A 57671-nucleotide genomic window follows, 5' to 3' on the forward strand; every position below is an offset into this window, starting at 1 on the left:
TGTCTGACGCTGTGTCGGGAGAGGTCTGCGGCGCGGCAATCCGTTGGCGCGAAACTGTGCAGACCTCGGCCAACGTCGTCGCCCGCTTTGCAAATGGCGATCCGGCAATGACGGAAAACGGCAATACGCTTTATCTCGCCTGCTGGGCAGATGAGACATTGCTAACCAGCGTGCTGACGCTGGCTGCGAAAAAGGCTGGGCTCGAAACGATCACTTTGCCCGACCATATCCGCATCCGTCGCCGCGGCGATCTCACCTTTGCCTTCAACTATGGCACCGAGGCCTGGAAGATCCCTGAACATGGTGCTCTCGTGCTGGGAGACAGGGTGCTGGAACCGCAGGCCGTCTCTGCGTGGAAAACCAGCGTTTCATGAGATAGTAAGGCTGCGTTCGTCGAAATGAATGCAGCCTTTCAATTTCTACGCGCTCAGCCGAACGCCTGACTGGCGAGTGCCCATGTCTTCGGCTTCAAACTCTCTTCGTTCTCACTGTCCCGCATCCATTGTCCACCGAGTGACATGGTTGTAACCGTATCGAAAACCGACATGCCTGAGCTTGCAACATACTGTGCGAAAGCACCGCTTTCCTCCCGCGTATCGAGCCTCAGGAACTGGCCTTCATGTTCCACGACATGCGGATGGGTAACGGCGATGGCATCCACCGCGTTGAGTGCCACCACAGGCCCGATCAGCGCGCCGCGCCCAAAACGACGACAGAGCGAGAAGGCTTCAACACGCTGCCCTCGAACCAGCACCACGCCCTTGGAGACCGGAAGCAGTGAGTTGAACAGCGTGTTGCGGCCAGCACCGAAGGCCTTCTCATCAAGCGCAAGGATGGTGTCGACATCCCCTGATGTCATCGCCCGCAACGCGGCACCGCCGACGGGTTGCGGAGTGGCAACCGGTGTCGCTTCCCCCTGACACTGAAACACCGTCTTCTCGATCGCGAAACCCATGGACTGGTATAGCCGTTTGGCCGCACGGGTGGCGTTCAGACCGAATTGCCGCTTGCCCGCCTGCTGCATCACATGCAGCATCATCCAGCTTCCGGCACCTCTGGCCTGAAGTCGGGGTGGTGTTATGACCATGCCGATGGTGGAAAAGGTCGAACCAAAATCGAACCACATGGCCGAACCGGCAAGCCGACCGATGGAATCGACGGCGACGACGCCGTTGCCGTTTTCCAGAAGCATCTGCCAGTCCTTGGGGCGGTGCGGCCAACCCACGCCAACAGAGAGGGCGTGCAGCTTTTCAATGTCGGCATCCGCGATGTTCTCAAGCGTCAGCTCGAAGGCTTCAAGCTGTATGGTGTCGTGATAATCCACCGCGCCTACATTACTGGCTTCGTTCGCCATCAGCATTCCTGAATGTCACAAATCCGCTTTCCAGAATTACGGCATCTACGCCAAATAAATCGTTCGAATCCGGCGGGATTTCAGCAGTTTCCACTAAAGCGACAGGCTTTTCGGTGCGTTTTGGCGTCTTAACGCTCTACCTTGTCCAAAACGGCGCGAGGCAGCAATGACGGAATTCGACATATTGGAGCGGTTGGTTTCGTTCCCCTCTGTGGTTGGGCAACCCAATGCCGATATCGTCGAATGGATAGCCGACTACGCCGAAAGCTGTGGTGCGCAGGTGACGACCGCGCTGGGGCCGGAGGGTGATCGCTCCAATCTTTTCATCTCAATCGGCCCGCGCGATCGTCCCGGCGTCATTCTGTCAGGCCATATGGATGTGGTTCCGGCGGGCGAAGCGGATTGGGCGTCTGACCCGTTTTCAGTCCGGACAGATGGCGACCGGCTCTATGGACGTGGCACCAGCGACATGAAGGGCTTTCTAGCCTGCGCACTCGCAGCCTTGCCCGAATTCGCAAAAATACCCTTGAAGAGACCGGTGCATCTTGCCTTTTCCTATGACGAGGAAGCGGGCTGCAAGGGTGTGCCACACCTGATCAAGCTCATCCCCACGCTGTGCGCGCTTCCGGATATGTGCATCGTCGGAGAACCGAGCGGTCTGCGGGCTATCAGAGCCCACAAGGGCAAGGCCGCAGCACGTGTTACCGTCAAAGGACGGTCAGGCCATTCTTCCCGGCCTGATCAAGGCCTGAATGCCATCCATGCCATGAGCGAGGTGCTGGCGAGCGCCACACATGCAGCGCATGCACTGACGAGCGGACCATTCGATAGCAGTTTCGAACCACCCTACTCCTCGCTTCAGGTCGGCAAGATCAGTGGGGGACAGGCGGTCAATATCATCCCGGATCTCTGCATGGCAGAGATCGAAGCAAGGGCGATTTCCGGTGTCTCACCCGCCTCCTTGCTGGAGCCATTGCGCAAAGCGACGGAGGCGTTGCGCCGTGATGGATTCGAAACGGCATTCGAGATGTTGAGCGAGTATCCAGCCCTTTCGCTGCCAGCCGATGCTCCGCTTGCCAGCCTCATGCATGAGCTGACCGGCATAGAACCGCTGGCGGCAGTGAGTTATGGCACAGAAGCCGGGCTTTATCAGGCAGCCGGTATCGACAGCATTATCTGCGGTCCCGGCGACATCGCACGTGCGCACAAGGCAAATGAGTTCATCACCCGCGATGAACTCTCCGCCTGCCGCAGCATGCTCGTCAATCTAGGAGCGCGATTGAGCGCCTGAACCAGCAAATCGGTCAGATGTGCTGCGGGCCATCGCCGCTTCAGTGCATCCTGCCGTTCGAACTGGGCCAATTTCGGCTGACATCAGAACGAGGACTGACCCATGACATTTCTGTTCAATTCCGACGCGGCACGGGCGAAAATATTCGCTGAGCTTTTTGCGCGGGAGTTGCCGGATGTCGCCTTCTCCTCCGATCCGACCTCTGTCGATCCTAACAGTGTCCGCTATCTCATCAACTGGACTGCCCCTGCCGATCTCGCACGCTATGACAATCTGGAAATCCTGTTTTCCATCGGCGCAGGTATCGATCAATTCGATGCGTCTGCCCTACCCGCCCATGTCAAACTGGTGCGGATGGTGGAAGACGGCATCATCAGGATGATGCAGGAATACGCGACGCTGGGTGTGCTGGCGCTGCACCGCCGTCTGCCCGACTATCTGGCCCAACAAGCCCAGGCCAAGTGGCAAGCATTGCCGGTTCGGCAAGCGCATGACCGGCGCGTGGGCGTGCTCGGTCTCGGTCATCTGGGTAAGGCGGTTCTGGAGCGACTGAAACCCTTCGGATTTCCTTTGTCTGGCTGGAGCCGCAGCGCTCATGAGATCGACAGCGTGACCTGCCATCATGGTGCAGACCAGTTGGACGCCTTCTTGGCAAACGCCGACATTCTCATCTGCTTGCTGCCGCTGACGCAGGAGACGCGCGGTTTTCTGAACGCCGACCTTTTTGCAAAACTGCCATCCGGCGCGGCTCTTCTCCACGCAGGCAGAGGTCCGCAGCTCGATCAAACTGCGCTCGTCAACGCACTCGATAGCGGCCACCTCTCCGGTGCGATGCTCGACGTGACCGACCCCGAACCGTTATCCGCCGACCATCCGCTATGGCGGCATCCCGGTATCATCATCACCCCGCACATCGCCTCCGTCACCCAGCCGGAATCGGCGGCGAAAGCCGTCATCGACAATATTCGTCGCCACCAGAGCGGACTTGACCCCATCGGTCTCATCGACCGCAACCGCGGCTACTGAACACCTCAGAAAGGACTTCCCATGTCGCTTATCACCCGTATCGATACCAACCCGCAGACAACACCGAAAGAAGCGCTGCCGACGCCCGAGCGGCTGATTTCCGGCAACCCCTCCTTCAAGACATGGGCGCTGGATGATTGCCGTGATGGCACCGTCCACACCGGCATCTGGGAAGCGACACCCGGCGAAACCCATTCCATCAAAGGCACGACCTACGAGTTCTGCCACATCATTTCCGGTGTGATCGAACTGGACGAGAAGGACGGCGACACTGTTACCTACCGTGCTGGAGACAGCTTTATGATGAAGCCCGGTTTCGTCGGCGTATGGCGCACCATCGAAACGGTTCGTAAGATCTATGTGACCGTAACTGACCCCATGTAAGGAACGACGGCCATGACGCTCAGTTTCGATCCAGACACGATTTCGCTGCCGCATTACCACTTCATCGGTGGCGAGAAGGTGGCTGCCAGCGAAGGTATCGCCATGCACCGCCCGTCCGATGGCGCTGCATTTGGCGATTGCCCTGTTGCCAGTGCCGATCTTGTCGATCAGGCTGTGCAAACGGCGAAAAAGGCGTTGAAGGACAGCAACTGGGGCGGTGTGCGACCGCGCGATCGAACCAGGGCCATGCAACGCTGGGCCGATCTGATCGAGCAAGACGCGGAAAACCTGGCAAAGCTGGAGGCCGTGTCATCGACCCGCCCCGTCGGCCATCTGGTCGCGGGCGATATCGCCGTCACCGCCGAACAGATCCGTTTCTTCGCCGAGTTTGCGGACAAGGAAGGCAGTGACCTCGTTCCGACCTCCGACACCAGTCTCGGCATGATCATGACCGAGCCCTATGGTGTCGTCGGCGCCATCACACCGTGGAATTTTCCGTTGTCCATGGCTGGGTGGAAGCTGGGGCCTGCACTTGCGGCGGGTAATGCCGTGGTACTGAAACCATCCGAAATGACGCCGTTCTCAAGCCTGCGCATCGCTGAGCTTTCTATCGAGGCCGGTATACCTGCCGGTCTCATCAATATCGTGCTCGGCGATGGCATGGTGACCGGCAACGCCATCACCGGCCATCCCGATATTTCCAAGGTCAGCTTTACCGGCTCCACCGCCGCCGGTTCCGCCATCATGCAAAATGTCGCCCGAACCGGCATCAAGCCGATGACGCTTGAGCTTGGCGGGAAAAGCCCGCAAGTGGTGTTTGCGGATGCCGACATCGACCGCACGGCAAAAGCCGTCGCGCAAAGCATCATTTCCAATGCCGGGCAGGCCTGCGTGGCGGGTTCCCGCCTGATCGTCGCCAAGGAGATTGCGGAGGAACTCATCGCCGCCATCACCACCATCATGCGCCGGGTCGAGACCGGCCCGACATGGGATGAGAACACCCAGTACAGCCCGATCATTTCGCAAAAACAGATCGAGCGGATCGACGCAATCGTTCGCGCGTCCATCGGCGCAGGCGCGGAATGCCTGACTGGCGGGAAGATCATGGACCGCGAGGGCTATTTCTACGCCCCGACGTTGCTCGGCAATGTTACGCAGGATTCACCCGCTGTAACAGAGGAAATCTTCGGACCCGTGCTGACGCTGCAAACCTTCGAGGATGAAGACGAAGCGCTGGCGCTGGCAGATCACCCGACCTATGGCCTTGCGGCAGGCGTGTTCACGCGCGATCTTTCACGCGCCATTCGCGTGACCAGGGCGTTGCAAGCGGGCACGATCTGGGTCAATCGTTACGGAAGATCCCGCGACCACATTCTGCCGACCGGTGGTTATAAAAGCTCAGGCATCGGCAAGGATCTGGGACGAGATGCCTACATGGCGAACCGGAAGTCCAAAAGCGTTCTTATCGATCTTTGAAACGGATAATGCTGATGAAAAACCATTCCATTGCACTCATTCCCGGTGATGGCATCGGCACTGCGGTAACCGAAGCCGCATGGCAGGTGTTGCAGGCAGCCGCCGCAAAGCAGCGTACGTTCACGTTGACGGGCAAAACGTTGCCGTGGTCCTGCGCCTTCTACAAGGAAACCGGCGCGATGATGCCCGCCGATGGAATCAATATTCTACGCGCCTATGACGCCATTCTATTGGGTGCCGTAGGCTGGCCCGCGGAAGTGCCGGATGCTGTTTCCCTGCACGGTCTGCTGCTACCCATCCGCAAGGCCTTCGTGCAATATGCCAATATCCGCCCCCACCGTTTGCTGCCCGGCGTCGAAGGACCACTTAGGAAAGAGGGCTTCGATATTCTCTGCATTCGTGAGAACACCGAAGGCGAATATTCCGGTGCCGGTGGCCGCGTGCATGTCGGCACGCCTGACGAAGTGGCTGTGGAAACCTCGATCTTCACCCGCACAGGCGTGGAACGTATTCTGCGCTTCGGTTTCGAACAGGCACGCTCCCGTCGTAAGAAACTTGCGTCCATCACCAAGTCCAATGCCCAAAAATACTCCATGGTGTTCTGGGATGAGATGACGGCGAAGATTGCTGACGAATATCCTGACGTGGAGGTGACGAACTATCATATCGACGCCATGGCGGCGCGTATGGTCATGGCACCTGAGAGCCTGGATGTTGTCGTCGCCTCCAACCTGTTTGGCGATATTCTGACCGATCTGGGTGCGGCTATCCAAGGGGGGCTTGGCTTTGCGGCTTCGGCCAACATCAACCCGGACAGATCAGCGCCATCCATGTTCGAACCGGTTCATGGCTCGGCCCCCGATATCGCCCATCTCGGCATTGCCAATCCTATCGCGGCCATCTGGTCCGGCGCAATGATGCTCCATCATCTCGGCGAGACCCAGGCCGCAGCCGATATCATCTCGGCCATCGAAACGACAACTGGCAAGGGCATTGGAACCGTGCCGGGCAAGGACAAGACAGACGCTATTACTGCCGCCGTGCTGACAGCACTGGTTTGAAGGAGGAAATGGAATGAATTTTCTAAAAGATCAGAGCCTGTTCCAGCAGCAGGGTTTCATCGGCGGCAAGTGGCTGGATGCAGCATCTGGCAAGACAGTCGATGTCATCGATCCCGCCACGCAAAACGTGATGGGCACGGTGCCGGATATGGGCGGCGATGAAACACGCGCAGCGATCGACGCGGCAGCGAAAGCCTTTGCGCCATGGAAAGCCAAAACCAACGCCGAGCGTGCAGCACTTCTGGACAAATGGTACGCGCTGATGGTCGCTCATGAGGACGATCTCGCGCTGCTTTTGACCATGGAACAGGGCAAACCGCTTGCTGAAGGCAAGGGCGAAATCCGCTACGGCGCATCCTTCGTCAAATGGTTTTCAGAGGAAGCACGTCGCATCAACGGACACACCATTCCCTCCCCCACAGCGGACCGGCGCATCGTCGTCCTGAAGGAGCCGGTTGGCGTCTGCGGCATCATCACGCCGTGGAATTTTCCCAATGCGATGATTACCCGCAAGGTCGCACCGGCGCTGGCAGCCGGATGCACGGTCGTCATCAAGCCATCCGAGTTCACGCCCTATTCGGCGCTGGCGCTCGGCGTGCTGGCAGAGCGTGCCGGCATTCCGGCTGGCGTCATCAATATCGTCACCGGCATGCCGACCGAAATCGGCAACGAACTGCTGGCCAACGAGACCGTGCGCAAGATCTCCTTCACCGGCTCCACCCGTGTCGGTTCACTGTTGATGCGCGGTGCAGCAGACAGCATCAAGCGCCTCAGCCTAGAGCTCGGTGGCAATGCACCCTTCATCGTGTTCGATGATGCCGATATCGATCTGGCTGTCGAGGGTGCCATCGCATCCAAATTCCGCAATGGCGGACAGACCTGCGTATGCTCCAACCGCATTCTGGTTCAATCGGGCGTCTACGACACCTTCGCAGCCAAGCTATCGGCGCGGGTTTCAGCCATGAAGGTCGGCCCCGGAACGGATTCCAACATCGATATCGGCCCTATGATCAACGCCGCCGCCATCGACAAGATCAATCGTCATATCGAAGATGCCCTTGCGAAAGGTGCTGAAATCATATCGACAGCTCCGGCATTGCCCGAAGGTTCGCAGTTTACGGCACCGATCGTGCTGGGTGGAGCCACGACGGAGATGTTGCTGGCCGATGAAGAAACCTTCGGACCCGTCGCCCCGCTTTTCCGCTTCGATACGGAAGAAGAAGCGCTGAAAATTGCCAATGGTACGCCGTTCGGCCTTGCCGCTTATTTCTACACAGAGAGCTTAAAGCGCTCCTGGCGAGTGGCGGAAGCACTGGAATTCGGGATGATCGGTCTCAACACCGGTTCTGTTTCCACGGAAGTCGCACCATTCGGCGGCGTCAAACAATCCGGCCTTGGCCGTGAAGGCGCGCAATGCGGCATCGAGGAATATCTTGAAATGAAGTCATTCCACATCGGTGGATTGAACTGAAACAAAGGAGCCCGCAACGTTCGCGTTGCGGGCTTTTTGCATCACTGAAATTTGTCGAGCATTTTGTAATAAAAGCCGACGACAGGCAGGAACCATGGCTTGCCGGAATATCCGGGCACCGCGTTCCAATCCAGACCCTTCAATGGATTTCGGTCCGGCTTGCCCAGCAGCTTGTCTGCCAGAAGTGTTCCCATGTGGATCGACATCTGCGCGCCGTGGCCGGAATAACCCATGGCGAAGTTCAACCCTTCGACTTCGCCCGCACGAGGGAAACGGTCGCTCGTCATACCGACCAGACCGCCCCAGCAATAGTCGATGTCAACGCCGCGAAGCTGCGGGAAGATTTCGGCCAAGCCCTCTTTAAGAATTGCTCCGCTTTTGGCATCCGAACGCGCATCCGATGTTGCGGAAAAACGGGCGCGACCACCAAAGATCAGGCGGTTGTCCGGCGACAGGCGGAAGTAGTTGCCGATGTTCATCGAGGTCACGCAGGTGCGGTTGCCGGGCATGGCAGACGCGAGTTCCGCATCGCTCAATGGCCTCGTCGCCACGATAAAGCTGCCGACGGGGATGATACGGCGCTTGAAATAATCGAACGGGCCCGCGGTATAGGCATTGGTGGCAACGATGACGTTACGCGCCTCAACGAAACCACGGGATGTCGTCAGACGATGAACACCGCCCTGCTTGCTGCGCCCAGTCACCGGTGCTTTTTCGAAGATCGTCACGCCGTGTCGCACGCCAGCTTCCGCGATACCGTGAACGAAACGGCCCATATGCATCATGGCGCTCTTCTTCGAGAGCATCGCACCGTGGAAGTTTTCCGAACCTATCTCGGTCTTCACCTCGGCCTTGTAAAGAAGCGCCGTATCAGGGTCGATCTCGCGATGAACGACCTCGAAATTCCTCGCAATCGCATCGAAATGCGCTGGCTTGGACGCCAGTTTCAGTTTTCCGGCCCGGCGGAAACTGCAATCGATGCCCTCTTCCGCAACGATGGCTTCGATTGTATCGACAGAATCATCATAAGCGCGGTAGAGCGCGCTCGCGCGCTCCATGCCCAGATGTTCCTTGGCGGACACGAAGCTGTGGGCGATGCCGTTGTTCAGGTGCCCGCCATTGCGGCCGGAGCCACCGAAGCCGACATGTTGCGCTTCCAGCACCACCACTTTCGCGCCGCCCTTTGCCAGACTGCGGGCCGCTGAAAGACCGGTAAAACCGCCACCGATAATGGCGACATCGAACGTGCCCTCGACCGGCCCCGCTGTCGCAGAGGTGAAGACCGGAGCCGTATCGTGCCAGTAAGATTTGAACTGCATGGTCGTCATCCGCCTTTGTGAACCACTTTAAAGCCCGACAACGCCAGCAAGGCCGGAGATATCCTTGATTTCGGTATAGCCGTAATAAGGATTGGCTGGCTCATGACCTCTGTTGACCCAGACCTTGTTCTTGATGCCGAGATCATGCGCCGACATCAGATCATAACGGAAGGACGAGGAGACATGCAGAATGTCTTCCGGGTTACAGCCCAGCATGTCGAACATGTATTCGAACGCCTGGAAGCGAGGTTTGTAGGCATTGGCCTGCTGCGCGGTGTAGACCTTGTGGAAAGGCGCGCCGAGCTTTTCCACATTGTGCATGATCTGTTCATCCATGGCATTCGACAGAATGACCAGCGGAATTTCCTTGGCGACTTTTGAAAGGCCAGCAGGCACATCCGCGTGTGGACCCCAAGTCGGAACCTGCTCGTAAACGAAACGGCCATCTTCTTGCCTAAAGGTCACACCGTTCTTTCGGCAGGCGCGTTCGACCGCATTATGAACGACCTCGTTATAGGGTTTCCAGTCCCCCATAATTTCGTCCAGACGGTAGGCCGCAAAGTTCTTGATGAACTGCGCCATCTTGTCCGCATCCAGCTGGTCGCCGTAAAGCGTCTGCGCTGCTTCCGCCATCTGGAAATGGGTCAAGGTGCCGTAGCAATCGAAGGTGATGTATTTGGGCCGAAACTGGGTCATACGGTTTTGTCCTCTGGATTGGCTGTTTGGATGCATTCTTTTATGACGCCCATCATAGGTGCGGGAATCCGGTTGCAGTCACCGCAATCGCCGTCGGCAAAGCAGATTGTTGCGTATAGGTGCGAAGCTTTGGCAGAGAGTTGCGCGAAATGCCCATCCTTGTCGCCTGCATGGCCCTCACCATTCAACCCGCAGCATAAGATGCGGCGGCCAACGATAGATACAGCGCAAACCTGCCGCACCGGTGCCGAGGTCAGGACGATGTTCTTCACGCTGAGGGTTATCAAATAGAAAAGCACATATGCCACGAGGAAAGATGCCATGTTGGCAAACCAGATCGATCTCTTTGAACTGACCACAGCCCATCTGGAGGGAGCGCTATCGCTTTCGCAACAGGCGCAGTGGCCACATCGTCTAGAGGATTGGGCCATGGGTCTTTCCCTCAGCAAAGGTGTTGCCGCCGTTCACAAGGACCGGGTTCTGGGTACGGCCATGGCCACGCTTTATGGTGGTGACGTCGCGACCATCAATATGGTCATCGTGGATGAAGCCATGCGCGGCCTGGGCATCGGCAAGCGTTTGATGGATTTCGCCCTTGATGCGGCAGGGACACGCGAATGCCGACTGGTTGCCACCCAAGACGGCCTGCCGCTTTATGAAAAGCTCGGATTTAGCGAGACACATCGCATCGTCCAGCATCAAGGGCCGATATCTTCGGTAACCTCACCCGGTCATGTTGAATGGGCCAATGCTGCGGATACGGCAGAATGTGCGAAGCTCGATCACGCCGCGTGCGGCATGGATCGTCATAACCTGATCGACTATCTGGCAGTTCATGGCCGCCTCGCCGTCATTCGTCGCGATGAGCTTATTGCCGGATTTGGCGCGATACGCCGCTTCGGACGCGGTGATGTCGCCGGGCCGGTCGTGGCAGAAAATGCTGAAGATGCGAGACATCTGCTTTCCTTTCTCTTCGCAGGTCGCGAAGGCCAGTTCATGCGTGTCGACACCAGCGAAGAAAGCGGCCTCGCCCCTTGGCTGACCGAGCTTGGCCTTGCCCATGTCGGCGGCGGCATTGCCATGGTTCGCGATGGCAAGCCGCGCGAAAACACCACCATCACAACATTTGCACTGGCCAGTCAGGCCCTCGGTTGATCCTGGAGATCGTTATGCTCAGCAATTCCCTTATCGAACTCGACCGCGCACATCTGGTTCATCCGGTTGCATCCTACAGGGGCCATGAAAAACTCGGTGTCCGCGTGATGAAATCTGCCAAAGGCGCAACAGTGACGGACATGACCGGCCATCAGATGATCGACGGTTTCGCGGGTCTGTGGTGTGTGAACGCCGGTTACGGACATGAGAGCATCGTGGAAGCTGCGGCAAAGCAGATGCGCGAACTTCCCTATGCAACCGGTTATTTCAGCCTCGGTTCGGAACCAGCGATCCGTCTGGCATCGGAACTGGCAGACCGCGCGCCGGGTGATCTCAACCATATCTACTTCACGCTGGGCGGATCCGATGCGGTGGATAGCACCATCCGCTTCATCCGCTATTATTACCACTCTCTGGGCACGCCGCAGAAGGACCAGTTCATTTCGCTCGAGCAGGGATACCACGGTTCCAGCACGGTTGGCGCCGGGTTGACGGCCCTGCCGATCTTCCACGCCGGCTTCGGATTGCCGTTTGACTGGCAGCACAAAATTCCGTCGCACTATGCCTATCGTAACCCTGTCGGCACTGATCCAAAGGCAATTATCGATGGTTCCGTTGCAGCCTTGCGTGCAAAGATCGAGGAGATCGGTGCGGAGCGGGTTGCGGCCTTCTACGTGGAGCCGATCCAGGGTTCGGGCGGCGTTCTGGTGCCACCGGATGGTTGGCTGAAGGCGATGCATGAGGTTTGCAAGGAATATGACGTGCTGCTGGTGGCGGACGAAGTCATCACCGGCTTTGGCCGCACCGGACCTCTGTTTGCGTGTTCGGAAGAAGACGTGGTGCCGGATTTCATGACCACGGCAAAGGGCCTGACCTCCGGCTACGTACCGATGGGTGCGGTCTTCATGTCCGACAGGGTCTATAATACGATTGCCGATGGTGCAGGTGCCGCCGCTATCGGCCATGGCTATACCTATTCCGCACACCCGGTCAGCGCCGCCGTGGGGCTGGAAGTGCTCAGACTCTACGAAAACGGACTGCTCAAAAACGGTGTCAAGGCCGGCGCGCGCCTGATGGCCGGACTGCACAGCCTGGCTGACCACCCGCTGGTTGGTGATGTCCGCGGTCGCGGCATGCTGGCGGCCATCGAACTGGTCACCGACAAGCAGAAGAAGACACCTTTGCCCGCCGCCGCCGATCCATCGCGCCGCATTTTCGACCGCGCCTGGGACAACGGTCTCGTTATCCGCGCCTTCGGCAACGGCGTTCTCGGCTACGCGCCGCCACTGTGCTGCACCGAAAGCGAGATCGACGCCATTATCGAGCGTACGCGGATGACGCTCGACCAGACGCTGGAAGACCCGGACGTTCGGTCAGCCATGGTTTGAGGGGCTGCGCTGGAAATACCGCTTTGATGGCATATTCGGAATATTGTGCCGCAGGGGTCTGGTCTTTCAGCGAATCTCGCGATCAATTGTTGCGATGATGGACGCAACGAAGGCCAAATACGGCAGAAAAGCCGGAAAAGACGCGATCACGGGTAAAAACGCACAGCATAGAATTCTGCCAAGGCCACCAAGATCATCCGCGATCCGCTTTTAAAACAGGAGCATGACATTGCCGAAGAGTTTAGCAGACTTCAAATATCTGAGCTTCGACGTGGTGGGAACGCTGATCGATTTTGAAAGCGGCCTGACGGATTGCCTGAAGCAGATCGCCGACGAAAACGGTGTAACCTTCGATGCCGAGGCAGCGCTGACATTGTACCGCAAAGCCCGCTATCTGCCGGATGTCGGCCTGTTTCCAGATGACCTCGTTCGTGTCTATCTGGTGATTGCGCCAGACCTCGGCCTGCCTGCCGACCGTGCTCTTGGCGAACGTCTCCGCGATTCCGCAAAAAGCTGGAAGGCGTTTCCCGATAGTGCGAAGGCATTGGCGCAGCTTGCGACACGATACCGGCTGATTGCCATGACAAATGCGCAGCGCTGGGCATTCGAATGTTTCGCGCAAGAGCTCGGAAACCCGTTTTACCAGGGCTTCACCGCTGACGACACCGGTACCGAAAAGCCCGACCCCGCGTTTTTCGACTACGTCTTCGAATTCGTTCAGTCCGAAGGCAACACCAAGGACGACATTCTGCATGTTGCACAAAGCCAGTACCATGACATCGGGATTTCCAGAAAGCTTGGCATGACGAACTGCTGGATCGAACGACGCCATGCGCAAAAAGGCTATGGCGGAACCATCGAGCCTGAAAATTTCACCCAACCCGATTTCCATTTCACCTCCATGGCCGCACTTGCCGGCGCTGTGGAGGAGAAACACGACGCCTGACGCTGCCCTCCAAGGGTAAAAGCGGCATCCATAAGCCGTTCGACCCGTGACTTTAACAATAAAGGGGAATGAACATGACCGATAACACACTGATCAACTGGACCTCCACCGACGATGCGATGGTTGAAAACGCCATTCGCCGGGGTGCGAGCCGCCGCGACCTTCTCAAGATGCTGATGGCAGGCGGTGTTGCCATGACCGCAGGCTCGGCCATTCTGGGACGTGCCGGTCAGGCGCTTGCCGCAGCTCCGGTTTCCGGCGGTTCCTTGAAGGCAGCCGGCTGGTCCTCCTCCACCGCCGATACGCTGGATCCCGCCAAGGCATCGCTTTCCACGGATTATGTTCGTTGCAGCGCCTTCTATAACCGCCTGTCCAACATCGATCAGGCGGGCATGACGACGATGGAACTGGCTGAAAGCATCGACAGCAAGGATGCCAAGGTCTGGACCGTCAAACTGCGCAAGGGCGTAACGTTCCACAATGGAAAATCGCTGACATCGGCTGACGTCGTCTATTCTCTCAAGCGCCATCTCGACCCTGCGGTCGGCTCAAAGGTCAATTCCATCGCCAAGCAGATGACCGGCTTCAAGGCCGTTGACGAGCTGACGGTGGAAATTACCCTTGAAAATGCCAATGCCGACCTTCCGACCATCCTCGCCTTGCATCATTTCATGATCATTGCCGATGGCACCACGGACTTCGCCAAGGCCAACGGCACCGGTGCTTTCGTCTGCGAAGTGTTCGAGCCCGGCGTTCGCTCCGTCGCCATCAAGAACAAGAACTACTGGAAGTCCGAGGGTCCGTATCTCGACTCCTTCGAGTTCTTCGCCATTTCCGATGATACGGCTCGCGTCAACGCACTTCTGGCAGGCGATATCCAGCTGGCCGCATCGGTCAACCCACGGGCCATCCGCCTGATGGAAGGCCAGCCAAACGTCGTCATCTCCAAGACGACCTCCGGCAACTACACCAACCTCAACATGCGTCTCGACATGGCACCCGGCAACAAGGCCGATTTCGTGCAGGGCATGAAATACCTGGTCAATCGCGAGCAGATCCAGAAGTCCGTGCTGCGCGGTCTGGCAGAAATCGGTAACGACCAGCCGGTTTCGCCAGCCAACATGTATTACAACAAGGATTTGAAGCCGAAAGCCTTCGATCCGGACAAGGCGAAGTTCCATTTCGAAAAAGCCGGTCTTATCGGCCAGTCGATCCCGGTCGTCGCTTCCGAAGCCGCCGCGTCCTCGATCGACATGGCCATGGTGGTTCAGGCCGCAGGCGCACAGGTTGGCATGAAGTTCGATGTCCAGCGCGTACCGTCGGATGGTTACTGGTCAAACTACTGGCTGAAAGCACCCATGCATTTCGGCAATATCAACCCGCGCCCGACACCGGACATTCTCTTCTCGCTGCTTTATGCGTCCAACGCACCTTGGAACGAAAGCCAGTACAAGTCCGAGAAATTCGACAAGATGCTGGTGGAAGCCCGCGGCTTGCTCGACATCGAAAAGCGCAAGACGATCTATAACGAGATGCAGGTCATGATCGCCGAAGAGGCTGGCACGATTATCCCGGTCTATATCTCCAACGTCGATGGTATCTCTTCAAAGCTGAAAGGCCTTCTGCCCAGCCCGCTTGGCGGCATGATGGGTTACGGCTTTGCCGAACACGTCTGGCTCGAAGCCTGATTTCGGACCTTTGCCCGCCGCATCAGGTGGCGGGCAACAGTCCGCTTGCTTCCTCCCCCGCATTGCTATTCGCGGCCTTTGGCCGGACAATGCCATCATCGGGAGCCGCGATCGTTTTTCGAAAGAGAGGCTGCATGAACAAACATGTCCTTGCACTTGTTGTAAACCGGCTGTTTATCACGATCATCACCCTTTTGATCGTCTCCTTTACCGTGTTTTTCGCGACCGAAATGTTGCCCGGCGACGTGGCGCAGATCCTGCTTGGCCAATCAGCGACGCCTGAGGCCGTGGCCGGTCTTCGCACGGCCATGCATCTGGACGATCCGGCCATTTTGCGGTTTCTGCGATGGCTGGGCGGTCTTGCCATGGGCGATCTGGGCAAGTCTTACGCCAACAACATGGCCATTGCCGATCTGATTGGCGGCCGTCTGGTCAATACGATGAAGCTCGCCGCCGTCACGGCGCTGTTTTCCATTCCCATCGCTCTGACGCTTGGTATCACCGCCGCCATCATGCGAGGCACCGTCTACGACCGCATCGTCACTACGGTCACCATCGCGGTGATCTCCGTGCCGGAATTCATGGTCGCAACCTCTGCCGTCCTGATTTTCGCGGTCTATCTGAAGTGGCTGCCGGCGCTCGCCTTCGCCAACGAGGTCCACTCGTTCGGTGAGTTGCTGCGGGTCTTCGCCATGCCCGTCATCACGCTCAGCTTCGTGATTTCCGCCCAGATGATCCGCATGACGCGTGCCGCCGTGATCGAGACGCTCGACACACCCTATGTGGAAATGGCGCTGTTGAAAGGCGCATCACGGTCACGCATGGTGCTACGGCACGCTCTGCCCAATGCCCTTGGCCCCATCGTCAACGCGGTGGCGCTTTCGGTGTCCTATTTGCTGGGCGGCGTCATCATCGTCGAGACCATCTTCAACTATCCCGGCATCGCCAAGTTGATGGTGGATGCCGTCGCCACCCGCGACCTGCCCCTCATCCAGACATGTGCGATGATCTTCTGCCTCGGTTATCTCGTCCTGATCACCATCGCCGACATCATCGCCATCGTCGCCAATCCGAGGCTTCGCTGACCATGGCCCGTATCGCGCTTTCTCCCCGCAGCTTCGGTTATCGTTTCAATGCCATCGGCATTGCAGCGGCAAGTGTCATTCTCTTCTGGGCACTGATTGCGATCTTTGCGCCTCTGCTCATTCCCTATCCCGTCGGGGATATCGTCGATTTCGACTATTTCGGCCCCATGTCGGAAAAGTTCATCATGGGCACCGACTATCTGGGGCGCGACATCTTCTCGCGGATCCTGATGGGTGCGCGTTACACGGTCGGCATCTCGTTGGCCTCCGTTCTCATAGCCTGTTTTTCCGGCGTGACGCTGGGCATGTGTGCGGCGGTTGCCGGTGGCTGGTTCGACCAGTGCCTGTCGCGCTTCCTCGATGCGTTGATCTCCATACCCAGCAAGCTTTTCGGCCTGGTCATCGTCGCAGCACTAGGCCCATCCATCCCAATCCTGATCATGACGATGGCGATCATTTACATGCCCGGCTCATACCGCTTTGCCCGCGCCCTTGCCGTCAATATCAACACGATGGATTTCGTGACCGTGGCACGGGCGCGTGGCGAAGGGGTGTTTTACATCATTCGCGCTGAAATCCTGCCGAACATATTGGGGCCGGTACTGGCTGATTTCGGGCTGCGCTTCGTCTTCATCGTGCTGCTTCTCTCCGGTCTTTCCTTCCTCGGCCTTGGCGTACAGCCACCCAATGCAGACTGGGGCGCACTGGTGCGGGAAAATATCGGCGGTCTTTCCTTCGGTGCGCCAGCGGTGATGTTTCCTTCGGTCGCCATTGCGACACTCACCATCAGCGTCAACATGCTGATCGACAATCTGCCGCAGAAAATTCGTGACAGGAGTGCGTGATGGCCAATCTCGTTGAAATACGTGACCTGAAGGTCGAGGCCAAAACCGATACCGGTCGCACCGTCGAGATCATTCGCGGCGTCAGCTTCGACATTGCCGATGGCGAGATCGTCGCTCTGATCGGCGAGAGCGGTTCGGGCAAAACGACCATTGCCCTGACGATGCTGGGCCACACCCGCCCGGGCTGCAGAATCGTCGGCGGCTCCGTGCGACTGGGCAACAACGATATGGCTGCGACCTCGCAAAAAGGTTTGTCAAAGCTGCGCGGCACGGACGTTGCCTATGTTCCGCAAAGTGCGGCAGCAGCCTTCAATCCCGCACAGCGCATCATGGATCAGGTCATCGAGGTCGTCCGCATTCATGGGCTGATGAGCGATACGGAAGCAAAACAGAAGGCTGTCGAACTGTTTCAAGCTCTAGCTCTGCCCAATGCCGAGACCATTGGTGATCGCTACCCGCATCAGGTCTCTGGAGGGCAATTGCAACGTCTGTCCGCTGCGATGGCACTGATCGGCAATCCGCGTCTGGTGATTTTCGATGAGCCGACGACAGCGCTTGACGTGACCACCCAGATCGAGGTGCTGCGCGCGTTCAAATCCGTCATGAAGGCTGGTCATCTGGCGGGTGTCTATGTCTCGCATGATCTCGCCGTCGTGGCGCAGATCGCAGATCGCATCGTGGTTCTCAAAGGCGGCGAAATCCAGGAAATCGGCACGACCGACCAGATCATCAACCGCCCCGAGCATCCCTATACGCAGGAATTGCTGGCAGCCTTCAAACCGCGTATCCATGCAAGTGCTGCAGATGCGGATGCGACGGCTGACAAAAAGCCTTTGCTGGAAGCAAAGGGCATCACCGCAGGTTACGGTCCGATCCAGCCGAACGGGCTGCCGCTGGCACTTGCCCTGAAATCGGTCGATATCTCACTTGAAGAAGGGCGCAATCTTGGCATTATCGGTGAATCCGGCTGCGGCAAATCCACGCTGGCGCGTGCGATCGCAGGCATCTTGCCACCGGTTTCAGGCCATGTGATTTTCGACGGCAGGGAGTTGGCCCCAAATGCGCAGGACCGCCAGCGCGAAGAGCTGCGCAAATTGCAGATCGTTTTTCAGTTTGCCGATACAGCGCTCAACCCCTCCAAGTCGATTTCAGACATTCTGGAGCGGCCGCTCGCTTTCTATTATGGCATGGACCGACGTGCCCGTGAGGCACGCGTGGAGCAATTGCTCGACATGGTGCAACTGCCTCGCAACATGAGATTCCGGCGGCCCGGTGAATTGTCCGGTGGGCAGAAACAGCGCGTCAACCTTGCCCGTGCCCTGGCTGCCAATCCCAAGGTCATTCTCTGCGACGAGATTACGTCTGCACTGGACACGGTGGTTGCCGCCGCCATCATCGATCTGCTGAAGGAATTACAGCGCGAGCTGAAGCTTTCCTACATCTTCATCAGCCATGACCTGTCTGTGGTTCAGGCAATCTGCGATGAAATCGCCGTGATGTATGCGGGTGAAAAGGTGGAGCAGATGCCACCATCGGCTATCGGCAACGCCAATGCCCACCCCTACTCGAAGCTTCTGTTTTCATCCGTTCCCAAACTCGATACCCATTGGCTGGATAGCCTGGAGCGAGACCCGGAACTGGTGCGTGCCTTCGCAAAACGGTAAGGCTGTAAACCCTACATAGGGAACAGGCTGGTCAGCGGCATGTGTGGCTTGACGATGGGTGACTTCAGCACGACGAAGCTGAAATATTTGTCGATGCCGATATCCATGTCGATCAGGCGTTCCATGATCGTCTGATATTCGCCAATACTTCCTGTGACGAATTTAAGCAGGTAGTCGTAGCCACCGGAGACGAGGTGGCATTCGATGACGGAATCCAGCTTTTCGACGGCGGCGAGAAAGCGGGCGAAATCGATCTGCCGATGGTTTTTCAGGGTCACCTCGGTAAACACAGTCAACGTCTGGCCGAGCTTCCCGATGTTGATATGCGCGGAATAGCTGGTGATGAACCCTTCCGACTGCAATTTCTTGACGCGCATCAGGCACGGGCTTGGTGACAGATTGACGAGTTCTGCCAGTTCCACATTGGTGATGCGGCCGTTCTTTTGAAGTTCATGGAGAATCTTGATGTCGATCCGGTCAAGCTTCATGGCACCATATTTCCTGCTGGGTCATCATGACACAGCATAATATGCGGCCATGCTGGTTCCGCAAGCAAAACCGCCAAGTTGCCGACGTGGCAGGAGCTATAAATGCGATTTTGGCAGATAGATGCGGCGGAGCCATTCGCTACAGAATAAAATTCTGCCGGAGCCGCGTCCTGCGGCAGGTGCAAAACGGCTTGGCTGATAGTATGGGACGTCCATAGGAGACTGCCATGCCCGCACCGTTGTACCGTATCGAAACCAACGACGAATTGCCTCAGGAAGCCGATGTCGTCGTCATCGGTGGCGGCGTTGCGGGAGTGTTTTCGGCCTATTATCTGGCCCGGCGCGGATTGAAGGTGGCATTGGTCGAAAAGGGCTTTGTCGGTGCCGAACAAAGCAGCCGCAACTGGGGCTGGTGCAGGCAGCAGAACCGCGATGCCCGTGAACTGCCCATGTCCACGCATAGCTTGGCGCTATGGGAACGTTTTGCTGCCGAGACGGGTGAAGAGACCGGCTTTCGCCGCTGCGGCTTGCTTTATCTCAGCAACAACGAGGCCGAAATCGAAGCTTGGGCGCGGTGGCGCGATTTTGCCCGTACCGTTGGCGTCACCACGCATATGTTGAGTGCAGATGAAGCCAGGCAGCGCGGCAGCGCGACCAACCGCGATTGGAAGGGGGGCGTTTTTTCACCGACGGATGGCATTGCCGACCCGTCACGGGCAGCACCTGTCGTCGCGCGCGCTATCATGAGGCTCGGTGGAAGCGTGCACCAGATGTGCGCTGCGCGCGGTCTGGAGTTACAGGCGGGCCGCGTTTGCGGTGTCGTTACAGAAAAGGGAACGATTGCGACCAAGACCGTGGTGCTGGCGGGCGGCGCTTGGGCCTCTTCCTTCTGCCACCAACTCGGCATCCGCTTTCCGCAGGCATCCGTTCGATCGTCCATTCTGTCCGTCACAGCAGGCGCGCGGGGACTACCCGATGCGCTCCACACGGCAGATGTTTCCATCACCAGCCGCGGCGATGGCGGCTACACGCTGGCAATCAGCGGCAGGGCGCGTGTCGATCCCACACCGCAGCAGCTTCGCTTCTCCCGCGAGTTCGTCCCGATGTTTCTCAAACGCCGGAAAAGCCTTGCCATCGGTGGACTGGAGGGCTGGAAGGCGGGCCATGAGACGTTGAAAAAATGGCGGATGGACGACATCACCCCCATGGAGAAGAACCGCATTCTCGATCCTAAAATCGACCAGACGCAGATCGACGAAACACTCCGCCGCGCTCTGGCGCTGTTGCCAGAGTTGCGAAAGACAACCATGGCAAACAGCTGGGCCGGTTTCATCGACAGCACACCAGATGGGGTTCCAGCCATTGGTGAAGTCGAAACCATTCCGGGACTCATTCTCGCAGCGGGTTTCAGCGGCCACGGTTTCGGCATCGGTCCAGGTGCAGGACATCTGGTCGCCGATATCGTGACCGGAGCAACGCCGATTGTCGATCCGGCTCCCTACCGCCCTGCCCGCCTGAACACATCCGTCTGGGGCAAGGTGGCGGAGTTTTAGGCCTTCGATACCCGCAACAGCCTCAAGGCGTTGAGCGTAACAAGAACGGTCGCGCCGGTGTCTGCGAGAATAGCGGGCCAGAGGCCGGTGATGCCGATGATCGTCGTCACCAGAAACACCGCCTTCAGACCCAGCGACATGGCAATATTCTGGTGAATATTGCGCATGGTGCGTTTTGACAGATCGACCATGCGGGCGACATCGGCAACGCGACCGTGCAGAATGGCAGCATCGGCCGTTTCCAGCGCCACATCCGTTCCGCCACCCATGGCGATGCCGATATCGGCCGCCGCGAGCGCTGGCGCATCATTGATGCCGTCTCCCACTTTGCCAACGACAAAGCCTTCTGCTTTCAACTCACCGACAATCCGTTGCTTGTCTTCTGGCATCAGTTCGGCGCGCACGTCGATTCCCAGTGTCTGGCCGATTGCCGTTGCCGTGCGCTTATTATCGCCCGTCAGCATCACGATCTTGATTCCGCGCTCTTTCAGCTGGTTGAGACCGTTGATGGCATCTGCACGCGGTTCATCACGCATGGCTATGGCACCGGCCAACCGGTTGCCGACGACGAGAACGGAAACGGTCTTCCCCTCGTCGTTGAGCGCAGTGATGACCTGTTGATGATGCTCGGAAAGAACAACACGCTCGCCTGCTGCCCGCGGAGAACCAAGGAATGTTTCCTGCCCATCAACGACGGCCGTTACACCCTTGCCGCCCAGCGCCTTGGCGTCGCTGGCTGCTGGAATATCAACACCCCGTTCGGCAGCCTTGGCAAGAATGGACAAAGCAAGTGGGTGGCTGGACCCTGTTTCGAGGGCGGCTGACAAACGCAAGATGTCCGCCTCTTTGAATTCGAAAGGCACGATGTCGGTAACCTTCGGCTTGCCTTCGGTCAATGTACCGGTCTTGTCCAGCGCAACGGCCGTCAACTTGCCAAGACCTTCCAGAACCGCGCCACCCTTCATCAACAGACCCTGACGCGCACCGGCGGAAAGGGAGGCTGCAATGGCCGCTGGCGTGGAAATGACCAATGCGCAAGGGCAACCGATCAGCAGAATGGCAAGGCCCTTGTAGACCCATTCGTCCCAATTACCTCCCATGAAGAGTGGCGGTATGGTGGCCACCAATGCTGCAACGACAACCACGGCCGGCGTGTAATATTTGGAAAAGCGATCGATGAAGCGTTCGGTCGGTGCTTTTTTCTCCTGCGCTTCCTCCACCAGCTTCACCACACGGGCGATGGTGTTGTCCTGCGCCGTGGCGGTCACTTTTACCCGCACGGCGCCGTCGCCATTCACAGTTCCGGCAAAAACGGTGTCACCAGGCTTTTTATGAACCGGCACACTTTCACCGGTCACAGGCGCCTCATCAATGGCGCTTTCGCCAGAAAGGATCGTTCCGTCGGCCGAAATGCGATCACCGGGCCGCACGAGTATAATTGCGCCAAGGGTAAGGCTTTGGGCGGGCACCTCACGGGTTTTCCCATCCTCCTCGACAAATGCCGTCTTCGGAACAAGCGCCGCCAGGGACTTGATGCTGTCGCGGGCTTTACCGGCGGCCACACCTTCCAGAAGCTCTCCCATGAGAAACAGGAAGACAACCGCTGCGGCCTCTTCCGTGGCATTGATGACGAGCGCGCCCAAGGCCGCAATCGTCATCAGCATTTCTATGGAAAACGGTGTTCCGGCGCGCGCGGCCATAAAAGCGCGGCGGGCGATGGGAACGAGACCGACAAGCATTGCGGCGGTGAAAGCGTAAAATTGAATATCCGGGACCAGGTGGCCGATACCATAGGCAACGACCAGCGCCAGACCGGCCAGAATGGTCGCCCGCCCCTTCTTGCTTTTCCACCAAGGGCCATTGCTTGGTCCATGATCGTGACCATGCAGCCCCTCAACCGCAACCGACGTCGCAGCAACGGGCGCGTGACTATGACCATGGTCATGGTCATGATTGTGATTGTGACCGTGATCATGCGAGCAACCAGGGCCATGCTCATGCGTTGCCGCCTGTGCGCTGAAGCCGCCTGCAGGCAATTGCTTGACCTCATAACCAAGCCCGCTCACCTTTTTGCCGATGGCAACCAGATCGCTCCTGTCGTCATGACTGACAGTCATCGTTCCGGCTGTCACGGACACGGATACATCCGCCACGCCATCCATACGACGCACCGCGGTATCGATCTTGTTGGCACAAGAGGCGCAGTCCATGCCCTCTACACGAAATCTGGTCTGCAAAGCCGTGCTCATGATGTGGTCCTTCTCATCTGTAAGCACAGCCTTACGACCTATAGCCACTAGAGCTACAAGAGGAAATACAATGTTTCGCGATATAAAATCGGAAAGCGCTCCGCCTATGTGCCTTGAGCCCATGAATTGGACGTTCTGAACACGCTCTAAGATCAAAGGGAGACGCTACGTTGAGTGATTTAATGCTTCCGTGGCATATGCATCGCAGCAACCGTCATGTTCTGGTTGTGATTTAACGAGGCATGAGCCTAGCAAGTTTCCGAAAATGGGAGGGGACCAACGGTTCAGCATAGCGATCATTGACATGACCCTTAAATTCCCTTATGAAATCAAACTGTTCGAGGGGTGCGCTTTCCAGCGCTGAGATGACTTGGTCAAACTCTTATTTACCTGATCCGGGTCATGCCGGCGTAGGAACGGAACAGTCTGCCAATGGCCAAGCTTTTCTTTTCTTCGCTCGTGCGTGACCTCCGTGATCATACATCTGGAGCGAGAGACCCATGCCGAGCTTTCCGACGGCAAACAGCGCGGCAGAGCTTATAGTGCGCGTGCGGCAACGACAACCACGAGTGCATTGCCTGATGAACACTGTCGTTCAGAAGTTTACCGCTGACGGTATAACCGCTGTCGGGGGCATTCCCTCCATGACATCTTCGGAAGAGGAAATCGAAAGCTTCGTTTCCAAGGTCGACGCGCTGACGGTCAATCTCGGCACTTTGGATGCAGCAAGACGCAAGGTCATTCGCATTGCTGTGGAGGTCGCAAATGCCGAGGGTAAGCCCTGGATCGTAGACCCCGTTCACTGCGACTACTCGCCCTCACGGTTGAAGTTTGCGCAGGAACTCATCACGCTTCACCCGACCATCGTACGCGGTAACGCGGCCGAGATGGCTGTTATCGGCGATATCGGCAACGTGCTGCGCATCCAGACCGGCCCTCAGGATGTGCTGAAGGATGATCGCCGCAAGATCAATATCGTCAACGGCCATCCATGGATGGCGAAGGTTACCGGCACCGGTTGCCTCTCCGGCGGCGTGATCGCCGCTTTTATGGCTGTAGAGCCGGACGCGATGTTGGCGGCCGCAGCGGCACTGGCGGTGACGGGCGTATCGGCACAGCTTGCCGCCAAGCACGCACGTGGTCCCGGCACCTTCGAAGCGGCCTTTCTGGACGCGCTGGATGCGGTAAACACAAACGACATTCTGTCCCTTGCAAGGATTGAGCACAATGAGGATTGATTACAGGCTGAACGCTTTGGTGGACGCATCGCTTGCCGATATCGCACCCTTGCCGGAACTTGCAGCTGTTGCAGCACGGCACGGCGCAACGATCATCCAGTACCGTGACAAGCAAGCCTCCACCCGGGAGATGATTGAACAGGCCAGCCTCATGGTCGAAGCGTTGAAGGCGACAGGCGTTCCTCTTGTCATCAACGACCGTATTGATGTGGCATTGGCATCCGGCGCAGATGGTGTGCATCTGGGTGTCGATGATATGGACCCGCACATGGCGAGACGACTGTTGGGGCCAGATGCGATTATTGGCCTGACCGTCAAGAACATGGGCGACGCAGAGCGTGTTGCCCTGGCACCTGCGGACTATGCCTGCATTGGCGGCGTTTTCGAGACGATCTCCAAGGTCAACCCCGATGCGCCGGTTGGCTTGGAGGGATTAAGGGAACTGCGTTCTTATCTCCGCGACCTTCGGCCCGATCTACAGGTCGGTGCTATCGCAGGCATCACGCTGGAGCGCGTCGCAGCCGTTATTCAAGCGGGCGCTGATGGCGTTGCCGTTATTTCTGCACTGTTCCGCGCCGTGGATATTGCAGCGGCAACGGTTGATTTCCGCCACCAAGTTGATGTCGCGCTGGAATCATCCCGATGACCGCGATTGCCCTGACGATCGCCGGATCCGACAGCAGCGGCGGGGCCGGGATACAAGCCGACCTCAAGACATTTTCGGCGCTCGGCGTTTACGGCGCCAGTGTGATTACGGCAGTTACGGCGCAGAACACGAGAGGCGTGACAGCTGTTGAGAATATCTCAGCACAAATGATCACGGCACAAATGGACGCCGTTTTCTCCGACCTCGACATCGGGGCTGTAAAGATCGGTATGGTTTCGCGCATCGAGACCATCGAGACGATTGCTACGGGTCTGCGTCATACCGGCAAACGGGTCATTTTGGACCCGGTGATGGTAGCGACATCCGGCGATCGCCTCTTGCAGGAAGATGCCATTGAAAGTCTTTGCAACAGGCTGCTGCCTTTGGCACTCCTGGCCACCCCGAACCTACCGGAAGCAGCTCTTCTCAGCGGCCGAAAGGTTGCAACGAACCGGCAGGAAGTGATCCGACAGGCGGAGGCAATCCTGAAGACAGGCGTCAATGCTGTTTTGATCAAGGGTGGACATGGCACGGGTTCTGAAAGCGTCGATCTTTTGCTTGATAGTGACGGCATACAGGAATTTTCGATGCCCCGCATCGACACGAGCAATGACCACGGCACGGGCTGCACACTCGCATCTGCCATCACTGCAAATCTGGCTCTTGGCTACCCTCTGGCAGACGCGATTGGACTGGCAAAGGATTATTTGCAAGGCGCGCTGGCTGCGGGTCGAAACCTCCATATTGGCGATGGTCACGGGCCTGTGCACCACTTTTACCGCTGGTGGAATGCCTGATCGTTAGCCTCTTGGCTTCGGGCTGGCCAATGCGTTGCGGATAGCGAAACTGGAATGAATGCGCGAAACGCCCGGCAGTTTCGACAGAATGTCCTTGTGAACCCGCTCGAAATCACCGGCACTTTCCACCTCTACTCGTAGAAAATAGTCGGAACCGCCGGTCATCAAATAGCACTCGCGGATTTCGGGATAGCGACGCACGGCGCTTTCGAAACGATTGAGAAAATCTTCTGTCTGCCGATCCAGCGTGATCTGGATGATGACAGAGATGACCTCACCGCCCGCTGCATTTCCCGTCAGTGCCGTGTAGCCGCGAATGACACCCTCGCGCTCCAGAATATCGACCCGCCGCAGGCAGGCAGACGGCGACAGACCAACCTCTGCCGCCAGCTTGGCGTTGCTGATGCGGGCGTTCAGCCTGAGCATGCGGATGATGTGACGATCGGTAGAGTCTAAAGCCGACATAAAATCATTCCGTTTCACCACCGAATATTGCGTTGAATCGATATTGTTCGAACAATCGACGTATCAAACTGCGAAAATTCGATGATCGTTGCAATAGTCTTCTAGAAAATAACAAGGGAACGATGATGGACATGACGATCAGTCGCCAAAAGGCGAGTGGCGGTGCCAGCGGTTATCTAACCATAGACCTTGGTGCTCTGCGCGACAACTATCTGACGCTGAGGGCGATGGCCCCCAACGCCATCACAGGCGCCGCGGTCAAAGCCAACGCCTATGGTCTTGGTGCTGAGGTTGTCGCGCCCGTGCTTTACGATGCGGGATGCCGCCACTTCTTCGTTGCCCATATCGATGAAGGCATCGCATTACGCCATCGCATCAGGGGCGATGCTGACATCTTCGTTCTGAACGGGCTCCAGCCCGGCAATGAAGCGTCCTGCGCCGCGATGTCGCTGACGCCCGTCATCAACTCCTTGGAACAACTGGCGCAATGGGTCGCTCACGCACAAACGCTGGGCAAGACATTGCCTGCCGCCCTTCAGATCGACACGGGCATGTCCCGCCTTGGTATGGCACGATCCGAAGTCGAGACGCTGAAAGGCGCGCCCGATTTGCTGGGAGGGATCGCGATCACTTTTGTGATGAGCCATCTGGCCTGTGCCGATGAGCCGGAACACATCGCAAATGGCGCGCAACTGGCGGTCATGCGTGAGGTGGCAGGTATGTTCCCTGAAGCACCAGTGTGTTTTGCCAATTCCGGCGGCATCTTTCTCGGTGCTGATTACCACAACGCCGTCATGCGCCCAGGCATTGCTCTTTATGGTGGCGCTCCGTCTTCGGTTCGTCCCAACCCGATGAAACCCGTGGTGCACCTGGATGTCGCGGTCGTGCAAACGCGAACTGTTCCTGCCGATACGTCGGTCGGATATGGCGGCACCCTGCGCACATCGGGCGAAACCCGATTGGCCACCATCGCAGCGGGCTATGCGGACGGCCTTCCGCGCGCGTTGAGCAACCGGGGCGCGGCCTATTTCAATGGTGTACGTTTGCCTGTTGCGGGCCGCGTTTCCATGGATAGCATCAGCATCGACATCTCGGCATTGCCGGAGGGAACCTTGACGCACGGTAGTCTCGTTCAGATCATCGGGCGGGACCAATCGCTTGAAGAGATTGCCCAGGACGCGGATACGATTGCTTATGAAATTCTGACCGGTCTCGGCCACCGTTACAGCCGCACTTATATCCAGCCTGAACAGGCTGGCGCAACTGATAGAGGCGAGTGAGAGCAACATGAACATCATCATTCTCGGAGCCGGTGTCGTCGGCGTTACATCGGCCTGGTATCTGGCAAAGGCCGGTCATTCGGTGACCGTCATAGATCGCCAGCCTGCGGCGGCACTTGAAACCAGCTTTGCCAATGCAGGCGAGGTTTCGCCGGGCTACTCATCCCCATGGGCAGCGCCTGGCATTCCGGTGAAGGCCATGAAATGGCTGTTCATGCAGCACTCCCCGCTCATTATCCAGCCGACGCTCGATCCGGCCGCTTTACGGTGGATCAGCCAGATGTTGCGAAACTGCACTGCACAGCGTTACGCCATCAACAAGAGCCGCATGGTGCGCATTGCTGAATACAGCCGTGATTGCCTGATGGCTCTGCGCGAGGAAACGGGCATTCAGTACGACCAGCGGACCCAGGGCACGTTGGAGGTATTTCGCACGCAAAAGCAGTTCGATGGCATAGGCAAGGATGTCGCGGTTCTGAAAGCGGGCGGCGTGGCTTATGAAATTCTGGACCGCGATGGTTGCGCATCGGTCGAGCCTGGCCTGTCATCCTCTAAGGACAAGATCGTGGGTGGTCTTCGATTGCCCGGCGACGAGACTGGCGATTGTTTCATGTTCACCACAGAACTGGCAAAGCTTGCCGAGCAGGCCGGTGTAAAATTCCTCTACGATACCGGCATCACGCGCCCGATCACAGAAGGCACCCGCCTAAAGGCAATCGAAACCACGAAGGGTATCATGGAGGCTGATATATTCGTTGGCGCCCTCGGCAGCTACACCCCGAAGTTCGTCGAGCGTCTGGGGATAGAGCTTCCTGTCTACCCGATAAAAGGCTACTCGATTACGGTACCGATCATCGATGCGGCGCGCGCGCCCGTTTCGACCGTTATGGACGAGACGCATAAAATAGCCATGACCCGGTTGGGTGACCGCATTCGTGTGGGCGGAATGGCCGAGATTGCCGGTTTCAGCAACAGTCTCCCAGCCAAGCGCCAGGCAACGTTGACCCATTCGATAGAGGATCTATTCGGCGGGGCTGGTGACCAGTCACAGGCAAAATTCTGGACCGGGCTGCGCCCGATGACACCGGATGGTACGCCCGTCATCGGCGCGACTCGATATCAAAACCTTTACCTCAATACCGGTCATGGTACGCTGGGCTGGACCATGGCGTGTGGCTCGGCACGCGTTCTGTCAGATATCGTCAGCGGCAATAAGCCGGAGATCGAGACCGCAGACCTTGCCATCAGCCGTTACGCGGCATGAGAAACGATCGTGGATCGGTGGTAGCGGAGCGCCACCGACATGCCACAATTCATTCAGCGCGGGTTCAGCCTGCAGGCGTTAATTCTTAACCATTGAATAACAACCGGCAGCGCCTGCCATCTGGATGGATAAGAAAATGGCCTCCTTCACAGCTAAAACACTTCTGGCTTTTGCTGTCTCTGCAACTGCCATCATTCCGTTGAATGCAGCCCATGCCGACGAATGGCGTCACCGCAACCGCGACGCAGCACTCGTTGGCGGCGTGCTGGGTCTCGCGGCTGGCGTGGCGGTCGGGTCAGCGCTGGCTCAGCCCCGCTACTCCGAAGAACCGGTCTATGTGGACCCGCCTGTGCGCCGTTATCCCGCGTATCAGCCCAGCTATGTCTATAGCCAGCCGGACGACGATTATTATCGCCCTGCCCCTCGCCCGGTCTACCGCGCGCAGCCGGTCTACGACACACGCCCTGCTTACCAGCCACGCCCTGTCTATCGCACTGCGGAGCCGTGGACGCGGGCTTGGTTCAACTACTGCTCGCAGCGTTATGGCAGCTTCAATTCACGCACGGGAACGTATTTGGGTTATGATGGCCAGAGCCACTTCTGCGTTGCCGGCTGACCCGTAAAACTTGAGATAGAAGCCGTGCGGCATCATCCCTTTCGGGTGAAGTCCGCACGGTTGATGTTGTGGCGTTGCAGCTTATCGTAAAAGGTCTTGCGGGCGATGCCGAGCGCACTGACCGTGCCGGTGACACCGCCATCGAATTTCTCCAGCGTCTCCCGAATGATCCGCGCTTCGTGCCTGTCCATCTTTTCTGCAAGCGTTCCCACGACAAGGTTTTCGTCGGAATCCAAAGGCCTATCCGAGGCCACACCTTCCAGGCCCAACACGACCCGCTCGGCAAAATGTCCGAGTTCCCGGACGTTCCCCGGCCAGTCGTGATCATTGAGATGTCTCGAAATGAATGACGTCATCGACGGTATCGGCATGCCAAAACGGCTGGATGCTTTTTTCAGAAAATGCGAAAACAGCAACGGAATGTCTGGCCGGCGTTCGCGAAGCGGCGGTATGGAGAGCGTGACGACATTCAAGCGATAATAGAGGTCATCGCGAAAGTCGCCGCGTTGTGCAGGATCGCCAAGATCGACCTTGGCCGCCGCAACGACGCGAAGATCGACGGATCTCTCCTCGTTGGAGCCGACCGGCGAAACCTGACGCATTTCCAGCACGCGCAACATCCTGACCTGAACAGCGGGTGGCATGCTTTCGATTTCGTCGAGAAACAGCGTGCCGCCGCTGGAGTGCTCGATTCGACCAATCCGCTTTTTCTGGGCACCGGTGAAGGCTCCGGCCTCGTGGCCGAACAATTCGCTTTCGATCACCGTTTCAGGCAGCGCACCGCAGTTTAACGCAACAAAATTGCCGTTGACCCGCCTTTTGCTCCACCGGTGCAAGGCGGTAGCCACCACTTCCTTCCCGCTTCCCGTTTCGCCAGCCACGAGAACATCGACATCCGTATCGGCAATGTGGCGCAGCGTATTGCGCAAGCGCTCCATGGCGGGCGTTTGGCCGATGAGCGGAAGATCATCCTGCACCTCGGCGGCGTTGCGGCGCAAGGCGCGGTTGTCCATGACAAGCCGACGTTTCTCAAGCGCGCGGCGCGCACTTTCGACCATTCGCTCTGCTGGAAACGGCTTGGATATGAAATCATAGGCCCCACTTTGCAGCGCCGCCACGGCCATGGGAACATCACCGTGGCCGGTAATCAGAATGACAGGCAGATCAGGGTCGATCTGCCTTACGCGCTCGAACAGTTGCAGGCCATCCATTCCGGGCATTCGCACATCGGTGATGACAACCCCGTCAAACGTGTCGGAAAGAGCGTCCAATGCCTGCTCAGCGCGGGAGAATGGCATGACGGTCATGCCATCGAGCTCCAGTGTCTGCCGCATCGCCTTGCGAAGCTGGGAGTCGTCGTCCACGAGATAGATCGTTCCGTCCGTCATCTTATTGCGCTCGCTTCAGAAAAACAGAAAAACGGGTGCCATTCTCACCCGTCTCGACCTCGATACGCCCGCCATAATCGGAAGCGATATCCCGTGAGATGACCAGCCCAAGTCCCAGCCCACCCTCCTTCGACGTATTGAATGGCGAAAACAATTGCTTGTGGATCTCGTGCGCAATACCGGGGCCGTTATCGGCAATCGACACCACGACCTCACTATCCACCTCCTCGACACGGACCACGACTTGGCCATCACGCCTGTCTTCAACCGCCTCCAAGGCATTTTGCAGCAGGTTGATGAGGATTTGCTCCAGCCGGATTCGGCTTCCCAGCACCATGAGATTTTCTGCGGGAAGCTCGATATCCAGAGCGTCCATACGCCCGGCAAAACGGCTTCGTAATAGGACGACCGCACCCTCCATCACGAGACGAATGCTCACCGGCTCGGCGGCAGTCCGCCCTTTTCGCGCCAGTATCTTCAGATCACTGGTGATAACCCCGATCCGCTCGGTCAAAGATGCGATGCTTTCGAGATTTTCATCCGCATCCTGCTTGCGATCTCGTTTCAGAAACACACGCGCATTGTCGGCGAAGGCCCTGATCGTCGCAACCGGCTGGTTGATCTCGTGCGCAACGCCAGCTGCCACCTGCCCGAGAATAGACAGGCGGTTGGCTTTGACCAGCTCGTGTTGCACGCTTTGCAGTTCCTCGGTCGTCTGCTCATGCCGGATGATTTCCGCCTGAAGCCGGTCCCGCGCCATGGTCAGGTCGATTGTCCGTTCCTGAACGCGGCGTTCAAGCTCCGTGCGATCATGTTCGGCGGCAGCACGTTCACGTGCAGCCTTTTGCCTGCGCCACATCCAGATGGCGGACAAAGCAATCAGCGGCATAAGGCTTGCCGCAGCAATCGTTCGCATCTCACGAATGGCGGCATTCGTGGTTGCGGCGACCGGCTGCAAATAGTGAAGCGACCAAGCAGTCGTCGGTATCGGCAGTTCGAGCCTCAGATATTCACCCTTGAGTTTGGCAGGGGCATCGACATCGACAATCGCGACATGGTCACCGGGATTATGAACGACACGCATCGGCAATGGGGACAGCTTCTCGTCACCGAACTGCAAACTGTCTGCAATCGATTGCCTGCGCGCTTGCTCGATCGGCGCTACCGTTGTGAACCGCCACTCGGGAATGCTGGTCATCAAGACAACGCCATTTGCATCGACTGTATAGACGGGTTTGCCCCCGATGCTCCAGTCTGCTTCGAGGCGGTTGAACTCGACCTTTGCAATCACGACGCCCATTGCCTGCCCTTCTGCCGTGTCCACCCTTCTGGAGATGTAAAGTCCGGGCTTTCGGCTGACATTGCCCAGCGCATAATGCTCGGACGCACCGCTGCGCATGGCGCCTTGGAAATATTCGCGAAACGCGTAGTTGGAACCAACGAAACTTTCCTGGCTTTGCCAATTGCTCGACGCGACCGTCACACCATCCTTATCAACCACATAGATGACCGAGGCCTGCGTGCCTTCGATCAGACCTTCGAGCTTGCGATCCAACCGCTCGACGGACGGTCCGCCTGCTTCCAGAGCTTCCACAAGATCCTTGTCGCGGGACAAGACGAGCGGAAGGACGCGCGGGCGCTCCAGCGCCACATTGAGAAGCGCCGATTTCAGTTCGGCATCTGTGGTTGCCGTCGCCAGAAGCGTCTTCATCGCCTTGACGCGGCCGACCTTATCGGCGGCTATAAAGGCACCGATGGCAATGATGATCCACATCGCTATGAAAGCGATCCAGCGCATACGGGATGTGTCGAAATTTTGTGACATCAGCTTTTCTCACGGAAGTCGCCATTGTGCGGATTTCTACACAAATAACAAGAAAATCCGCGCAAAAATCTACACAGCAGACTCTTGTATTAAAAACTTTGAAAATATTTTCTAGCATTATCAATATATTACGCAGTGGATCGGAGCTTGGCACGGCACTTGCTGACCGTGTTTCCTAACGGTCATGGACCGTGGAACCAAGAACGGCAGACCCGGGAGGCCGCACGGCAGGGTCAAGTCCGAGGAGGACTAACATGATTGATAGCAACACCGTGGCCGACAGCCACGTTAAACTTCCATTTTATCGGCATCTTTATTTTCAAGTTATCGTAGCCATCGTCGCAGGCATTGCCCTGGGTCACTTTTCGCCTGGAATTGGTGAGCAGATGAAGCCCCTTGGCGACGGATTTATCCGTCTCGTCAAGATGATCATCGCACCCGTTATCTTTCTGACGGTCGCAACCGGCATTGCTGGCATGAACGACATGAAGAAGGTTGGTCGCGTTGCCGGCAAGGCGATGATCTACTTCCTGACTTTCTCGACACTGGCGCTCATCGTCGGCTTGATCGTTGCCAACGTTGTTCAGCCCGGCGCTGGCATGAACATCGACCCTGCGTCGCTGGATGGCAGCGCGGTCGCGACCTATGCCGCGAAAGCCCATGAACAATCGATCACCGGCTTCTTGATGAACATCATTCCGACGACCATCGTCGGTGCCTTCGCCGATGGTGACATTCTTCAGGTCCTGTTTTTCTCAGTCCTGTTCGGCATCGCACTCGGTGTCGTTGGAGATCGCGGCAAGCCTGTCGTCGACTTCATGCATGCCCTGATGTATCCGATCTTTAAACTGGTCGCGATCCTGATGAAGGCTGCTCCAATCGGCGCTTTCGGGGCCATGGCGTTCACTATTGGCAAGTACGGCATTTCGTCCGTGACGAACCTCGCCATGCTGATCGGCACCTTCTATTTTACCTCGTTCTTCTTCGTGTTGGTCATTCTCGGTGCCGTCTGCCGTTACAACGGCTTCTCGATCCTGGCGCTGATCCGCTATATCAAGGAAGAGCTTCTGCTCGTTCTCGGAACATCGTCTTCGGAAGCCGCTCTGCCCGGTCTGATGAGCAAGATGGAAAAAGCAGGCTGCAAGCGCTCGGTCGTCGGCCTCGTCATTCCAACCGGTTACTCGTTCAATCTTGACGGCACCAACATCTATATGACGCTGGCGGCACTCTTCATTGCACAGGCGACGGGCATCCATCTTTCGCTGGGTGAACAGATTCTCTTGCTTCTGGTGGCCATGCTGAGCTCGAAGGGCGCAGCGGGCATCACGGGTGCAGGCTTCATCACGCTGGCAGCCACATTGTCCGTCGTGCCTTCCGTACCGGTTGCCGGTATGGCCCTCATCCTCGGCATCGACCGTTTCATGTCGGAATGCCGGGCGTTGACGAACTTCGTCGGCAACGCTGTTGCAACCATCGTCGTTGCCCGCTGGGAAGGTGAGTTGGATGAGGCGCAGCTTGCCTTGATGCTGAGTGGAGACAAGACCGCCAACATTGGCGACCTTCCATCCGCTCCGGTTCAACCGGCAGAATAAGCCAGAAACACGCTTCGAAGACAAAAGCCCGTCCGGGAAACCGGGCGGGCTTTTCTGATGTCAATAACATCAGATGATCGGCCTTTGCCTCTCAACCGCGTTTGCGCGACGACAGATTTCTATAAAACGAACGAACATTGAAATCCCTTCGCTCTTCGACGTGTCTTAGCACTGGTATCGTCTCCAACGAGCATTGAAGCTTGCGGAGATGAAACGATGACTGCGACGGTAACCTACCTACAGGAAGAAACCGAGAAGGTTGCATTCGATTCTGCCGAACTGAAAGTTGCAATGCGCTCCCTGGCTGGCGGCGTCTCGGTCATCACGGCCGGCACTGGTGCGAACCGTACCGGAGCAACCGTCACCTCCGCCACGGCACTGTCAATGGATCCGGCAACCATGATCGTGAACATCAACAAGTCGTCTTCGACATGGCCGATCATCGCTCGCTACAATCATTTCTGCGTCAACATTCTATCGGCAGAACAGCAGGATGTCGCTGCGCGCTTCGCAGGCTTCGGTGGCGTAAAAGGGGCGGAGCGGTATCTGGGATCAGATTGGTTCACGCTTGAAAGCGGAGCCTACGCCTTGAAAGGTGCGCTGGCTGCCATCGACTGCGCGGTCGAAGACGTTATCGAGCGTCACACCCATGCGATCATCATCGGGCGAGTATTGGCGATAGAACAGGGCAGCGGCTTGCCGTTGGTTTACCATAACGGACAATATACACAGCTCTCCTAGACATCGCCGGTTTCACAGCGACATGGGCCGCTGAATCAGGCTGTCCGTCCGGCCACAGCAACGCCTGTATTGGAAGCGAATTGCTCCAGTGTCATCGTGTCCAGAACGGATGCCATAGCGTCTCTCACGTCTGTCATCGAACGGCGGACCTGACAGGTCGCTGGATCATCACAGTCCTCGCAGGCTTCGAATGCCGAGCGACTGGCGCAGCGTATCGGCGCTAAAGGTCCATCCAGTGCGCGAATGACTTGACCGATGTAGATGTCTGATGCCGCCTTTGAAAGCGCATAGCCGCCGCCGGGGCCCTTCTTGGAGCGCAGCATGCCCTCATTGCGCAGTTCCAGCAGAATGGAATCCAGAAACTTCTTGGGAATGTTGTTGCGGGCGGCGATATCGCTGACGAACGCCGTTTCGCCCTGTGCGAGGCTCGCCAGATCGATCATGGCTTTTAACCCGTATTTTCCCTTTTTCGTCAGCATTATACTCTTTCGCGCGTAAGGAGATGACAGCACATATCCCGCCTCACATGAACTTTCAATGAATTGCAAAGCCAGATCTCAAGAACGGTAACGATCTCCAATCATGGAACTTTGCTTTTGCTCAGGGATTGGGAATGTTGCGGTTTTGGTAGACTCGACCTAAAAAGGCACGCAAACAACGGGATGGATATGACAGATCAACCGATGAGTGCTACACGCCAACTTTCCGATGAAGTCAAAAGATTGCGCCACTGGCTCGATCAGGACGCCCTCCCCATGTGGTGGGACGTTGGAGCAGGGAAGCCCGATGGTGGCTTCTATGAACGGATTGGCCAGAACGGCAAGCCGATGCTCGGCGACAAACGCCGCTCGCGCGTACAGCCGCGTCAGGCCTATTGCTACGCCGCGGCAGGTCAAAACGGCTGGACAGGCGATTGGCAGAAGGCTGTCGATCACGGACTGCATTGGTTCGACAAAGTCTATCGCCTTGACAATGGCCTCTACGGAAATCTCGCCGATGCCTCGGGCAAACTTATCGACGACACCTTCGATTTCTACAATCAGGCTTTTGCCCTCTTCGCTGCCGCCCAGACTGCCATGGTCTTCCCTAAGCGCAAAGATGAGATGCGCCAGCGCGCGCTTGATATCCTGGGCGTCCTCAAGCGTGATTACGCTCATCCAAAAGTGGGTTTCGAAGAAGCGAATCCGCCGGTCGAGCCTTTGTGCTCCAATCCACACATGCATTTCTTCGAAGCCATGCTCGCATGGGAAACCGTGGATACGGACGGACCATGGCATCAATTGGCAGATGATGTTGCGCATCTGGCACTGGAGAAATTCATCGATGCCGAAACCGGCGGACTTCGTGAGTTTTTCGACCACGACTGGGCTCCGATGCCCGGTGAAAAGGGTCGCATCATGGAGCCGGGCCACCAGTTCGAGTGGGCTTGGCTTCTGACGCGGTGGGGCAGTCTGCGTAAAGATGAGCCTGCGATTGCGAAAGCCAGACGGCTCTTTGAGATTGGCGAAAAATACGGAATTTGTCCGCGTCGCAAAGTTGCAGTCATGAGCCTTTACGACGACTTCACTGTTCACGATCCGCTGGCGCGCCTATGGCCACAGACAGAGTGGCTGAAGGCTGCCGTACGCTTGGCCTCCATCAGCCACGGCGAGGAACGTTATCGATATCTGGGTTCCGCGCTGCGTGCGATCGGTGCTCTGCAGCCGTTTCTCGATACGCCTGTTCCGGGCTTGTGGTTCGATAAATGGCCTGCCGACGCGCCGATGATCGATGAACCCGCACCCGCCAGCACGTTTTATCACATCGTCTGCGCCATCTACGAGGCGGAAGACATGCTCGCGCTGAGTTTACAGCCGTAAAGGCGTCATCCTCGGTTTTTCCGAGGATGACGATAGTCGAAGCACTCAAGCTTCCAGCCAACGAACCTGTTCAGGCGTCAGCTTGATATCGAGTGCGGAGAGACTGTCTTCAAGTTCCGCAATCGTGCGCGGCCCGATGAGCGGTACGACCGGGAAAGGCTGGGCGATGACGTAGGCCAGCGCGATGTGGATCGGATGCCGGCCGAGTTCCTTTGCAAGCTGAATGGCGCGGTCCCGACGCTCGAAATTGCGGTCGGAATACCACACGCGCACGATCTCTTCGTCGTCCCGCTTGTCACGCCCTGCCCTGTCGGTAAAGAATCCGCGCCCCTGGCTCGACCACGCGAAGTTTGGAATTTGCCGCTCACGCTGCCAGGATTTCCACCCGTCATCGGACGCCGCAACGCATCCGGCCCAGATCGGGTCCAGCATCTCTGCCAGTGAGAAATTGTTCGACAGGGCGGCGGGTGCTTCCTTGCCATTCTTTTGCGCATAGGCAGCAGCTTCATCCATCCGCTCTCGCGTCCAGTTGGAACCACCGAAGATACCTCTGATACGGCCCCGTTTGACCTCGGCGTCCATGGCGTCAACGAACTCACCCACAGGGACGGAAACATTGTCGCGATGCATGAAGTAGACATCGATATAATCTGTCTTCAGCCGTTGAAGTGATTGATCCAGCTGCTTGGCAATCATATCCGGGTAGCACAATGGCGAGTGCGCACCCTTGCCAATCAGGACGACCTCCTCGCGCGGCACGTTTCGACTGGTGTGCCAATCGCCGAATATACTTTCCGTCTTACCGCCGCCATAGACATAGGCCGTGTCGAAGAGATTGCCACCTGCCTCATAGAAGCTATCGAGCGTCAAAGACGCAGATGCGAAATTCGGAAAGAATTCGAAGCCCAGCGCGACGACAGAGGCTGGCTTGGAAAGACCGGGAATAGTGCGTTTGGGCACGGTGTTGCCCGCAACGACTTTCCCGCCAGAGATATTGGACACCCGCTTGGCTGATGTCTCCACACCATATTCCAGGCCGACTGAAGCCCGCCACTGGTCCATGACCCTAAGATTACCGAGCGAATCTGCCCAACTCATGCCAGGATACGCGAATTGCTGCTGTCCGTTACGAATGGCTGTGCCAGCGGCGTCCACTTCGAATGCATAAAGCCAACCGTCTTCTTTCACGTCGATGGTTTGCCTCTCCTTGCCTTTGATAACGTCGATCTTGCCGACGCCGCCCTTGTGACCGGATGCAAACCAGAAGTCCTCCACCTCGATGCGGCCTTCCGAGCCGATGATGCGCAGCACATTGTCCTGTTGCGCCATGATGGAGCAAGACACTTCCGCGACGATGCCGTTGGAGAACTTCAACACGGCAGACGCCCATTCATCGACACCGGATTGACCGAGATGAGCGACGCCCGACACCTTTTCCGGTTCAAGAACCGGATGACCCGCTGCGGCACCGGCGATCAGACGCGCCATGGACACAGGATAGCCACCGACATCGAGGATCCCGCCACCGGCTGCATCATTGGCAAACAGGCGATGATCAGGCTTGAAACCACCCATATTGAAACCGAAGCTCGTGCGGATAATGCGGACGTCGCCGATCACGCCACTTTTGACGAGGTCGACGATCTTCGCAGTCTGCGGGTGCACACGGTACATGTAGGCTTCGCCCGCAAAGACGCCCGCCTTTATCGCCTCGTGGAAAATCGCATCCGCATCATAGGCAGACAGCGCAATCGGCTTTTCCACCAGCACGTGCTTGCCTGCACGAATGGCTTTGATGGCCCATTCGGCGTGACCTGTATGCGGCGTGGCAATGTAGACGGCATCGATCTCGCTGTCTGCCAGAAGAGCGTCGTAGCCGTGAACGATCCGGGCGCCGGGAAAACCATCTCCCAATCCCGGCTTGTCTGGGTTACGACTGGCAATGGCCACAAGCTTGCCGGTCTTTGAGTGAGCGATGCCTTCTGCAAATGTGCGGGCAATTGTTCCGGGGCCGATAATGCCCCAACGGACAGGTTGCGCGTCAGTCATGTCAAATCCTCATTCGATTGTCTGGAAAAAACGGTTCAGCGCAGGCGCTGCCCCGCGCTGTCAAAAAGGAAGGTCTTGGCCGCCGAAATCGCTACGGTCAGACGCTGCTGGTTTGTGGTGTGGCGTGATTCCGGTTGTTCGATCACCAGGGGAATATCGCCAGCCATTCGTGCATAGACGTAACTGGTGTTACCGAGATGCTCGGCCACATCGATATCGACGTTCAGATCGGCATCGCCCGCTCCGGCCTGCCCGAAATGTTCAGGACGAATGCCAAGAACGACATCGCGACCGTCCTCGACCGGCGATGAGAGAGGCAGGATGATGCGGACGTCTGGATCATGTGTCAGAGACAAGGTGACGCCGTGGTCGGACCGCCCCATGACTTTCGCGGGCAGAAAATTCATCTTGGGCGAGCCGACAAAACCTGCAACAAACCGGTTTGCGGGATCATCGTAGAGATCGAGCGGCGCGCCGATCTGTTCGATATGACCTGCCCTCAACACCACGATCTTGTCTGCCAGCGTCATGGCCTCGGTCTGGTCGTGTGTGACATAGATCATCGTCGTTCCCAACTGCTTGTGAAGCCGGGAGATTTCCACGCGCATCTGCACCCGGAGTTCCGCGTCGAGGTTCGACAGGGGTTCATCGAACAGAAAAACGCGTGGCTGGCGAACGATCGCACGCCCGATGGCGACACGTTGGCGCTGACCACCGGAGAGTTGTTTGGGGCGACGCGCCATCAACTCGTTGATCTGGAGAATATCGGCTGCACGTTTCACACGCTGGTCCGTATCGGCCTTCGGGTTTCCGTTCATTCGCAGGCCGAAGGAGAGGTTCTCTTCCACCGTCATGTGCGGATAAAGCGCATAGGACTGGAAGACCATGGCAATCCCGCGATCGGTCGGCTCGGCATCGTTGACGACCTTGCCGCCGATGCTGATTTCACCATCGGAAATCTCCTCCAAGCCAGCGATCATGCGCAAAAGAGTGGATTTTCCGCAGCCGGATGGGCCGACGAAGACGACGAATTCGCCATCGGCAATCTCAAGATTAGCCCCGTGGATGACCTCCAGAGCGGCGTAACGTTTGACGACGTTTTTCAGTGACAGGTCCGCCATGCGGTTCCTCCCGGATTACTTGACGGCACCGGCAGAAATGCCGGCGATGAAATGGCGCTGCAGAGCCACGAAGATGATGAGAACAGGCCCGGTCAGCAGAACCGCGCCCGCCATGATGCCACCCCAAGACACCTTGGTGAGACCAATCAGCGAGCCCAACGCAACGGGTGCCGTCATCATGCCCGGCTTCGAGTTGATCAGCAGTGGCCAGAGATAATTGTTCCACGATGCAAGGAACAGAATGATCGACAGAGCCGCCATGGTCGGGCGTGCGAGTGGCAGTGCGATGCGAAGGAAGATTTGCCACTCCGTGACACCTTCGACGCGCGCAGCATCAAACAGTTCTGTCGGCATCATAGAAAAGGATTGCCGCATGAATAAAACACCAAGCGAATTGAACAGCGGCGGCACGATGAGCGCGACCCATGTATTGGCAAGCTTGAATTCCCGCGCCACCATGATGAATTGTGGAATGACGACGACCGCATAGGGCAACGTGATCGTTCCCAGAATGATGGCGACGACGACGGAACGGCCTGCAAAACGATACCGTGCCAATGCCCAGCCCGCCATCGAAGTCAGCATGACGGACAGCACGGTATAAACCACGGCAACGCCGATGGAGATCGTCATGGCACGCACGAAATCGGTATCGGCCTGAAGGTTCTGGAAATTTTCCAGAAAATGCGTGGATGGCAGCAGCTCTATATTCGGGCTGAAGATGCCGTTATCAGGCATGGTGGAAAAAACGAACATCATCCAGATCGGAAACAGCCAGATGAGGGCAAGCGGCAACAGCGCGGCGTGAAGCCAGATTTTTTGCCACAGCAGAGACTTTGACCTGGACCTCATTTCGCGTCCCTCCCGACCCAGAGTTGAAACAGAGAGATGACGACGGCGAGGGCAGCAATCGTATAGGCGATGGCCGAGGCGTAGCCAAAATTGAGTGCCGTAAAGCCTTGACGATAAAGGAAAATACCGAGCGTCTCGGTCGCGCCACCAGGCCCGCCTCTGTTGGTGATAAGGAAGGGTTCGGTGAACAGCTGCATGGTGCCGATAACCGATAACACGACGCAAAACATGATGATGGGTTTAAGCAACGGCAGGGTGATGTGGAGAAATTGCTGGCGTTTGCTGACATGATCGAGCCTCGCCGCTTCATAGACATCTCCGGGAATGGATTGCAGCCCCGCCAGAATGATGATGGCGTTGTAACCGGCCCAGCGCCAGGTAACGGCAATGATGATGACAGCCATGGCGGCCGTGCCATTGTCGAACCAGGAAACGGGTGAAAGCCCAATCGACATGATGAACTTGTTGATGATACCGAAGTCGGCGCTGAACATCAGGCGGAACACCGCTGCATAGGCAACCTCACCCACAACGACAGGGGCAAAGAAGGCAAAGCGGAACAACGGTCGCGCTTTCAAAAGTGGCGAGTTCAACAGCACAGCCATAATGGTGGCCAGCGAAATCATCACAGGCACCTGAACGATGAGGATGACGATGGTGTTCTGGAGAGCATTGTAGAATGCCGGGTCGCCGAACAGCCGTCCCCAATTCATCGATGGTGCGAACCGCCAGGGATTGATGCGGGTATTTTGAAATGACAGCAAAAATGAACTGATGATCGGCCACAGCCAGAAGGTGGCAAAAATCAGCAGATAGGGGGCAAGAAAGGCGTAAGCGACCCTGTTGCGCAACGGCATATTGATGACCTCACGAAGCCAGATTGTGCGTGGAGCCGGACGCTTTTCGCAAAAAGCGCCCGGCGACGATCAGCCTGGGAGGCTATTGTGCAGTGGAGAGCCCAGTTGCGGCCTCGATTTGCTTGGCAGCATCATCGAGAGCTGTCTTCGCATCCGGAAAACCGCCCGCAAGATATTTGGTCTGCGTTGCGCGGAAGATTCCTTCAGCATCGGACTGAAACGCAGTGCCGCGGCTTGGCACGATCTTCGGCAACGTGGCGAGAATATCAGACCATACCGCCTGACCGCCCCAATAAGCTTGTGGTTCTTTGACGAAAGGGTCTTTGTCGGCAGAGAGCAACGAAGGTACAAGGCCGAAAGATTTCAGCATGGTGATCTGCCCCTCGTTCGTCAGCAGGGCGTAGTCAATGAACTTCCACGCCGCTTCCTTGTTCTCGGACATGGAACTGATGGCCAGCGAAGAACCGCCGAGATTAGCGGCATGTGGACCATCCGCGGTCAGGCTCGGCATGGCGTAAACACCCCATTTGCCAGCCAGATCAGGTGAACCAGAACGGACCGTCCCTTCATACCAGCCGCCATACATCTGCGTCGCCACCTTGCCAGACGTGTTCGACTGGATTTTTTCATCCCAGATCGCAGCGGTTATGATGCCAGCGTCTTTCATCTGCTTGAGCTTGTCGAGCGTCGCCACGCAGGCAGGCTGGTTGATGGTGATGTTCTGACCATCGGTCGAAAAGTAACCGCAACCCTGCTCGTTGGCGATCATGCGAAACCATTCGCTATCGCCGTTGAAGTCGGCTTGTGTCATGACGGTGCCGGGATTGGCTGCCATCACCTTCTTGCCTGCAGCGATGAAATCATCCCACGTCTTGACGGTCGCGGGATCAACGCCTGCTTTTTCATAAAAGTCCCGGCGATAGAACATAGCAACCGGACCGGAATCCCACGGCACGGCGTAGGCAACGCCATCGACTTCCAGCTCCGTTCGCTTGAAATCCGGGAACAGCGCTTGCTTTTCTGGTGTGTAGCCAAGCTGCGTCACGTCCGCGAAGCAATCCGGGAAGCGGCTCCAGAACACCTCTGCTTCAAAATTTTCCATTGTGACGATGTCCGGCAATCCTTCGCCGCCTGCGGCGCAAGCGGCAATTGCCTTGTCATAGACCTGACTATTTCCGAGATCCTGAACGTCGACTTTGATATCAGGATTTTGCTTATTGAAACCCTCCAGCGTGGATTTCAAAGCGGATGCGGCAACGTTCCAGCTCCAGACGGTAATAGTGGTCGATTGTGCAGCAGCAGGCGTGGCAGCAAGCAACGCAAGCGATACGGACGCGCCGATAAATTTAAAGTCCATTGAAAACCTCCCTTTTCAATTGCCGTCCTCCAACGACAAGGGCAGATTAGCGAGTGGTTGGAATCTGTCTCGTTGAAAGGGCATATCGATTTGGCGAAAAGTAAGGTCGATGAGCGAGCAGTCTATCAGCCGGGTGCAAGCAGCATAGAAGGCACCCCGACGAAGCTGCAATTTTTTCGCGCGCATCCTCACCGGATGCTGATGCCACACTGGCACGCTCAGATCGAAATCAACTATGTCACATCGGGCAGCGTTCATTACCGCATGGGCGACCACTCGCTTCGCTTGAAGGCCGGGCAGATGTGTCTGTTCTGGGGTGGACAGGCGCACCAGATGGACGAATCGTCGGAGGATTCTTTTTATGCAGGCGCGCATCTGCCGCTTGTGCATTTTTTTCGCATGCGTCTTCCTGCTGCCGTTTCGACGATGTTGATGGGAGGCGCGACCATGCTGACATCGGTGACCGATACGGCAGACGACGAGAACTTTTCTCGCTGGTTCCGCTACGCAGATTCCGGCGATCCGCAGAAAGCTGAAAACGCCGTTGAGGAGTTGCTTCTACGCGTCGAGCGGATGTTTCTCGAGCCCTACACAGTCATTTCGCCTGCGTCACAGACCAGCACAGCGAGTGACGGAGACAGTTCGCATTCGGTCAGCGTCGTGCGCATGTGCGACTTTATCGCAGCCAATTTTCTGGAGGATATCGATGCCGCAGATATCGCACGTTCGGCCAGCCTTCATCCCAAATATGCCATGAATCTGTTTCGGAAATCTACGGGGATGACCCTGATCAAGTATCTGACGTTGCTGCGACTCTCTCGGGCACAGGCGATGCTTATCAATGACAACGCCAATGTGCTCCAAGTTGCGATGGAAAGTGGATTTGGCTCCGTCAGCGCCTTCAACAAGGCCTTCAAGCAGGTTGCCGGAATGTCTCCTTCAGACTTTCGCCGAGGTATGCGGTTTAATCTATCGCATTAGGACTGGCACTGGATTAGGACAGATCAAGACCAGGGGGTTGTCAGCGATATAAAAGCATCCCTTTAGTGATTGATTTATAATCATAAATCTGAAAACTCAACACCATGAACGGTATTTTCAAACAGCTCGATTGAATCCTTACCAAAATTTAACTGTTGCCCTGATCGAAAAGATGGCTATTTTCCGTGCTGCGCTGCAGCATAGCCTCTCCTTTTGCAGCGCTATCGCATTCAATGCCGGTAACTCCAATGGACTCCGGGTCTATTCAATGTCCATTCCAAGGGAGATTTTAATGACAATATCCGTTACCCATCTTTATTCCAGCGACCAGACAGATACTCCATTTGCGGAAAAAATTGCCGTAGCCCGACACACTGCTGGCTACACGATCGAACAGCTCGCGATCACCTGCGGACTGACGGTGGAGGAAATCGTCGCATTGGAAGACGGTTCCGACAGCAACCCTTCACATATCCAGCGCGTAGCGGCAGCTTTGCAAATTCCGCTTTCAAGCATTGTCTGATCACTTGCGCCACCCTCGATAAAGAGGGCCTTTCCTCGCCTGCCGCTACCGAGCTTTCATCGGCGGGACGGGCGAGGAAATTGTATCTTTCCCAAGTTTCCCATGTCCCCTTAAAAATTGCTTTCGCAAATCCCACATCAGGGCCGCGTAACCAGACGCATAGTTCGGTAACGCATATTTTATTATTGATGACCTGACCTGTGGACACCTCATGACAGAAGATCACGCCGACCTGTCGTATCATCGAGCAACAGAGCAATCCTGGCCATCGCAGCGTTCCGGAATCTTGAACTGGCTCGTTCTTGAAGCCCATGAGCAGCGCTTCATTGACAATATTTTCGTGGAGCTTTGCCAACGGTTGAACAGTGCGGGAGTTTCCGTCGCCAGGGCATCGTTGAGCTTTATGGTCGAGCACCCACAATGGCGGGGCGCTCGAATTCTCTGGACGAAAGGTCGAGCAGACGCCGAGTTCACAACGTATGCCTATGGCACGGAGAATACGCAGGAGTATCGTAACTCTCCGATACACGAAATACATTCTGGCACTGAAGAGCTTCGTCACAAGCTTGATGTTCGACCGGTAGACTCGGAGTTCTCGATCTACGCAGAGCTACGTGCCGAGGGCCTGACCGAATATTGCGCGTGGCCGCTGAAGCACACTTTTGAGAAGCGTCATGTGGTAACATTCTCCAGCGACCAACCGGGCGGTTTTACCGATGCGGAGGTCGAGATGTTGCGAAGTCTCGTGCCCGTGATATCTCTGGTATCGGAAATTCGGCTCAAGAACCGCATCGCACGGACGCTGCTTGAAACCTACGTCGGTCCGCACGCCAGCCAGGCCATTCTGGATGGCGCAACGCGAAGAGGCAGCGGCATGACTGTCGGTGCCGCGATCCTCATTTGCGACCTTCGCGATTTCACCCATATTTCAGATCTGTGGCCACGCGACGATGTGATCGAACTGCTCAATGCCTATTTCGATGCTATGTCCGATCCGATCGAGAAATTCGGTGGCGAAATCCTGAAATTCATGGGCGATGGTCTTCTGGCCATCTTTCCGTTGAGCAATCCAGATGCCTGCAAGAACCTTATCTCCGCGATAGAGGAGGCGCAGGTCCACCTGCAAGCGTTGAATGAGGCCAACATCAAGCGCGGCCACGAGCCGCTTGGCTATGGTATCGGCGTCCATGCGGGCGACGTAATGTATGGCAATATCGGCTCAAAAAGCCGGTTGGACTTCACAGTCATCGGCCCTGCCGTCAACATCGCATCGCGACTGGAAAGCCTGACGAAGCAGATAAAACGGCCCGTGCTCATGTCACAGACCTTTGTCGAGATGGCTGGAAACATCAGAGATTTCGAGAGCATTGGCATGCAGACATTGCGCGGTCTTGAAAACTCTATTCATGTTTATGCACTGCCCACGCCTGACAGGGGCTGAGTTTTGCAATATATGGGCACCGAAAGCCCAAACTGAACATTGCGACAGGACCTGATGTCGTTGACCGATGACATGGAAGCACCCGCTGCCCCCACCGCCAGAATGCTGACCTGGGTGCGCAACTCGACCATTTACCGGCTTCAGCGCCAGATGCTGACGGAGCGGCAATTGTTCGATGCCATCAAGCGCAAGGCAAAGCAAAAATTCGAAGAGATAACGCCAGAGCAAATCGACGCGCTTGCCCATGCAGCCGTAAAATTCGGCCACGACCTCAAAGCGCTTGACGATGTCGCCTATGCCGAAAGCGCGACACGATCAGCCATCCGGAGCGGTCGGTCGCGTCGTGCCATCGCACAGAGACTGAGCATCAAAGGCGTGAGCAAGGAGATCGTGGAGAAAGCGTTGAACGAAACCGACGATCTCTATTCGGCCGTCGTCATGGCGCGCAAACGCCGGTTTGGCCCTTTTCGACGGGAAGAACCAGATGAAAAGCGAATGCAGAAGGAGATATCCGCCTTCGCACGCAACGGGTACAGTTTTGAAATTGCCGGTCGAGTCTACAGGATGACAACGGACGAAGCGGAAGCCATATTGGCAGACAGTCCGCTGTGATCTGTTACTTCGGCGCCTGCACCGTTTTCATGTAAGCGATCAGATCGTCGATCTCGCTTTCGCTCCACAATCCAAAAAAGCGCATTGCCGTGCCTGGCACGGTTTTCTTCGGACTATATAGAAATTCCTTCAGCTTTTCGTCGGTCCAGACCATTCCCTGGGCACCTGCGTCTGTCATAGCCTGCGAGTATTTGTAGTCCGGCACCGAACCGGCCGTCCGGCCGACAACGCCCATAAGATGCGGCCCAAGCCGGGTCCGGGGTGAGTCGATATTGTGACAGGCGGAACATTTACTGAATGATCGCTCGCCACGCGCCGCATCACCTTCGGCCAATGCTGCGGACGCGGAGAAAAGCAAAGAGGATAGCATCAGAACCTTCAGTCTCATCGTCATCTCCACAGATCTGTCCAGACCACACATACAAAAACGCCCTTCCGGTCCATACGACAGAAAGGGCGCTTTTTAGAATGCGTCAGATTGACCGACCTATCAGCCGTTGATTGGGTTCAACGTCACAGATGTGCCTGTAGCGGCCAAGTTCAGACCAACCTGGCCAGTGACACTGACGGTCTGCAGCTGGATCGAGCCCGATGTGCCGCCGACGAGAATGTTGGCACCGACTCCCAAGCCAACCGTAGCTTCAGCAGTCGCACCCTGGTACAGGCCACCAAGCGAACCTTTGTGATAACCTGCGGTCGGAGCGAAAACCGCCCAGACCAGACGACCCTGCGTCGTGAAGCCGAGGTCTACGCCAACCTTGCGAATGGCACCGCTGTAATGGTCAGTGCGGCGCGCGCCCATCGTCGACTGGAAAGTGCACTCGAGCTCTTTTGCAGAGCCGACAACGTAGCCTACGCCACCGCCAACTTCACATGTGAGGTAGCCGATTTTTACGCCGTTGCGCTCGTCCTGTTCCTGAGGTTCCTGATAGTTGGTGAGGTCTGCTGCGATTGCGCTGGCAGTTCCGCCAAGACCAAGTGTGAATGCGGCGAAGGTGACGGCTAGAGCCTTTTTCATATTCTTTTCTCCTGTTTAATTCTTTACCCGCGGCAGCCCCGTTGCCCTTTTCGGACTATGAATGGCGCACCATTAACGTTTGTTCCAGAAAATCGATCCAATTGCAGACTAAGTCGGCAAAACAATCGGCGGATAAGACGCATTGGCAGCTAGATGGCCAATGAGGCGCTGTTAGGGCGCCTCATTTTGAAGGGCTGTTCTGGAGTAAAGATCCGGTATCAGTCGCGCCGATAATCGTCTTCCAGACGCTTGATATCGTCTTCACCGAAATACGACCCGGTCTGGATTTCGATCAGTTCAAGAGGGATTTGTCCCTCATTTGCCAGGCGGTGCGGTTTGCCGAGAGGAATGTAGACGGATTCGTTTTCCGTCAACAACCGCGTCTGGTCATCGATGGTAACCGTCGCGGTGCCGCGGACGATGATCCAATGCTCCGAACGATGATAGTGCTGCTGAAGCGAGATTCGGTGTCCAGGCTCGACCTTGAGATGGCTGACCCGATAGCGTGGACCGAAGTCGGTTTGCTCTATGTGGCCCCAAGGTCGGTAGGCACGCTTGTGGACCTCCGTCTTGTGCGCGTGATCGCTGTTTTTCAAAGTCTCAACAAGACCTTTGACGCTCTGGACCCTATCTTTCGGGGTCACGAGTACGGCGTCTTTCGTAGCGACGACGACGATATCCTTGGCTCCAACCACCGTGGTCAGAATACTGTTGGAGTGGATGAGGCAACCCTCAGAATCGATGAAAATGCCCTGTCCCTCGACGGCATTGTTGTTGTCCAGCTTGTCGGCGATCTCCCAGATTGCGTCCCAACTGCCGATATCAGACCAGCGGAAATGGCCCCGAACGACCGCCATGCGCTTGGTGTTTTCGATGACCGCGTAATCAATGGAATTTTTTGGCGAGGCTTCGAAACTCTCCTTGTGCAAACGCACAAAGCCAAGGTCGCTTTCATGTTCGTCAACCGAGCGTGTGACGGCCGAAAGAATATCTGGAGCGTGAACTGAAAGCTCTGATATCATCACATCTGAGCGGAAAAGGAAGTTTCCGGAATTCCAGAGGTAACCTTTCTCGACGTACGAAATGGCCGTTTCTTCATCTGGCTTTTCTACGAAGGCTTCAACGACACAAAGATCTTCATTGCCATTGATAGGCTCGCCGGGATTGATATAGCCATACGAGGTTCGTGGTTCGGTCGGCGTGAGACCGAACACCACGATGTTGCCCTGCTCCGCCGCTTCGGCACCCAACCTGACTGCATCCGAAAACTTTTCATTGTCCAAGACCACGTGGTCGGCAGCAAGCGCGAGCACGAGCGATCCCGGTTCCCGGCGCTCTGCGAGCACAGCCGCAGCAGCCATCGCCGCAGCGCTGTCGCGACGTGCCGGTTCTAGAACCACCGTTGCTTTCAAATCGATGTCTTCGGCCTGCCGTTGCGCAAAGAAACGAAAATCCTCATTCGTGATGACAAGCGGCTCATCATAAAGCGCTGTGTCGCTTACACGCTGGAGGGTCTGCTGATAGGTGGACAGGCTGCCAACGAGTGGCTGAAACTGTTTTGGCAATTGGTCGCGTGATACCGGCCATAGTCTCGATCCAGCGCCACCTGCCAGAAGTACCGGGATAATCTTTCGAGTTTGTGCGCTCACGTTTCTACCTTTCCAATTCCAAGTCACTTGCGTCTTACGCTTCCGGTCGGCACCAAAACACGTGTGGAAGTGAATGCCAAGCTTCAGCGCCACCCGCCCCCAAAACCTTTTCCTGCATCCAGTCCTTTGACTGTGAACCGACCGGACGGTTTTCCAACGACGACGTGAGGCTGCGGTTCCTGAAATACAGAACGCCTAATCGATTGAAGCGTTCTGATTTCGTGCGTTTCGTTGGATTAATCGCTATGAAGGACACTGAACCCTTGGCAGCGTCATGAAAAATACAATAACAACGACCACCATTCGATAAAGAAAAAGAGAAGGGGGAGTCATGTCCGACAAAACGACATCCACGAGCGGCAAAATGTCCGTAACGGATCAAGAGGCTCTGGACTTCCACTCGCAGGGCCGTCCGGGCAAACTCGAGATCACGCCAACAAAGCCGATGGCGACCCAGCGGGATCTGTCTCTGGCCTACTCACCTGGCGTTGCGGTGCCTGTGAAAGCCATCGCTGAGAACCCCGATACCGCCTACGACTACACCACCCGCGGCAATATGGTTGCTGTGATTTCCAACGGCACTGCCATTCTGGGACTTGGAAACCTTGGAGCCTTGGCGTCCAAGCCGGTGATGGAAGGCAAATCTGTTCTGTTCAAACGTTTCGCCGACGTCGATTCGATCGATCTTGAAGTCGATACCGAAGATGCAGACGAATTCATCAATTGCGTGCGTTATCTTGGTCCGTCCTTTGGCGGCATCAATCTGGAAGACATCAAGGCCCCGGAATGTTTCATCATCGAGAGCCGCCTGCGCGAACTCATGGATATCCCGGTTTTCCATGACGACCAGCACGGCACGGCGATCATTGCCGCCGCTGGCCTCATCAACGCCATTGCGCTGACGGGCCGTGATTTCAATACAACCAAACTTGTCTGCAACGGTGCAGGTGCTGCCGCGATCGCGTGCATGGACCTGATCAAGGCGATGGGCTTCAATCCTGCAAACATCATCCTGTGCGATACGAAGGGCGTGATCTACCAGGGCCGTAGCGAAGGGATGAACCAGTGGAAATCCGCGCACGCTGCAAAGACGGACAACAGGACGCTCGAAGAAGCGATGAACGGTGCCGACGTTGTCTTCGGGCTCTCGCAACAGGGTGCGTTTACCGAAGATATGATCCGCTCAATGGCCCCCAGGCCGATCATCTTTGCCATGGCAAACCCTGATCCGGAAATCACGCCGGAGGAGGTCGCCCGCATTCGTGATGACGCCATCATGGCGACGGGGCGCTCCGATTATCCCAACCAGGTCAACAACGTCCTCGGCTTCCCGTACATCTTCCGCGGCGCACTGGATGTTCGCGCTAGCCAGATCAACGATGCGATGAAGATTGCCGCCGCCAAGGCGCTCGCTGATCTTGCCCGTGAAGATGTTCCAGACGATGTTGCCGCCGCCTATCAGGGTGTGCGTCCACGGTTTGGACCGCAATACATCATTCCTGTTCCATTCGATCCGCGTTTGATTTCCGCAATCCCTGTGGCTGTTGCAAAAGCTGCCATGGAGACGGGCGTTGCCCGCCGTGAATTGAGCGATCTCGAAGAATATTCTCGCGAACTTTCCGCACGGCGCGACCCCATGGCATCGACCACGCAGCGGCTCTACGAGCGAGTCCGTCGTTCTCCGCGTCGCGTCGTTTTTGCGGAAGCCGAAGAAGAACAGGTTATGCGCGCGGCCATTTCTTACACTGCGCAGGGTCTCGGCACTGCCATCCTGCTTGGTCGAGACGATATCATTCGTGCCAACGCAGAGCGTGCGGGCATAGATCTGGACCGCCCCAACATCAAGATCACCAACGCACGCCTGTCCGAGCGCGTCGATACCTATATCGATTATCTCTATGCGCGCTTGCAGCGGCAAGGTTTCCTGCTGCGCGACGTTCAGCGTCTGGTCCACAATGACCGAAACCACTTTGCTGCCTGCATGGTAGCGCTTGGCGATGCCGACGCGATGGTGACGGGCACAACCCGCAATTACTCAACAGCCCTGGAAGACGTGCGCCGTTGCATCAGCACCAAACCCGGCCACCGCGTGATCGGCGTATCGCTTGTAGTATCGCGTAACCGCACGGTCTTTGTGGCCGACACCGCCGTTCACGACATGCCATCCGCCGAAGAACTGGCCGATATTGCCGAGGAAGCCGCAGGTCTGGCTCGCCGTTTCGGCTACGAGCCACGGGTGGCCATGCTTGCCTACTCCACCTTTGGCCATCCCTTGGGTGAGCGGTCCGACAAGGTTCGTGAAGCTGTACGCATACTGGATAAACGCAACGTGACCTTTGAGGTCGATGGAGAAATGGCCGCGGACGTCGCGCTGAACCACCACAAGATGCAGAGCCAATACCCGTTTACGCGCCTGTCCGGTGCCGCCAACGTTCTGGTCATGCCAGCGATCCACTCGGCATCCATCTCGACAAAGATGTTGCAGGAGCTGGGTGGGGCAACTGTCATCGGCCCGCTGCTGGTGGGATTGGATAAATCCGTCCAGATCACATCGATGGGTGCAAAAGACAGCGATATCGTCAACATGGCGGCCATCGCCGCCTATAATTCCGGCGGCTTTTGATCAAGGGCTGCCACGGATCAAGTAATGTTTGTGGCAGCACCTCCAAATGCGCCATGGTTCGGCCACATAGTACAGCTTCTTCGCGAAAAATTATGCTGCATAAACACTCAATGGACGACGCATGGCTATCACGGGACATTCGGCAGGGACGCCGTCGACGGAAACAAACGGGCTTCGCAAAAAGGTTTTGCTGTGCCTGACCGACAACCCCAACGCAGTCATCCTGCTATTTGGGGCATACTTTTTGCTACAGACCATCGTGCGGCAGCTGGTACCTCCAGCGCTGCGGATCGATGAAGCGCAGCAGGTGCTTTTCGCGCAATGGCTGGCACTCGGCTATGATGCACAGCCGCCTCTGTACAATTGGTATCAGCAGGGAATCTTCGCGGTCCTTGGGACATCCATGGCTACCTTGGCTTTTGCCAAGAACTTTATTTTGTTTCTGACCTTCGCGATCTATACAAAAACGGCCGAATTGGTGCTTGAGAACAAGCGTCTTGTCGTTGTGGCCGCAATGGCACTTTTCGTAATACCCCAGGTGTTCTGGCAGGCGCAGCGCGACCTGACACATACGGCCATGCTGATGCTGACCTTTGCATCGGTCATCTATTGCACCATCAGGCTGATACAACGTCCAACCACTGCGGGCTATATCCTTGTCGGCCTGGCCGTTGGCCTTGGCATGCTGTCGAAGTACAATTTTGCGCTTATTCTTCCAGCCTTGCTGGTTGCTGTATGGCTTCATCCCAAAGGTCGTGATCGGATTTTAGACAAGCGTTTTCTCCTCACGCTTGGCGTCAGCCTTATCGTCTTCATACCCCACGTCTTCTGGCTGATGGATAATCTGACCTTCGCCTCTGAGGTGACATTGAAGAGAATGGCCGAGGATGCGCCGGAAAGCCGTTTCCTGCAGATCGCACGCGGGCTAGGTCGTTTCCTGTCCAGCTCTGCCATTATTGTCGCTCTGCCGACGGCGTTGCTTTGGCTTTCCGCCCGGCGGGGAGAGAAACAGGCCGCGAAAGCAGAGAGCCCTTGGCTGCGTTTTTTCATCAACTATTTCATCGCAATCGCCATTTTGATGACACTTGTCATCCTCACCACGACTATGACCGAACTGCGTGATCGCTGGCTGCTGCCGTTGCTTCTGCCATTTCCGATCCTGGCAACACTTTTCATAGAACAAAGAGTTGCGAACACCGAACGTCTGTCGGACAAATTTATCCCGCTCGCACTTCTGATTATGATGATCGTTCCGGTCGCGCTGTTGCTGTCACAGCCCGTCACGGCGCTCATGGGTAGAGTGTCCAGCTCGAATTATGACTGGCAGGCGTTTCGTAACCACATCGTCGACGAAAAGAACATTTCGCCGTCCCTCGTCGTCACGCCCAATTGGCCTAGTGGCGGGAACCTGCGTTTCGTGTTCGACAGCGTTCCTGTTGGGACGACAACCTATGACGATTACGATCCTGTCTTCGCACTCTCGGAAGATCGGCCAGTTCTCCTGGTTTGGACGGGTAACGATAGCCGCGATATGGAGTCGATGACGAAATGGCTGGGCGACCAACTGAACGCAAGGGTCGAAGGTGTCACGGCGACAAGGCTTGATGTGCCGATGTATTACCCTGTCAAAAACAAGTCCCTTCCGTTTAACTACGCAGTCGTGAAACCAAAGAATATCGTCAAAAATTAACGCCGCCAATCAAACCTTCAATCTTGTCGACAGTTTGCATTTAAGCGTGCTATCTGTGCCTTCTTACATGGGGTGATTTTGATGGATTCATCGGAACAGTGCGACGTGCTGGTCATCGGCGCCGGTATCATCGGTGTGATGTCGGCTCTTTATCTCCAAAATTCCGGCAGGCGCGTTACCCTGCTGGAGCGGGACGGTGTTGCGGAAGGCGCAAGCGCTGGCAATGCCGGTATTCTCGCTTTTCCTGAAATCATTCCAATGGCGGCCCCCGGCGTCATGAAAAAGGCGCCCAAGTGGCTCATCGATCCGCTTGGACCTCTCAGCATTCCCCCGGCCTACGCGCTAAAGATTGCCCCATGGCTTTGGCGGTTCCGGAAAGCCGGCTCACCGCGCGCCTTCGAACACGGTCTCAACGTGCAGAAAACCATGATGAGACTTGCGGCAAGCGAAATGCAGACGGTGGCTGCCATGCCGGAACTGGCTCACCACATATCGAAAACGGGAACGCTCGATCTTTACGACAGCCGGGCAAGCTTTGACGCGGCTGGTGGCGACTGGGAGGAGAAAGCCCGTGCCGGCTTTACATTCTCGCGGGTCGGACGCGAGGAAATCGAGACGTTGCAGCCTGGACTGGCGCCGCAATTCCAGCACGCCATGTACAGTCCCGATGGGCTGCAGGTTGGTGACCCCCAAGCCTTCACCCGAGCAATCGCCAACCTTGTGATCGCAAGGGGCGCAATTTTGCGTAATGGCGAAGCCTCGGGCGTTGCCATGTTGGGCGACAAGACCGTCGTCACGCTGACCAACGGCCAGACCATAGCAGCGGACAAGGTCATCGTCGCCTGTGGCGCATGGTCCAAACCGCTGGCCGCCTCTCTCGGAAACACCGTACCGCTGGAGACCGAGCGCGGCTATAACACCACATTGCCCATAGGCTCATTTCACTTGACCCGGCAGCTTTATTTCAATGACCACGCGTTCGTCGTGACGCCGTTATCATCCGGTATCCGCGTTGGCGGCGCGGTGGAACTCGGTGGTCTGCATTTGCCAGCGAACTTCCGCCGATCCGAAGCCCTTCTGAAAAAGGCGAGCCGTTTTCTTCCCGGATTGAAGACCAAGGACGGCAAGCAGTGGATGGGTTTGCGCCCATCCATGCCGGATTGCCTGCCCGTCATCGGCCCGTCACGCGCCAGCAGATCCGTCATCTACGCATTCGGCCACGGGCATCTTGGGCTAACGCAATCTGCCGCCACGGCAAAGCTCGTCACAGAGCTTGTGACAGGGGTGGACACGTCCATCCCCGTTGACCCGTTCCGGGCAAGCCGTTTTTCCTGATCGTAACAGAAAAGGCCCGCTCTCTCGAACGGGCCTGACCATCTCCACCAGGTACTAGAACGGTGAGTCGGGGAAGTAGAAACCTTCGGCATTCTCCTTCGTGACGAGAGTGGCATCGAGAATATAGGTGCCACGGACGGGGACCTGATCATAGAAATTGGCGGCAGTAAGCTGCATCGCAGTGGCGACCATCGCTGGCGGATAGAGAACATCCACAGGGATCATCTCGGCGCCATCCATGACTTTCTTGATCATGTCCTTGGACCCGGCACCGCCAACGACGTATTTGATATCGGTGCGCTTGGCCTGCTCGATCGCCTGCAGGACGCCGACAGCCATATCGTCATCCTGACACCAGACAACATCAATCTTCGGGTACTTCGTCAGATAGTCCTGCATGACTTTAAATGCGTCATCGCGGTTCCAGTTACCGAACTGTCGGTCCAGAATCTTAACCTTGGAGCCTGCAATTCCCTTGTCGAATCCATCTTGACGCTGCTGATCAATCGGGATCGGCAGACCACGAATGACGACGACCTCGGCATCCGGCGTCGTCTCTGCGATGTATTTGCCCGCAACTTCGCCCAGCGCCGGATTGTTACCGGCCACGTAGAGATCGCGGACGCTGTCGTCGTTGACGCTGGGTGCGCGGTCTACGAGGGCTACGAATTTGCCATTACTTTTCACTTCTTTGATCGCGTTAACCAGCGGATCAGGATCGGACGGCAGAATGACAAGCGCGTCGATACCCTGCGTTTCCAAATCCTGCACGGCATTTGCCTGGGTCGCTGCATCCGGCGATGTCTTGACGATGACGTTGAGGCCTGGGTGTTCTTGCATCAACAACTTTGCCACGCGCTCTGCATGATAGACAACACCAGAGGTCCAGCCGTGATCGGCTGCAGGGATCGAAACCCCGATTGTCACCTTTTTGTCCTGAGCTTGAACCGTACTCGAAAGCGCGACCAGCGCCACGGCCATTCCCAACAGTTTCTGTCTCATGTGTTTTCCTCCCACATAGATAAGGTCTTTATTTTCAGAACCGGGCGACCCGTGAACCCGAAACCTCTTATGAGCGACGCATCAACGACCGCTGGACCAGCATGGCAATGATGATGATCGCACCCTGTATGGCGCCGATCAGATATTCGCTGATGAAGTTCGAAAGCAGCATGATGTTGCCGACAAGTTCGAGAATGAATGCACCGCAAATTGTGCCCCACACTCGGCCAGCGCCGCCCTTGAGCGCAGTGCCACCGACCACGACGGCTGTGATGGCCTGCAATTCCCACATCATACCCGTCGTTGCCGACGTAGAGCCCAGTCTCGGCACGTAGAGAAGGACGGCGATGGCGACGCAAAGTCCCTGGATGACGAAGGCAACCGTACGGACGCGATTGACCGTAACACCGGAGTATTTTGCCACGTCACGGTTGGACCCGACGGCCGTAACATGACGTCCGTACCGGGTGCGGTAGAGAACAAAGGCGGCAATCGCCGTCACGATCAGTATGGCGAGGATCGGCAGCGGCATTCCCAGAAACGATCCGAAATAAACCGGACGATACATGGCCTGTAGCTGAGGATCCCGCAGCGTAATAGCGCCGCCCTGCGACAGCCATGTCGTCAACCCTCGATACACACCCATGGTGCCCAGCGTTGCGATGAAGGGTTCTATCTTTCCGACTGTCGTGATCAAGCCGTTGGCAAGTCCGCAAAGAGCGCCGGCCACCAGCGCAAAGACCACAGCCAACACCAGCATCAAGGCGGGGTCCGCCACGACGCTGGAATTCATCAGCAAGATCATGAGGCTCGCAACAAAGGCCACCATGGAACCGACCGACAGATCAAGATCTCCCGCGGAAATCACGAATGTCGCGCCCACAGCGATAATGGCGATGAACGCGCTCCGGGTAGCGACATTCGTGAGATTATTAATGCTGATGAAATTCGGATTGACCATTGCTCCAAAGATCAGCAGCAGGGCCAGAGCGACAAAGGGTGCGACGGCACGCAGGTCTATATCGCGCAGGGATCGCCCTGCCTTTTTCTCTTTGCTGTCTTCACTTACGCTCATACCCAAAACAGATCTCCCACCCTGTCATATCGGCCATCTGACCGCCCGCTATGCTGCAGTCTTCGTTTTTAGGCCTGCTGCATAACGCATGATTTCCCGTTCGTTGATTTCGTCACCCTCCAGAATGCCGACAAGGCGCCCTTCGCGCATGACAGCAACCCGGGTGCAAAGCCCGATGACCTCCTGCATTTCGGACGACACCACGATGACCGAGTGGCCATCGCGTGCCAGAGCCGAAATGAAATGGTAGATTTGCTGTTTCGTCCCCACGTCAATGCCACGCGTGGGTTCATCGATGATGATGATTTTGGGTTCAGTTTCCATGACTTTGGCAAGCAGCAATTTCTGCTGATTTCCACCTGACATGCGTCCAACAACGACGCTTCCATCTCGCACGCGGATATCGAAACGCCGACGCGCTCTGTCGAGTGATCTGGCTTCGCTGGACGCGCTGAGATAGCCGAACTTGCCATGCCGTTCCAGGGATTGGAGGGTAAGGTTGAGGCCCATGCCAGCACCCAAAAGAAGGCCTTTGGATTTACGGTCTTTCGTCATGTAGGCAAGGCCGGCAGAAATCGAGGCATGCAGGTCATGGGACGGTAACGAATGCCCATTGGCATGCACCTCACCGGCTGC

52 protein-coding genes and 1 riboswitch (2 of these 53 cut by a window edge) are annotated in these 57671 nt (G+C 56.8%); of the genes, 31 read left to right on the forward strand and 21 right to left on the reverse strand.

Annotated elements, in window-relative coordinates:
- Window positions 1–374, forward strand: partial view of a beta-galactosidase gene (locus RMR21_RS15065; RefSeq protein WP_498670286.1) — the 3' end only. It extends 1567 nt beyond the left edge of the window; the window shows 374 of its 1941 coding nt (coding positions 1568–1941); its start codon lies beyond the left edge, outside the window; it ends in the stop codon at window positions 372–374.
- Between the two features lie 53 nt (window positions 375–427).
- Here the strand turns inward: RMR21_RS15065 and RMR21_RS15070 are convergent, their stop codons facing one another.
- Window positions 428–1354: a GNAT family N-acetyltransferase gene (locus RMR21_RS15070; RefSeq protein WP_498670287.1), complete on the reverse strand. Its 927-nt coding sequence runs from the start codon at window positions 1352–1354 to the stop codon at window positions 428–430.
- Window positions 1355–1520: 166 nt separating this feature from the next.
- Between RMR21_RS15070 and argE the strand changes: the two genes are divergently transcribed.
- The 6 genes from argE to RMR21_RS15100 all read left to right on the forward strand — a co-directional run bounded on the left by argE (window position 1521) and on the right by RMR21_RS15100 (window position 8063).
- Entirely contained in the window at window positions 1521–2645 is a 1125-nt protein-coding gene (gene argE, locus RMR21_RS15075) for an acetylornithine deacetylase (protein WP_498670288.1), read from the forward strand.
- Window positions 2646–2747: 102 nt separating this feature from the next.
- Window positions 2748–3671 (forward strand): 2-hydroxyacid dehydrogenase, encoded by a 924-nt coding sequence (locus RMR21_RS15080; protein ID WP_498670289.1) that lies wholly within the window; start codon window positions 2748–2750, stop codon window positions 3669–3671.
- Window positions 3672–3692: 21 nt separating this feature from the next.
- Complete coding sequence (locus RMR21_RS15085; protein WP_498670290.1) at window positions 3693–4055, forward strand: cupin domain-containing protein; 363 nt, start codon at window positions 3693–3695, stop codon at window positions 4053–4055.
- A 12-nt stretch (window positions 4056–4067) separates the two neighbouring features.
- The gene (locus RMR21_RS15090) at window positions 4068–5531 is read left to right on the forward strand and encodes an aldehyde dehydrogenase family protein (RefSeq protein ID WP_498670291.1); all 1464 of its coding nucleotides are present in this window, start codon (window positions 4068–4070) and stop codon (window positions 5529–5531) included.
- A gap of 14 nt (window positions 5532–5545) precedes the next feature.
- The gene (locus RMR21_RS15095) at window positions 5546–6592 is read left to right on the forward strand and encodes a tartrate dehydrogenase (protein ID WP_498670292.1); all 1047 of its coding nucleotides are present in this window, start codon (window positions 5546–5548) and stop codon (window positions 6590–6592) included.
- 13 nt (window positions 6593–6605) lie between these two features.
- The gene (locus tag RMR21_RS15100) at window positions 6606–8063 is read left to right on the forward strand and encodes an NAD-dependent succinate-semialdehyde dehydrogenase (protein WP_498670293.1); all 1458 of its coding nucleotides are present in this window, start codon (window positions 6606–6608) and stop codon (window positions 8061–8063) included.
- 41 nt (window positions 8064–8104) lie between these two features.
- Here the strand turns inward: RMR21_RS15100 and RMR21_RS15105 are convergent, their stop codons facing one another.
- From RMR21_RS15105 to RMR21_RS15115, 3 genes are read right to left on the reverse strand one after another with little or no spacing between them, the layout of a single operon-like run.
- A complete protein-coding gene (locus RMR21_RS15105; protein WP_498670294.1) occupies window positions 8105–9382 on the reverse strand; it encodes an NAD(P)/FAD-dependent oxidoreductase in 1278 nt (425 codons plus the stop codon).
- Between the two features lie 27 nt (window positions 9383–9409).
- Window positions 9410–10078 carry a haloacid dehalogenase type II gene (locus RMR21_RS15110; RefSeq protein WP_498670295.1) on the reverse strand — a complete coding sequence of 223 codons (669 nt, stop codon included), beginning with the start codon at window positions 10076–10078 and terminating at the stop codon, window positions 9410–9412.
- Window positions 10075–10401, reverse strand: coding sequence for a hypothetical protein (locus RMR21_RS15115; RefSeq protein WP_498670296.1), 327 nt, complete (start codon window positions 10399–10401; stop codon window positions 10075–10077). Before RMR21_RS15115 ends, RMR21_RS15110 begins: the two co-directional genes overlap by 4 nt.
- Here RMR21_RS15115 and RMR21_RS15120 point away from each other — a divergent pair.
- The 7 genes from RMR21_RS15120 to RMR21_RS15150 all read left to right on the forward strand — a co-directional run bounded on the left by RMR21_RS15120 (window position 10400) and on the right by RMR21_RS15150 (window position 18849).
- Window positions 10400–11233: a GNAT family N-acetyltransferase gene (locus tag RMR21_RS15120; protein WP_498670297.1), complete on the forward strand. Its 834-nt coding sequence runs from the start codon at window positions 10400–10402 to the stop codon at window positions 11231–11233. The two genes, RMR21_RS15115 and RMR21_RS15120, sit on opposite strands and share 2 nt — an antisense overlap.
- A gap of 14 nt (window positions 11234–11247) precedes the next feature.
- Entirely contained in the window at window positions 11248–12621 is a 1374-nt protein-coding gene (locus tag RMR21_RS15125; protein WP_498670298.1) for an aspartate aminotransferase family protein, read from the forward strand.
- A gap of 229 nt (window positions 12622–12850) precedes the next feature.
- Window positions 12851–13567: an HAD-IA family hydrolase gene (locus tag RMR21_RS15130; RefSeq protein ID WP_498670299.1), complete on the forward strand. Its 717-nt coding sequence runs from the start codon at window positions 12851–12853 to the stop codon at window positions 13565–13567.
- A 74-nt stretch (window positions 13568–13641) separates the two neighbouring features.
- A complete protein-coding gene (locus RMR21_RS15135; RefSeq protein WP_498670300.1) occupies window positions 13642–15255 on the forward strand; it encodes an ABC transporter substrate-binding protein in 1614 nt (537 codons plus the stop codon).
- Between the two features lie 134 nt (window positions 15256–15389).
- Window positions 15390–16340 (forward strand): ABC transporter permease, encoded by a 951-nt coding sequence (locus tag RMR21_RS15140; protein ID WP_498670301.1) that lies wholly within the window; start codon window positions 15390–15392, stop codon window positions 16338–16340.
- Between the two features lie 2 nt (window positions 16341–16342).
- Window positions 16343–17185: an ABC transporter permease gene (locus RMR21_RS15145; RefSeq protein ID WP_183894988.1), complete on the forward strand. Its 843-nt coding sequence runs from the start codon at window positions 16343–16345 to the stop codon at window positions 17183–17185.
- Window positions 17185–18849 carry an ABC transporter ATP-binding protein gene (locus tag RMR21_RS15150; protein ID WP_498670302.1) on the forward strand — a complete coding sequence of 555 codons (1665 nt, stop codon included), beginning with the start codon at window positions 17185–17187 and terminating at the stop codon, window positions 18847–18849. Before RMR21_RS15145 ends, RMR21_RS15150 begins: the two co-directional genes overlap by 1 nt.
- Before the next feature lie 11 nt (window positions 18850–18860).
- Here RMR21_RS15150 and RMR21_RS15155 read toward each other — a convergent pair whose 3' ends face one another.
- Entirely contained in the window at window positions 18861–19337 is a 477-nt protein-coding gene (locus RMR21_RS15155) for an Lrp/AsnC family transcriptional regulator (RefSeq protein ID WP_498670303.1), read from the reverse strand.
- Between the two features lie 227 nt (window positions 19338–19564).
- Between RMR21_RS15155 and RMR21_RS15160 the strand changes: the two genes are divergently transcribed.
- Window positions 19565–20890, forward strand: a complete 1326-nt coding sequence (locus RMR21_RS15160) for an NAD(P)/FAD-dependent oxidoreductase (RefSeq protein ID WP_498670304.1) — start codon at window positions 19565–19567, stop codon at window positions 20888–20890.
- Here the strand turns inward: RMR21_RS15160 and RMR21_RS15165 are convergent.
- Entirely contained in the window at window positions 20887–23139 is a 2253-nt protein-coding gene (locus RMR21_RS15165; protein ID WP_498670305.1) for a heavy metal translocating P-type ATPase, read from the reverse strand. The two genes, RMR21_RS15160 and RMR21_RS15165, sit on opposite strands and share 4 nt — an antisense overlap.
- A 331-nt stretch (window positions 23140–23470) precedes the next feature.
- Window positions 23471–23574: riboswitch (TPP riboswitch) on the forward strand.
- A 65-nt stretch (window positions 23575–23639) separates the two neighbouring features.
- Between RMR21_RS15165 and RMR21_RS15170 the strand changes: the two genes are divergently transcribed.
- Genes RMR21_RS15170 through thiD form a run of 3 tightly spaced genes read left to right on the forward strand, consistent with a single transcriptional unit; the run spans window position 23640 to window position 25820 of the window.
- Window positions 23640–24377 (forward strand): hydroxyethylthiazole kinase, encoded by a 738-nt coding sequence (locus RMR21_RS15170; RefSeq protein ID WP_498670306.1) that lies wholly within the window; start codon window positions 23640–23642, stop codon window positions 24375–24377.
- Complete coding sequence (thiE, locus tag RMR21_RS15175) at window positions 24367–25023, forward strand: thiamine phosphate synthase (RefSeq protein WP_498670307.1); 657 nt, start codon at window positions 24367–24369, stop codon at window positions 25021–25023. Before RMR21_RS15170 ends, thiE begins: the two co-directional genes overlap by 11 nt.
- Window positions 25020–25820 carry a bifunctional hydroxymethylpyrimidine kinase/phosphomethylpyrimidine kinase gene (gene thiD, locus RMR21_RS15180; protein ID WP_498670308.1) on the forward strand — a complete coding sequence of 267 codons (801 nt, stop codon included), beginning with the start codon at window positions 25020–25022 and terminating at the stop codon, window positions 25818–25820. Before thiE ends, thiD begins: the two co-directional genes overlap by 4 nt.
- A 3-nt stretch (window positions 25821–25823) precedes the next feature.
- Here the strand turns inward: thiD and RMR21_RS15185 are convergent, their stop codons facing one another.
- A complete protein-coding gene (locus tag RMR21_RS15185) occupies window positions 25824–26285 on the reverse strand; it encodes an Lrp/AsnC family transcriptional regulator (protein ID WP_498670309.1) in 462 nt (153 codons plus the stop codon).
- Window positions 26286–26410: 125 nt separating this feature from the next.
- Here RMR21_RS15185 and alr point away from each other — a divergent pair, with 125 nt between their 5' ends.
- The 3 genes from alr (at window position 26411) to RMR21_RS15200 (ending at window position 29445) form a co-directional block, all read left to right on the forward strand.
- The gene (alr, locus tag RMR21_RS15190; protein WP_498671711.1) at window positions 26411–27565 is read left to right on the forward strand and encodes an alanine racemase; all 1155 of its coding nucleotides are present in this window, start codon (window positions 26411–26413) and stop codon (window positions 27563–27565) included.
- 7 nt (window positions 27566–27572) lie between these two features.
- Window positions 27573–28829, forward strand: coding sequence for a D-amino acid dehydrogenase (locus RMR21_RS15195; protein WP_498670310.1), 1257 nt, complete (start codon window positions 27573–27575; stop codon window positions 28827–28829).
- Window positions 28830–28965: 136 nt separating this feature from the next.
- Complete coding sequence (locus tag RMR21_RS15200) at window positions 28966–29445, forward strand: BA14K family protein (RefSeq protein WP_498670311.1); 480 nt, start codon at window positions 28966–28968, stop codon at window positions 29443–29445.
- Window positions 29446–29477: 32 nt separating this feature from the next.
- Here RMR21_RS15200 and RMR21_RS15205 read toward each other — a convergent pair whose 3' ends face one another.
- Entirely contained in the window at window positions 29478–30833 is a 1356-nt protein-coding gene (locus tag RMR21_RS15205) for a sigma-54-dependent transcriptional regulator (RefSeq protein ID WP_498670312.1), read from the reverse strand.
- Window position 30834: 1 nt separating this feature from the next.
- Window positions 30835–32658 (reverse strand): sensor histidine kinase, encoded by a 1824-nt coding sequence (locus RMR21_RS15210; protein ID WP_498670313.1) that lies wholly within the window; start codon window positions 32656–32658, stop codon window positions 30835–30837.
- Between the two features lie 254 nt (window positions 32659–32912).
- Between RMR21_RS15210 and RMR21_RS15215 the strand changes: the two genes are divergently transcribed.
- Window positions 32913–34250, forward strand: coding sequence for a dicarboxylate/amino acid:cation symporter (locus RMR21_RS15215; protein WP_498670314.1), 1338 nt, complete (start codon window positions 32913–32915; stop codon window positions 34248–34250).
- Window positions 34251–34466: 216 nt separating this feature from the next.
- Window positions 34467–34991 carry a flavin reductase family protein gene (locus RMR21_RS15220; protein ID WP_498670315.1) on the forward strand — a complete coding sequence of 175 codons (525 nt, stop codon included), beginning with the start codon at window positions 34467–34469 and terminating at the stop codon, window positions 34989–34991.
- Between the two features lie 35 nt (window positions 34992–35026).
- On the opposite strand, the gene RMR21_RS15225 is transcribed toward RMR21_RS15220, so the two are convergent.
- A complete protein-coding gene (locus RMR21_RS15225) occupies window positions 35027–35470 on the reverse strand; it encodes an RrF2 family transcriptional regulator (RefSeq protein ID WP_174155546.1) in 444 nt (147 codons plus the stop codon).
- A gap of 189 nt (window positions 35471–35659) precedes the next feature.
- Between RMR21_RS15225 and RMR21_RS15230 the strand changes: the two genes are divergently transcribed.
- On the forward strand, window positions 35660–36850 hold the full coding sequence (locus RMR21_RS15230; RefSeq protein ID WP_498670316.1) for an AGE family epimerase/isomerase: 1191 nt from the start codon (window positions 35660–35662) through the stop codon (window positions 36848–36850).
- A 45-nt stretch (window positions 36851–36895) separates the two neighbouring features.
- On the opposite strand, the gene RMR21_RS15235 is transcribed toward RMR21_RS15230, so the two are convergent.
- From RMR21_RS15235 to RMR21_RS15255, 5 genes are all read right to left on the reverse strand, one after another.
- Complete coding sequence (locus tag RMR21_RS15235) at window positions 36896–38899, reverse strand: aldo/keto reductase (protein ID WP_498670317.1); 2004 nt, start codon at window positions 38897–38899, stop codon at window positions 36896–36898.
- 35 nt (window positions 38900–38934) lie between these two features.
- Window positions 38935–40020 (reverse strand): ABC transporter ATP-binding protein, encoded by a 1086-nt coding sequence (locus tag RMR21_RS15240; RefSeq protein ID WP_498670318.1) that lies wholly within the window; start codon window positions 40018–40020, stop codon window positions 38935–38937.
- 15 nt (window positions 40021–40035) lie between these two features.
- On the reverse strand, window positions 40036–40872 hold the full coding sequence (locus RMR21_RS15245; RefSeq protein WP_498670320.1) for a carbohydrate ABC transporter permease: 837 nt from the start codon (window positions 40870–40872) through the stop codon (window positions 40036–40038).
- Window positions 40869–41729 (reverse strand): carbohydrate ABC transporter permease, encoded by an 861-nt coding sequence (locus RMR21_RS15250; RefSeq protein ID WP_498670321.1) that lies wholly within the window; start codon window positions 41727–41729, stop codon window positions 40869–40871. Before RMR21_RS15250 ends, RMR21_RS15245 begins: the two co-directional genes overlap by 4 nt.
- An 82-nt stretch (window positions 41730–41811) precedes the next feature.
- Window positions 41812–43086: an ABC transporter substrate-binding protein gene (locus tag RMR21_RS15255; RefSeq protein ID WP_498670322.1), complete on the reverse strand. Its 1275-nt coding sequence runs from the start codon at window positions 43084–43086 to the stop codon at window positions 41812–41814.
- 84 nt (window positions 43087–43170) lie between these two features.
- Between RMR21_RS15255 and RMR21_RS15260 the strand changes: the two genes are divergently transcribed.
- The 4 genes from RMR21_RS15260 (at window position 43171) to recX (ending at window position 46643) form a co-directional block, all read left to right on the forward strand.
- Window positions 43171–44067 carry a helix-turn-helix domain-containing protein gene (locus RMR21_RS15260; protein WP_498671713.1) on the forward strand — a complete coding sequence of 299 codons (897 nt, stop codon included), beginning with the start codon at window positions 43171–43173 and terminating at the stop codon, window positions 44065–44067.
- A gap of 292 nt (window positions 44068–44359) precedes the next feature.
- A complete protein-coding gene (locus tag RMR21_RS15265) occupies window positions 44360–44590 on the forward strand; it encodes a helix-turn-helix domain-containing protein (RefSeq protein ID WP_498670323.1) in 231 nt (76 codons plus the stop codon).
- Window positions 44591–44801: 211 nt separating this feature from the next.
- Window positions 44802–46031 carry an adenylate/guanylate cyclase domain-containing protein gene (locus RMR21_RS15270; RefSeq protein WP_498670324.1) on the forward strand — a complete coding sequence of 410 codons (1230 nt, stop codon included), beginning with the start codon at window positions 44802–44804 and terminating at the stop codon, window positions 46029–46031.
- Window positions 46032–46091: 60 nt separating this feature from the next.
- Window positions 46092–46643, forward strand: coding sequence for a recombination regulator RecX (gene recX, locus RMR21_RS15275; RefSeq protein WP_498671715.1), 552 nt, complete (start codon window positions 46092–46094; stop codon window positions 46641–46643).
- Between the two features lie 4 nt (window positions 46644–46647).
- Here the strand turns inward: recX and RMR21_RS15280 are convergent, their stop codons facing one another.
- The 3 genes from RMR21_RS15280 to RMR21_RS15290 all read right to left on the reverse strand — a co-directional run bounded on the left by RMR21_RS15280 (window position 46648) and on the right by RMR21_RS15290 (window position 49310).
- The gene (locus RMR21_RS15280) at window positions 46648–47031 is read right to left on the reverse strand and encodes a c-type cytochrome (protein ID WP_498670325.1); all 384 of its coding nucleotides are present in this window, start codon (window positions 47029–47031) and stop codon (window positions 46648–46650) included.
- A 102-nt stretch (window positions 47032–47133) separates the two neighbouring features.
- A complete protein-coding gene (locus RMR21_RS15285) occupies window positions 47134–47661 on the reverse strand; it encodes a DUF992 domain-containing protein (protein WP_498670326.1) in 528 nt (175 codons plus the stop codon).
- Between the two features lie 218 nt (window positions 47662–47879).
- Window positions 47880–49310: a mannose-1-phosphate guanylyltransferase/mannose-6-phosphate isomerase gene (locus tag RMR21_RS15290; protein ID WP_498670327.1), complete on the reverse strand. Its 1431-nt coding sequence runs from the start codon at window positions 49308–49310 to the stop codon at window positions 47880–47882.
- A 331-nt stretch (window positions 49311–49641) separates the two neighbouring features.
- Between RMR21_RS15290 and RMR21_RS15295 the strand changes: the two genes are divergently transcribed.
- The 3 genes from RMR21_RS15295 (at window position 49642) to RMR21_RS15305 (ending at window position 54958) form a co-directional block, all read left to right on the forward strand.
- Entirely contained in the window at window positions 49642–51933 is a 2292-nt protein-coding gene (locus RMR21_RS15295) for an NADP-dependent malic enzyme (protein WP_498670328.1), read from the forward strand.
- Between the two features lie 121 nt (window positions 51934–52054).
- Window positions 52055–53623: a glycosyltransferase family 39 protein gene (locus tag RMR21_RS15300; RefSeq protein WP_498670329.1), complete on the forward strand. Its 1569-nt coding sequence runs from the start codon at window positions 52055–52057 to the stop codon at window positions 53621–53623.
- A gap of 81 nt (window positions 53624–53704) precedes the next feature.
- The gene (locus RMR21_RS15305) at window positions 53705–54958 is read left to right on the forward strand and encodes an NAD(P)/FAD-dependent oxidoreductase (protein ID WP_498670330.1); all 1254 of its coding nucleotides are present in this window, start codon (window positions 53705–53707) and stop codon (window positions 54956–54958) included.
- A 54-nt stretch (window positions 54959–55012) separates the two neighbouring features.
- Here the strand turns inward: RMR21_RS15305 and RMR21_RS15310 are convergent, their stop codons facing one another.
- The 3 genes from RMR21_RS15310 to RMR21_RS15320 form a co-directional block, all read right to left on the reverse strand.
- Complete coding sequence (locus RMR21_RS15310; RefSeq protein ID WP_498670331.1) at window positions 55013–55960, reverse strand: substrate-binding domain-containing protein; 948 nt, start codon at window positions 55958–55960, stop codon at window positions 55013–55015.
- A 67-nt stretch (window positions 55961–56027) separates the two neighbouring features.
- Entirely contained in the window at window positions 56028–57035 is a 1008-nt protein-coding gene (locus tag RMR21_RS15315; protein WP_498670332.1) for an ABC transporter permease, read from the reverse strand.
- Window positions 57036–57083: 48 nt separating this feature from the next.
- Window positions 57084–57671, reverse strand: partial view of a sugar ABC transporter ATP-binding protein gene (locus RMR21_RS15320; protein WP_498670333.1) — the final stretch only. 939 nt of this gene lie beyond the right edge of the window; 588 of the gene's 1527 nt are visible here — the last part of the coding sequence; its start codon lies beyond the right edge, outside the window — the gene reads right to left on this strand; its stop codon occupies window positions 57084–57086.

Origin of the sequence: Agrobacterium sp. rho-8.1, from assembly GCF_033957725.1 — a bacterium.
Classification (GTDB): Bacteria; Pseudomonadota; Alphaproteobacteria; order Rhizobiales; family Rhizobiaceae; genus Agrobacterium.

What these genes read in the sequence shown, in the direction of transcription:
- RMR21_RS15215 (WP_498670314.1), top strand. Translation starts at nt 32,913, where the DNA reads ATGATTGATAGCAACACCGTGGCCGACAGCCACGTTAAACTTCCATTT.
- RMR21_RS15230 (WP_498670316.1), top strand. Translation starts at nt 35,660, where the DNA reads ATGACAGATCAACCGATGAGTGCTACACGCCAACTTTCCGATGAAGTC.
- RMR21_RS15120 (WP_498670297.1), top strand. Translation starts at nt 10,400, where the DNA reads ATGTTGGCAAACCAGATCGATCTCTTTGAACTGACCACAGCCCATCTG.
- RMR21_RS15295 (WP_498670328.1), top strand. Translation starts at nt 49,642, where the DNA reads ATGTCCGACAAAACGACATCCACGAGCGGCAAAATGTCCGTAACGGAT.
- RMR21_RS15070 (WP_498670287.1), bottom strand. Translation starts at nt 1,354, where the DNA reads ATGGCGAACGAAGCCAGTAATGTAGGCGCGGTGGATTATCACGACACC.
- RMR21_RS15085 (WP_498670290.1), top strand. Translation starts at nt 3,693, where the DNA reads ATGTCGCTTATCACCCGTATCGATACCAACCCGCAGACAACACCGAAA.
- RMR21_RS15265 (WP_498670323.1), top strand. Translation starts at nt 44,360, where the DNA reads ATGACAATATCCGTTACCCATCTTTATTCCAGCGACCAGACAGATACT.
- RMR21_RS15300 (WP_498670329.1), top strand. Translation starts at nt 52,055, where the DNA reads ATGGCTATCACGGGACATTCGGCAGGGACGCCGTCGACGGAAACAAAC.
- RMR21_RS15135 (WP_498670300.1), top strand. Translation starts at nt 13,642, where the DNA reads ATGACCGATAACACACTGATCAACTGGACCTCCACCGACGATGCGATG.
- RMR21_RS15140 (WP_498670301.1), top strand. Translation starts at nt 15,390, where the DNA reads ATGAACAAACATGTCCTTGCACTTGTTGTAAACCGGCTGTTTATCACG.
- RMR21_RS15285 (WP_498670326.1), bottom strand. Translation starts at nt 47,661, where the DNA reads ATGAAAAAGGCTCTAGCCGTCACCTTCGCCGCATTCACACTTGGTCTT.
- thiD (WP_498670308.1), top strand. Translation starts at nt 25,020, where the DNA reads ATGACCGCGATTGCCCTGACGATCGCCGGATCCGACAGCAGCGGCGGG.
- RMR21_RS15185 (WP_498670309.1), bottom strand. Translation starts at nt 26,285, where the DNA reads ATGTCGGCTTTAGACTCTACCGATCGTCACATCATCCGCATGCTCAGG.
- RMR21_RS15280 (WP_498670325.1), bottom strand. Translation starts at nt 47,031, where the DNA reads ATGAGACTGAAGGTTCTGATGCTATCCTCTTTGCTTTTCTCCGCGTCC.
- alr (WP_498671711.1), top strand. Translation starts at nt 26,411, where the DNA reads ATGGACATGACGATCAGTCGCCAAAAGGCGAGTGGCGGTGCCAGCGGT.
- RMR21_RS15310 (WP_498670331.1), bottom strand. Translation starts at nt 55,960, where the DNA reads ATGAGACAGAAACTGTTGGGAATGGCCGTGGCGCTGGTCGCGCTTTCG.
- RMR21_RS15100 (WP_498670293.1), top strand. Translation starts at nt 6,606, where the DNA reads ATGAATTTTCTAAAAGATCAGAGCCTGTTCCAGCAGCAGGGTTTCATC.
- thiE (WP_498670307.1), top strand. Translation starts at nt 24,367, where the DNA reads ATGAGGATTGATTACAGGCTGAACGCTTTGGTGGACGCATCGCTTGCC.
- RMR21_RS15220 (WP_498670315.1), top strand. Translation starts at nt 34,467, where the DNA reads ATGACTGCGACGGTAACCTACCTACAGGAAGAAACCGAGAAGGTTGCA.
- RMR21_RS15110 (WP_498670295.1), bottom strand. Translation starts at nt 10,078, where the DNA reads ATGACCCAGTTTCGGCCCAAATACATCACCTTCGATTGCTACGGCACC.
- RMR21_RS15240 (WP_498670318.1), bottom strand. Translation starts at nt 40,020, where the DNA reads ATGGCGGACCTGTCACTGAAAAACGTCGTCAAACGTTACGCCGCTCTG.
- RMR21_RS15270 (WP_498670324.1), top strand. Translation starts at nt 44,802, where the DNA reads ATGACAGAAGATCACGCCGACCTGTCGTATCATCGAGCAACAGAGCAA.
- RMR21_RS15155 (WP_498670303.1), bottom strand. Translation starts at nt 19,337, where the DNA reads ATGAAGCTTGACCGGATCGACATCAAGATTCTCCATGAACTTCAAAAG.
- RMR21_RS15095 (WP_498670292.1), top strand. Translation starts at nt 5,546, where the DNA reads ATGAAAAACCATTCCATTGCACTCATTCCCGGTGATGGCATCGGCACT.
- RMR21_RS15125 (WP_498670298.1), top strand. Translation starts at nt 11,248, where the DNA reads ATGCTCAGCAATTCCCTTATCGAACTCGACCGCGCACATCTGGTTCAT.
- RMR21_RS15090 (WP_498670291.1), top strand. Translation starts at nt 4,068, where the DNA reads ATGACGCTCAGTTTCGATCCAGACACGATTTCGCTGCCGCATTACCAC.
- RMR21_RS15305 (WP_498670330.1), top strand. Translation starts at nt 53,705, where the DNA reads ATGGATTCATCGGAACAGTGCGACGTGCTGGTCATCGGCGCCGGTATC.
- argE (WP_498670288.1), top strand. Translation starts at nt 1,521, where the DNA reads ATGACGGAATTCGACATATTGGAGCGGTTGGTTTCGTTCCCCTCTGTG.
- RMR21_RS15195 (WP_498670310.1), top strand. Translation starts at nt 27,573, where the DNA reads ATGAACATCATCATTCTCGGAGCCGGTGTCGTCGGCGTTACATCGGCC.
- RMR21_RS15205 (WP_498670312.1), bottom strand. Translation starts at nt 30,833, where the DNA reads ATGACGGACGGAACGATCTATCTCGTGGACGACGACTCCCAGCTTCGC.
- RMR21_RS15255 (WP_498670322.1), bottom strand. Translation starts at nt 43,086, where the DNA reads ATGGACTTTAAATTTATCGGCGCGTCCGTATCGCTTGCGTTGCTTGCT.
- RMR21_RS15235 (WP_498670317.1), bottom strand. Translation starts at nt 38,899, where the DNA reads ATGACTGACGCGCAACCTGTCCGTTGGGGCATTATCGGCCCCGGAACA.
- RMR21_RS15250 (WP_498670321.1), bottom strand. Translation starts at nt 41,729, where the DNA reads ATGCCGTTGCGCAACAGGGTCGCTTACGCCTTTCTTGCCCCCTATCTG.
- RMR21_RS15210 (WP_498670313.1), bottom strand. Translation starts at nt 32,658, where the DNA reads ATGTCACAAAATTTCGACACATCCCGTATGCGCTGGATCGCTTTCATA.
- RMR21_RS15165 (WP_498670305.1), bottom strand. Translation starts at nt 23,139, where the DNA reads ATGAGCACGGCTTTGCAGACCAGATTTCGTGTAGAGGGCATGGACTGC.
- RMR21_RS15080 (WP_498670289.1), top strand. Translation starts at nt 2,748, where the DNA reads ATGACATTTCTGTTCAATTCCGACGCGGCACGGGCGAAAATATTCGCT.
- RMR21_RS15245 (WP_498670320.1), bottom strand. Translation starts at nt 40,872, where the DNA reads ATGAGGTCCAGGTCAAAGTCTCTGCTGTGGCAAAAAATCTGGCTTCAC.
- RMR21_RS15160 (WP_498670304.1), top strand. Translation starts at nt 19,565, where the DNA reads ATGCCCGCACCGTTGTACCGTATCGAAACCAACGACGAATTGCCTCAG.
- RMR21_RS15145 (WP_183894988.1), top strand. Translation starts at nt 16,343, where the DNA reads ATGGCCCGTATCGCGCTTTCTCCCCGCAGCTTCGGTTATCGTTTCAAT.
- RMR21_RS15115 (WP_498670296.1), bottom strand. Translation starts at nt 10,401, where the DNA reads ATGGCATCTTTCCTCGTGGCATATGTGCTTTTCTATTTGATAACCCTC.
- RMR21_RS15150 (WP_498670302.1), top strand. Translation starts at nt 17,185, where the DNA reads ATGGCCAATCTCGTTGAAATACGTGACCTGAAGGTCGAGGCCAAAACC.
- RMR21_RS15315 (WP_498670332.1), bottom strand. Translation starts at nt 57,035, where the DNA reads ATGAGCGTAAGTGAAGACAGCAAAGAGAAAAAGGCAGGGCGATCCCTG.
- RMR21_RS15200 (WP_498670311.1), top strand. Translation starts at nt 28,966, where the DNA reads ATGGCCTCCTTCACAGCTAAAACACTTCTGGCTTTTGCTGTCTCTGCA.
- RMR21_RS15225 (WP_174155546.1), bottom strand. Translation starts at nt 35,470, where the DNA reads ATGCTGACGAAAAAGGGAAAATACGGGTTAAAAGCCATGATCGATCTG.
- RMR21_RS15170 (WP_498670306.1), top strand. Translation starts at nt 23,640, where the DNA reads ATGCCGAGCTTTCCGACGGCAAACAGCGCGGCAGAGCTTATAGTGCGC.
- RMR21_RS15105 (WP_498670294.1), bottom strand. Translation starts at nt 9,382, where the DNA reads ATGCAGTTCAAATCTTACTGGCACGATACGGCTCCGGTCTTCACCTCT.